Annotated in this window: 65 protein-coding genes (2 of these 65 running past the window's edge); 53 read left to right on the top strand and 12 right to left on the bottom strand. The window is 63.3% G+C overall.

The genetic code is table 11. The annotated features are described in order from the left end of the window. Positions 1-97: the 5' portion of a TonB-dependent receptor family protein gene (locus PMO31116_RS18740; protein ID WP_150568014.1), read on the bottom strand. Its footprint begins 2,078 nt before the window's first position; 97 of the gene's 2,175 nt are visible here — the first part of the coding sequence; the start codon lies at positions 95-97; the stop codon falls past the left edge of the window. 527 nt (positions 98-624) lie between these two features. On the opposite strand from PMO31116_RS18740, the gene hpaH reads away from it, so the two are divergent. From hpaH to PMO31116_RS18710, 6 genes are all read left to right on the top strand, one after another. Then, positions 625-1,434, top strand: coding sequence for a 2-oxo-hept-4-ene-1,7-dioate hydratase (gene hpaH / locus PMO31116_RS18735; protein WP_150568013.1), 810 nt, complete (start codon positions 625-627; stop codon positions 1,432-1,434). 65 nt (positions 1,435-1,499) lie between these two features. Further along, complete coding sequence (gene hpaI, locus PMO31116_RS18730; protein ID WP_150568012.1) at positions 1,500-2,282, top strand: 4-hydroxy-2-oxoheptanedioate aldolase; 783 nt, start codon at positions 1,500-1,502, stop codon at positions 2,280-2,282. Positions 2,283-2,352: 70 nt separating this feature from the next. After that, positions 2,353-3,828 (top strand): aldehyde dehydrogenase family protein, encoded by a 1,476-nt coding sequence (locus tag PMO31116_RS18725; RefSeq protein ID WP_150568011.1) that lies wholly within the window; start codon positions 2,353-2,355, stop codon positions 3,826-3,828. A gap of 41 nt (positions 3,829-3,869) precedes the next feature. Continuing rightward, the gene (locus tag PMO31116_RS18720; RefSeq protein WP_150568010.1) at positions 3,870-4,733 is read left to right on the top strand and encodes a DODA-type extradiol aromatic ring-opening family dioxygenase; all 864 of its coding nucleotides are present in this window, start codon (positions 3,870-3,872) and stop codon (positions 4,731-4,733) included. 11 nt (positions 4,734-4,744) lie between these two features. Beyond that, positions 4,745-5,695, top strand: a complete 951-nt coding sequence (locus PMO31116_RS18715; RefSeq protein WP_150568009.1) for a fumarylacetoacetate hydrolase family protein — start codon at positions 4,745-4,747, stop codon at positions 5,693-5,695. Between the two features lie 63 nt (positions 5,696-5,758). Further along, a complete protein-coding gene (locus PMO31116_RS18710) occupies positions 5,759-6,748 on the top strand; it encodes a 2-dehydropantoate 2-reductase (RefSeq protein WP_150568008.1) in 990 nt (329 codons plus the stop codon). Positions 6,749-6,913: 165 nt separating this feature from the next. Here the strand turns inward: PMO31116_RS18710 and PMO31116_RS18705 are convergent, their stop codons facing one another. Beyond that, positions 6,914-8,200: an MFS transporter gene (locus PMO31116_RS18705; protein WP_150568007.1), complete on the bottom strand. Its 1,287-nt coding sequence runs from the start codon at positions 8,198-8,200 to the stop codon at positions 6,914-6,916. Positions 8,201-8,284: 84 nt separating this feature from the next. After that, the gene (locus tag PMO31116_RS18700) at positions 8,285-9,484 is read right to left on the bottom strand and encodes an amino acid aminotransferase (RefSeq protein WP_150568006.1); all 1,200 of its coding nucleotides are present in this window, start codon (positions 9,482-9,484) and stop codon (positions 8,285-8,287) included. Between the two features lie 197 nt (positions 9,485-9,681). Between PMO31116_RS18700 and PMO31116_RS18695 the strand changes: the two genes are divergently transcribed. Next, on the top strand, positions 9,682-10,614 hold the full coding sequence (locus PMO31116_RS18695; protein ID WP_150568005.1) for a LysR family transcriptional regulator: 933 nt from the start codon (positions 9,682-9,684) through the stop codon (positions 10,612-10,614). A 16-nt stretch (positions 10,615-10,630) separates the two neighbouring features. Here PMO31116_RS18695 and PMO31116_RS18690 read toward each other — a convergent pair whose 3' ends face one another. Further along, positions 10,631-11,092: a hypothetical protein gene (locus tag PMO31116_RS18690; RefSeq protein ID WP_150568004.1), complete on the bottom strand. Its 462-nt coding sequence runs from the start codon at positions 11,090-11,092 to the stop codon at positions 10,631-10,633. A gap of 140 nt (positions 11,093-11,232) precedes the next feature. Here PMO31116_RS18690 and PMO31116_RS18685 point away from each other — a divergent pair, with 140 nt between their 5' ends. Next, positions 11,233-11,649 (top strand): DUF302 domain-containing protein, encoded by a 417-nt coding sequence (locus PMO31116_RS18685; protein ID WP_150568003.1) that lies wholly within the window; start codon positions 11,233-11,235, stop codon positions 11,647-11,649. A 281-nt stretch (positions 11,650-11,930) separates the two neighbouring features. Further along, positions 11,931-12,641, top strand: coding sequence for a dienelactone hydrolase family protein (locus PMO31116_RS18680; protein WP_150568002.1), 711 nt, complete (start codon positions 11,931-11,933; stop codon positions 12,639-12,641). A gap of 364 nt (positions 12,642-13,005) precedes the next feature. Here PMO31116_RS18680 and PMO31116_RS18675 read toward each other — a convergent pair whose 3' ends face one another. Further along, positions 13,006-13,314: a DUF4148 domain-containing protein gene (locus PMO31116_RS18675; RefSeq protein ID WP_150568001.1), complete on the bottom strand. Its 309-nt coding sequence runs from the start codon at positions 13,312-13,314 to the stop codon at positions 13,006-13,008. Between the two features lie 155 nt (positions 13,315-13,469). On the opposite strand from PMO31116_RS18675, the gene PMO31116_RS18670 reads away from it, so the two are divergent. Then, positions 13,470-13,868: a CopD family protein gene (locus tag PMO31116_RS18670; protein WP_174971465.1), complete on the top strand. Its 399-nt coding sequence runs from the start codon at positions 13,470-13,472 to the stop codon at positions 13,866-13,868. Between the two features lie 128 nt (positions 13,869-13,996). Then, complete coding sequence (locus PMO31116_RS18665) at positions 13,997-14,788, top strand: AraC family transcriptional regulator (protein WP_150567999.1); 792 nt, start codon at positions 13,997-13,999, stop codon at positions 14,786-14,788. Here PMO31116_RS18665 and PMO31116_RS18660 read toward each other — a convergent pair. Beyond that, complete coding sequence (locus tag PMO31116_RS18660; RefSeq protein WP_150567998.1) at positions 14,736-15,458, bottom strand: HAD family hydrolase; 723 nt, start codon at positions 15,456-15,458, stop codon at positions 14,736-14,738. The two genes, PMO31116_RS18665 and PMO31116_RS18660, sit on opposite strands and share 53 nt — an antisense overlap. A 366-nt stretch (positions 15,459-15,824) precedes the next feature. Next, positions 15,825-17,219 (bottom strand): aminotransferase-like domain-containing protein, encoded by a 1,395-nt coding sequence (locus tag PMO31116_RS18655; protein WP_150567997.1) that lies wholly within the window; start codon positions 17,217-17,219, stop codon positions 15,825-15,827. A 430-nt stretch (positions 17,220-17,649) separates the two neighbouring features. Between PMO31116_RS18655 and rpsL the strand changes: the two genes are divergently transcribed. The 35 genes from rpsL to dsbD all read left to right on the top strand — a co-directional run bounded on the left by rpsL (position 17,650) and on the right by dsbD (position 39,367). Then, positions 17,650-18,024 (top strand): 30S ribosomal protein S12, encoded by a 375-nt coding sequence (gene rpsL / locus PMO31116_RS18650; protein ID WP_010804142.1) that lies wholly within the window; start codon positions 17,650-17,652, stop codon positions 18,022-18,024. A gap of 126 nt (positions 18,025-18,150) precedes the next feature. Then, the gene (gene rpsG, locus PMO31116_RS18645; RefSeq protein WP_023593821.1) at positions 18,151-18,621 is read left to right on the top strand and encodes a 30S ribosomal protein S7; all 471 of its coding nucleotides are present in this window, start codon (positions 18,151-18,153) and stop codon (positions 18,619-18,621) included. A gap of 117 nt (positions 18,622-18,738) precedes the next feature. Further along, a complete protein-coding gene (fusA, locus tag PMO31116_RS18640; protein WP_023593822.1) occupies positions 18,739-20,841 on the top strand; it encodes an elongation factor G in 2,103 nt (700 codons plus the stop codon). Positions 20,842-20,924: 83 nt separating this feature from the next. Beyond that, positions 20,925-22,133 (top strand): elongation factor Tu, encoded by a 1,209-nt coding sequence (gene tuf, locus PMO31116_RS18635; protein WP_141572600.1) that lies wholly within the window; start codon positions 20,925-20,927, stop codon positions 22,131-22,133. Between the two features lie 119 nt (positions 22,134-22,252). After that, positions 22,253-22,564, top strand: a complete 312-nt coding sequence (gene rpsJ, locus PMO31116_RS18630; protein ID WP_010804138.1) for a 30S ribosomal protein S10 — start codon at positions 22,253-22,255, stop codon at positions 22,562-22,564. Positions 22,565-22,769: 205 nt separating this feature from the next. Further along, entirely contained in the window at positions 22,770-23,426 is a 657-nt protein-coding gene (gene rplC / locus PMO31116_RS18625) for a 50S ribosomal protein L3 (RefSeq protein WP_150567996.1), read from the top strand. A gap of 2 nt (positions 23,427-23,428) precedes the next feature. Continuing rightward, positions 23,429-24,049, top strand: coding sequence for a 50S ribosomal protein L4 (gene rplD / locus PMO31116_RS18620; RefSeq protein WP_010804136.1), 621 nt, complete (start codon positions 23,429-23,431; stop codon positions 24,047-24,049). Then, the gene (gene rplW, locus PMO31116_RS18615; protein WP_010804135.1) at positions 24,046-24,360 is read left to right on the top strand and encodes a 50S ribosomal protein L23; all 315 of its coding nucleotides are present in this window, start codon (positions 24,046-24,048) and stop codon (positions 24,358-24,360) included. The genes rplD and rplW overlap by 4 nt, the downstream gene beginning before the upstream one ends. A gap of 2 nt (positions 24,361-24,362) precedes the next feature. Continuing rightward, positions 24,363-25,193, top strand: coding sequence for a 50S ribosomal protein L2 (gene rplB, locus PMO31116_RS18610; RefSeq protein ID WP_023593825.1), 831 nt, complete (start codon positions 24,363-24,365; stop codon positions 25,191-25,193). Positions 25,194-25,206: 13 nt separating this feature from the next. Further along, entirely contained in the window at positions 25,207-25,482 is a 276-nt protein-coding gene (rpsS, locus tag PMO31116_RS18605; protein ID WP_010804133.1) for a 30S ribosomal protein S19, read from the top strand. 10 nt (positions 25,483-25,492) lie between these two features. Further along, positions 25,493-25,822: a 50S ribosomal protein L22 gene (gene rplV, locus PMO31116_RS18600; RefSeq protein ID WP_023593826.1), complete on the top strand. Its 330-nt coding sequence runs from the start codon at positions 25,493-25,495 to the stop codon at positions 25,820-25,822. Positions 25,823-25,831: 9 nt separating this feature from the next. Then, a complete protein-coding gene (rpsC, locus tag PMO31116_RS18595; protein WP_023593827.1) occupies positions 25,832-26,635 on the top strand; it encodes a 30S ribosomal protein S3 in 804 nt (267 codons plus the stop codon). Positions 26,636-26,637: 2 nt separating this feature from the next. Beyond that, positions 26,638-27,054 carry a 50S ribosomal protein L16 gene (gene rplP, locus PMO31116_RS18590; protein WP_010804130.1) on the top strand — a complete coding sequence of 139 codons (417 nt, stop codon included), beginning with the start codon at positions 26,638-26,640 and terminating at the stop codon, positions 27,052-27,054. Positions 27,055-27,068: 14 nt separating this feature from the next. Further along, a complete protein-coding gene (gene rpmC / locus PMO31116_RS18585) occupies positions 27,069-27,263 on the top strand; it encodes a 50S ribosomal protein L29 (RefSeq protein WP_010804129.1) in 195 nt (64 codons plus the stop codon). Beyond that, complete coding sequence (gene rpsQ, locus PMO31116_RS18580) at positions 27,260-27,532, top strand: 30S ribosomal protein S17 (RefSeq protein WP_010804128.1); 273 nt, start codon at positions 27,260-27,262, stop codon at positions 27,530-27,532. The genes rpmC and rpsQ overlap by 4 nt, the downstream gene beginning before the upstream one ends. 265 nt (positions 27,533-27,797) lie before the next feature. Continuing rightward, positions 27,798-28,166, top strand: coding sequence for a 50S ribosomal protein L14 (rplN, locus tag PMO31116_RS18575; protein WP_010804127.1), 369 nt, complete (start codon positions 27,798-27,800; stop codon positions 28,164-28,166). Positions 28,167-28,177: 11 nt separating this feature from the next. After that, positions 28,178-28,486 carry a 50S ribosomal protein L24 gene (gene rplX, locus PMO31116_RS18570; RefSeq protein WP_150567995.1) on the top strand — a complete coding sequence of 103 codons (309 nt, stop codon included), beginning with the start codon at positions 28,178-28,180 and terminating at the stop codon, positions 28,484-28,486. A gap of 19 nt (positions 28,487-28,505) precedes the next feature. Next, positions 28,506-29,045: a 50S ribosomal protein L5 gene (gene rplE / locus PMO31116_RS18565; protein ID WP_023593829.1), complete on the top strand. Its 540-nt coding sequence runs from the start codon at positions 28,506-28,508 to the stop codon at positions 29,043-29,045. Between the two features lie 7 nt (positions 29,046-29,052). Continuing rightward, entirely contained in the window at positions 29,053-29,358 is a 306-nt protein-coding gene (gene rpsN / locus PMO31116_RS18560; protein WP_023593830.1) for a 30S ribosomal protein S14, read from the top strand. A gap of 13 nt (positions 29,359-29,371) precedes the next feature. After that, complete coding sequence (gene rpsH, locus PMO31116_RS18555) at positions 29,372-29,767, top strand: 30S ribosomal protein S8 (RefSeq protein ID WP_010804123.1); 396 nt, start codon at positions 29,372-29,374, stop codon at positions 29,765-29,767. Between the two features lie 15 nt (positions 29,768-29,782). Beyond that, positions 29,783-30,316, top strand: a complete 534-nt coding sequence (rplF, locus tag PMO31116_RS18550) for a 50S ribosomal protein L6 (RefSeq protein ID WP_023593831.1) — start codon at positions 29,783-29,785, stop codon at positions 30,314-30,316. 11 nt (positions 30,317-30,327) lie between these two features. Beyond that, entirely contained in the window at positions 30,328-30,693 is a 366-nt protein-coding gene (gene rplR, locus PMO31116_RS18545; protein WP_010804121.1) for a 50S ribosomal protein L18, read from the top strand. 13 nt (positions 30,694-30,706) lie between these two features. Beyond that, entirely contained in the window at positions 30,707-31,225 is a 519-nt protein-coding gene (rpsE, locus tag PMO31116_RS18540) for a 30S ribosomal protein S5 (protein ID WP_010804120.1), read from the top strand. Positions 31,226-31,236: 11 nt separating this feature from the next. Beyond that, a complete protein-coding gene (gene rpmD / locus PMO31116_RS18535; RefSeq protein WP_023593832.1) occupies positions 31,237-31,419 on the top strand; it encodes a 50S ribosomal protein L30 in 183 nt (60 codons plus the stop codon). Positions 31,420-31,430: 11 nt separating this feature from the next. Continuing rightward, complete coding sequence (rplO, locus tag PMO31116_RS18530) at positions 31,431-31,865, top strand: 50S ribosomal protein L15 (RefSeq protein ID WP_023593833.1); 435 nt, start codon at positions 31,431-31,433, stop codon at positions 31,863-31,865. Between the two features lie 23 nt (positions 31,866-31,888). After that, a complete protein-coding gene (gene secY, locus PMO31116_RS18525; RefSeq protein ID WP_023593834.1) occupies positions 31,889-33,226 on the top strand; it encodes a preprotein translocase subunit SecY in 1,338 nt (445 codons plus the stop codon). 9 nt (positions 33,227-33,235) lie between these two features. Beyond that, positions 33,236-33,454, top strand: coding sequence for a translation initiation factor IF-1 (gene infA / locus PMO31116_RS18520; protein ID WP_010804116.1), 219 nt, complete (start codon positions 33,236-33,238; stop codon positions 33,452-33,454). A gap of 19 nt (positions 33,455-33,473) precedes the next feature. Then, positions 33,474-33,590, top strand: a complete 117-nt coding sequence (gene rpmJ / locus PMO31116_RS18515; RefSeq protein WP_010804115.1) for a 50S ribosomal protein L36 — start codon at positions 33,474-33,476, stop codon at positions 33,588-33,590. A gap of 35 nt (positions 33,591-33,625) precedes the next feature. Continuing rightward, a complete protein-coding gene (gene rpsM, locus PMO31116_RS18510; RefSeq protein WP_023593835.1) occupies positions 33,626-33,991 on the top strand; it encodes a 30S ribosomal protein S13 in 366 nt (121 codons plus the stop codon). 17 nt (positions 33,992-34,008) lie between these two features. Continuing rightward, a complete protein-coding gene (rpsK, locus tag PMO31116_RS18505) occupies positions 34,009-34,413 on the top strand; it encodes a 30S ribosomal protein S11 (protein WP_010804113.1) in 405 nt (134 codons plus the stop codon). Positions 34,414-34,565: 152 nt separating this feature from the next. Next, a complete protein-coding gene (rpsD, locus tag PMO31116_RS18500) occupies positions 34,566-35,189 on the top strand; it encodes a 30S ribosomal protein S4 (protein WP_023593836.1) in 624 nt (207 codons plus the stop codon). Between the two features lie 105 nt (positions 35,190-35,294). Next, positions 35,295-36,272 carry a DNA-directed RNA polymerase subunit alpha gene (locus tag PMO31116_RS18495; protein WP_023593837.1) on the top strand — a complete coding sequence of 326 codons (978 nt, stop codon included), beginning with the start codon at positions 35,295-35,297 and terminating at the stop codon, positions 36,270-36,272. A 155-nt stretch (positions 36,273-36,427) separates the two neighbouring features. After that, positions 36,428-36,820, top strand: a complete 393-nt coding sequence (rplQ, locus tag PMO31116_RS18490) for a 50S ribosomal protein L17 (protein WP_023593838.1) — start codon at positions 36,428-36,430, stop codon at positions 36,818-36,820. A 194-nt stretch (positions 36,821-37,014) separates the two neighbouring features. Beyond that, positions 37,015-37,347 carry a divalent-cation tolerance protein CutA gene (cutA, locus tag PMO31116_RS18485; RefSeq protein WP_150567994.1) on the top strand — a complete coding sequence of 111 codons (333 nt, stop codon included), beginning with the start codon at positions 37,015-37,017 and terminating at the stop codon, positions 37,345-37,347. Continuing rightward, a complete protein-coding gene (gene dsbD, locus PMO31116_RS18480; protein WP_246185372.1) occupies positions 37,340-39,367 on the top strand; it encodes a protein-disulfide reductase DsbD in 2,028 nt (675 codons plus the stop codon). Before cutA ends, dsbD begins: the two co-directional genes overlap by 8 nt. A gap of 170 nt (positions 39,368-39,537) precedes the next feature. Here dsbD and hemB read toward each other — a convergent pair whose 3' ends face one another. Together hemB and yihA are read right to left on the bottom strand one after the other, a co-directional pair. After that, the gene (gene hemB, locus PMO31116_RS18475) at positions 39,538-40,536 is read right to left on the bottom strand and encodes a porphobilinogen synthase (RefSeq protein ID WP_150567993.1); all 999 of its coding nucleotides are present in this window, start codon (positions 40,534-40,536) and stop codon (positions 39,538-39,540) included. Positions 40,537-41,045: 509 nt separating this feature from the next. After that, complete coding sequence (gene yihA / locus PMO31116_RS18470) at positions 41,046-41,714, bottom strand: ribosome biogenesis GTP-binding protein YihA/YsxC (RefSeq protein ID WP_023593842.1); 669 nt, start codon at positions 41,712-41,714, stop codon at positions 41,046-41,048. Between the two features lie 298 nt (positions 41,715-42,012). On the opposite strand from yihA, the gene PMO31116_RS18465 reads away from it, so the two are divergent. The 5 genes from PMO31116_RS18465 to PMO31116_RS18445 all read left to right on the top strand — a co-directional run bounded on the left by PMO31116_RS18465 (position 42,013) and on the right by PMO31116_RS18445 (position 48,186). Continuing rightward, entirely contained in the window at positions 42,013-42,669 is a 657-nt protein-coding gene (locus tag PMO31116_RS18465; protein ID WP_150567992.1) for a c-type cytochrome, read from the top strand. Positions 42,670-42,834: 165 nt separating this feature from the next. Continuing rightward, on the top strand, positions 42,835-44,970 hold the full coding sequence (locus PMO31116_RS18460) for a cytochrome c biogenesis protein ResB (RefSeq protein WP_246185371.1): 2,136 nt from the start codon (positions 42,835-42,837) through the stop codon (positions 44,968-44,970). 11 nt (positions 44,971-44,981) lie between these two features. After that, positions 44,982-46,166: a c-type cytochrome biogenesis protein CcsB gene (gene ccsB / locus PMO31116_RS18455; RefSeq protein WP_150567991.1), complete on the top strand. Its 1,185-nt coding sequence runs from the start codon at positions 44,982-44,984 to the stop codon at positions 46,164-46,166. Between the two features lie 284 nt (positions 46,167-46,450). Further along, a complete protein-coding gene (msrP, locus tag PMO31116_RS18450; protein WP_150567990.1) occupies positions 46,451-47,452 on the top strand; it encodes a protein-methionine-sulfoxide reductase catalytic subunit MsrP in 1,002 nt (333 codons plus the stop codon). A gap of 29 nt (positions 47,453-47,481) precedes the next feature. Then, a complete protein-coding gene (locus PMO31116_RS18445; RefSeq protein WP_150567989.1) occupies positions 47,482-48,186 on the top strand; it encodes a protein-methionine-sulfoxide reductase heme-binding subunit MsrQ in 705 nt (234 codons plus the stop codon). A gap of 30 nt (positions 48,187-48,216) precedes the next feature. On the opposite strand, the gene lysA is transcribed toward PMO31116_RS18445, so the two are convergent. Then, positions 48,217-49,485 (bottom strand): diaminopimelate decarboxylase, encoded by a 1,269-nt coding sequence (gene lysA / locus PMO31116_RS18440; RefSeq protein ID WP_150567988.1) that lies wholly within the window; start codon positions 49,483-49,485, stop codon positions 48,217-48,219. Between the two features lie 124 nt (positions 49,486-49,609). Further along, positions 49,610-49,837, bottom strand: a complete 228-nt coding sequence (gene lptM, locus PMO31116_RS24465) for an LPS translocon maturation chaperone LptM (RefSeq protein ID WP_425494812.1) — start codon at positions 49,835-49,837, stop codon at positions 49,610-49,612. A 57-nt stretch (positions 49,838-49,894) separates the two neighbouring features. On the opposite strand from lptM, the gene cyaY reads away from it, so the two are divergent. Further along, on the top strand, positions 49,895-50,215 hold the full coding sequence (gene cyaY / locus PMO31116_RS18435; protein WP_150567987.1) for an iron donor protein CyaY: 321 nt from the start codon (positions 49,895-49,897) through the stop codon (positions 50,213-50,215). Positions 50,216-50,309: 94 nt separating this feature from the next. Here the strand turns inward: cyaY and PMO31116_RS18430 are convergent, their stop codons facing one another. Next, on the bottom strand, positions 50,310-52,757 hold the full coding sequence (locus tag PMO31116_RS18430; protein WP_150567986.1) for a penicillin-binding protein 1A: 2,448 nt from the start codon (positions 52,755-52,757) through the stop codon (positions 50,310-50,312). 245 nt (positions 52,758-53,002) lie between these two features. Between PMO31116_RS18430 and pilM the strand changes: the two genes are divergently transcribed. Then, positions 53,003-53,825, top strand: partial view of a type IV pilus biogenesis protein PilM gene (gene pilM / locus PMO31116_RS18425; protein ID WP_150567985.1) — the 5' portion only. Its footprint extends 227 nt past the window's final position; 823 of the gene's 1,050 nt are visible here — the first part of the coding sequence; the start codon lies at positions 53,003-53,005; the stop codon falls past the right edge of the window.

Below are 53,825 nucleotides of genomic sequence, written 5' to 3'. Positions count from 1 at the left end.
CGGCGCCGGCGAGCAACGTGAGGGCGCCGAGGGCACCGCGGGAAGCATGAGCAGCGTGGGATGCTTGGGAAGCACGGCGACTTGCGGACATCTTCATCGTTGACCTTCGTGACTGCGAGAGTGTGTGGAGCGCGGCCGCAGGCGCAAGCCATGGGCCACGGCGTCAGATTTTGGGTTCGGGCGGCCTGCGCGGCCTGTAATGCCATGTAATAAAGCGAGGCGAATTATAAATGCAAATCACTCTCATTTCTGCCTAGTGTTCTCAACGGATGATTGAGCGTGGCGGCCAAGCGACATGTCGCGGTCCGGATCCGATGGAATGCGACGGAATGCGACGTAATGCCGGACGGGCCATCGGTGGGGGAGTGGCGGCGAACAGGCGGCGAACAGGCGGCACATCGGCCGAAGGGGGGCGGTCGGGGCGTGCGGCACTGCGTACGCTCCGGCGGGTCGCCGAGGGCCGCTACGGCGCCAGTTGCCGCCCGCGATGGCGGATTATCCAGTTTTGCTAATCAATCGCCCAGAATCGATTGATTGTGGATGGGGCGGCGCGGCCGCAAGAATAGAGGCTGACAACGGACAAGACGCGTCGCCCGCGCCGGGCGGCGCCATGGAGACAACGCGATGCCGAAGCTCGACGCCTCGACTCACCAGGCCCTCGCCCGCGAGCTGCACGAGGCCGAGCGCACCCGCACGCCGGTGATGCAGTTTTCCCGTCGCTACCCCGAGATGACCATCGCCGACAGCTACGCGATCGCGCAGGCGTGGCTGGCGCTGAAGTTCGCGCAGGGGCGGCGGACGATCGGCCACAAGATCGGGCTGACCTCGCGCGCCATGCAGGTGGCGGCGCAGATCACCGAACCCGATCACGGCACGCTGCTCGACGACATGCTCGTGGCCGACGGCGCCACGCTCGAGGCGTCGCGCTTCATCGTGCCGCGTCTCGAAGTGGAGCTGGCCTTCATTCTGGCCAAGCCGCTCAAGGGCCCGGGCGTGACACTTTTCGACGTGCTCGACGCCACCGCGTGGGTCACGCCCGCGCTGGAGTTGATCGATGGCCGCATCGAGCTGTTCGATCGCGACACGAAAGCGCCGCGCAAAGTGTTCGACACGATTGCCGACAACGCCGCGAATGCCGCCGTGATCCTGGGCGGACGCCCGGTGAAGCCGGACGCCATCGACCTGCGATGGGCCGGCGCGCTGCTCTATCGCAACGGCGTGATCGAAGAGTCAGGGCTAAGCGCGGCGGTGCTCAATCATCCCGGCAACGGCATTGCGTGGCTGGCCAACAAGCTGGGCGCCTTCGGCGAAGGCCTGCAGGCCGGCGAGATCGTGCTCGCGGGCTCGTTTACGCGGCCGGTGGCCTGCGCCGCCGGCGACGTCTTCCATGCCGATTACGGCCCGCTCGGCGCGATCGGCGTGCGCTTCGCCTGAGCCTGCGCGTCTGCGCCGGCTCGTTTCCTCACGTCTTCCCGTCACCTCTCACGGAGCCCGACGACATGAAAACGCCTCCGAATCCCTTCAAGCAGGCCCTCGCCCGCGGCGAGCGCCAGGTTGGCCTGTGGATGGGACTCGCCACGCCCTACGCCGCGGAGCTCTGCGCGGGCAGCGGCTTCGACTGGCTCGTGATCGACGGCGAACACGCGCCCAACGACCTTCGCACCATGCTCGCGACGTTGCAGGCAATGGCGCCTTACCCTTCGCATCCGGTGGTGCGCCTGCCGCACGGCGATGCCACGCTCATCAAGCAGGTGCTGGAGATCGGCGCGACGACGCTGCTCGTGCCGATGGTCGAGTCGGCGCAAATGGCGCGCGCGCTCGTGAGCGCCACGCGCTATCCGCCGCAGGGCATTCGCGGCGTGGGCAGCGGTCTGGCGCGCTCGTCGCGCTGGAACCGCTATGAGGATTATCTGCACGCGGCGAACGACACCACGTGCCTGCTCGTGCAGGTGGAGACGGCCGACGCGCTCGCGCAGGTGGACGCCATCGCCGCGGTGGACGGCGTGGACGGCGTGTTCATCGGCCCGGCCGATCTTGCCGCGTCGATGGGATATCTCGGTCAGGCCACGCACCCCGAGGTGCGCAAGGCCATCGAGGACGGCGTCTCGCGCATCCGCCGCGCAGGCAAGGCGGCAGGCATTCTGTGCGTCGACGAGACGCTGGCGCGCCATTACCTCGATGCAGGCGTGACCTTCATGGCCGTCGGCATCGACACGACCCTGCTCGCGAGCGCCAGTCGCGCCCTGGCGATGAAATTCGCCGCCGACTCGAGCGGCGACTGAGCGTATCGCAATTGTCCTTCGTGCGCGCGACCGACATGCGCGCCTCGCTCCCTTCCCAATGAGAGATGGCATGAGTGCTTCCCGTATTGACGTCGCCGGCGTATCCGTGTCGCCGGACCACTATATCGATGGCCGCCGCGTGGCGTCCGAAGACACGTTCGCCTGCGTTTCCCCGATCGACCAGCGCCATCTCGGCGACATCGCGAGCGGCGCTCAGGCGCATGTCGATGCGGCGGTGACGTCGGCCTCGCTGGCGTTTCCCGCATGGGCGGCGCTCGGGGCCGAGGGACGACTGCCGTTCCTTCGACGCTTTGCCGAGGCGATCGGTCGCCGCGCCGACGCGTTCGCCACGCTCGAGAGCCACGATGCCGGCGTGTTGCGCTCGCGCATGGCGCATGGCGTCGTGCCGCGCGCCATGCAGAACATTGCGTGGTTCGCCGAGCATGCGCTGTCGTTGCAGGATCGGACGATCGACACGCCGCAGGCCCGCCATTGGGTGCGCCACGATCCGGCGGGTGTCGTTGCCGTGATCACGCCGTGGAACTCGCCGTTGCTGCTCGCGACGTGGAAGATCGGTCCCGCCCTGGCGGCAGGCAACACCGTCGTGCTGAAGGCGCCCGAATGGGCGCCGCTCACGTCGTCGCTGCTTGCAGACTGTGCGCAGGAGGCGGGATTGCCCCCGGGCGTGTTCAACCTGTTGCAGGGCGCGGGCGCGTTGACCGGCGCGGCACTCGTGAGCGATGCCCGGCTGGCGCGCATCTCCTTCACGGGCTCGGTCGCCACCGCGAAATGGATCGCGAAGACGGCGGCGGCGAATCTCGTGCCGTGCAGCCTGGAACTTGGCGGAAAGTCGGCGTTCATCGTGCTGGCGGACGCCGATCTCGATGCGGCGGCCGCAACGGCCGCGCTGATGTATCGCAATGCCGGACAGGTGTGCCTGGCCGGCACGCGGCTGCTGGTTCACGCCGACATCGCGCCGGCCTTCACCGAGAAATTGCGCCAGATCGTCGAGCGTCTGGTGGTGGGCGATCCGCGCGACGCCACGACCGAGGTCGGACCGATCATCCACATGCGGCAACTGGAACGCGTGCAGGGGTTCGTCGAACGGGCCGTCGCGAGCGGCGCGCGGGTGCTGTGGGGCGGCGTGCGGCACCCCTACGGCGAACAGTACTTCGCACCGACGCTGCTCACCGATCTGCATCAGCAAGACGAGATCGTGCAGCAGGAGGTGTTCGGGCCCGTACTCACCCTGCAGACCTTCGCGAGTGACGAAGAGGTGGTCGACATGGCCAACGGCACCGATTACGGCCTGGGCGGCGTGTGCTACGGCGAAGAGGCACACGCCATGGCGATCGCGCAACGCGTGCGCACGGGCTTCATCTGGATCAACAGCTTCGGCATTCGCGATCTGGCCGCGCCGTTCGGCGGCATCAAGCGTTCGGGCATCGGCCGCGAAGGGGGGGACTGGAGCTTCGAATTCTTCTGCGACGTGAAGGACGTCGTAGTGCCCAGGCAACCGTTCAAGGCGAGCTTCAGCCATCGCTGAGCGCCGCACACGACAAGACAACGAGACGAGAGGAGAGCAGCATGGGACAGATCGTCGGCGCGGCGCTGGTGTCGCACCACCCCGGCTTGATGCAGTGTGAGGAATTCCGCGTGTTGCAGGGCGCGGGGGCGGATTCGGACCTGATTCCCGGGTACGCGCGTGTGCGCGAGCGTATCGTGGCGGCGCGTCCGGACGTCATCGTGATCTTCGATTCGCACTGGTTCACCACCGGCTACCACCTGATCGACGGTGGCGCGCATTACGCCGGCATGTACATCTCCGACGAGATGCCGTGGTACCTGCACGGCGTGCCATACGACTATCGCGGCCATCCGGAACTGGCGCTGACCGTGGACGCCGTCGCCCGCGAGCGCGGGGTGCGTGCGCGCGCGGTGCAGCACCCGGACCTGCCGCGCCACTACCCGACGATCAACGTGATCAAGCAGATGCGTCTGGACGCCTGGCCGATCGTCACCGTGAGTTCGTGCCAGAACTGCGACACGCAGCACTTCCTGCAATCGGGCGAGGTGATCGGCGAGGCGATTCGCCGCAGCCCGCTGCGGGTGGTGATGCTCGCCTCGGGCGCGTTGAGCCACAGATTCAACGGCATCGACTGGAAACCGAATCATCCGCGCATCTTTCACGAGAGCAACGTTTCGCGCCCGGAGAACATCGAGAGCGACAAGCGCGCAATCGCCGCAATGCGCGAGGGACGCCACGACCGGATCCTGGCCGATTGGGACGAGGATTACCGCAAGCGCCCGTGGGAGGCGCACGGCGCGCACTATCTCCAGATGGTTGGGGCGCTGGGCGGGGAGGCCTGCCGCAGCGCCGGTACGGTGCTCTCCGACTATGAGAATGCGCGCGGCACGGGCAATGTGCACATCTGGTTCGACACCATCTGACGAGGTCATCCATGGATTTCGAATTTCCGTTGCGTGAGTTGCCAGCCGTGATGCAGGGGCCGCGCGTCGAGCGCCGGCGCGTGCTGCTGGGCGGGAGCGCCTTCTGGGGCACCCTGATCGAGGACGGCGCGCAGCAGGGACTGCTACGGCTCGACGACGGGCGCATCGTCGACCCGCAGACGGTCGCGCACCTGCCGCCGGTGGACCCCTCGAAAATCATCGCCGTGCATATCTCCTATCGCTCGCGTAGCATGGAGACGCGCAACAAGCCCAGGCCGACCGATACCCCGACGTATTTCACCAAGCCGCCGACTTCGCTCAACGGGCACGGCGGGCAGATTCTCAAGCCCGCGGACTGCCGCTATCTGAATTACGAAGGCGAGTACGCGGTGGTGATCGGGCGCACGTGCCGCAATGTGTTGCCCGACGAGGCGTGGGACTACATCGAGGGATTCTGTCCGGCGCTCGACATGGGGCTGCAGGACTTCCGCGACACGGACCAGGGCTCGATGCTGCGCGTCAAGGGCGCGGATACGCTGTTGCCCATCGGACCCGGCGTTGTGCGTGGCGTGAACCTGTTCGAGCAGACGTTGCGCACCTATCGCAACGGCCGGGTGGTGCAGGAGGCGCACATCGGCGACGAGACGATCTGGGGGCCGCATTACGTGATCGCGGACATTGCGCGGCACATCACGCTGGTGCCCGGCGACGTGATCCTGATGGGCACGCCGTGCCACTCGCGCTCGGTGGATGCGGGCGACCTCGTGGAATGCGAGATCACCGGACTGGGACGCCTCTCGGGGGCCGTGGTCCGGATCGAGGCGCCGCGCGCGGCGGCGCTGGGAGTGGGGCACGCGCCGGGCGACAGCCCCGAAGTGCGCCGCGTGGCGCTGGGATTCGACGAGCGGGTGCCGGAGCGGTTCAAGGAAAACTACCGGCTTGCCGCGAGGCAGCCGGGGTGAGGCGAGCGGCGCGAATGTAACGCACGGCGCCGCGGAAATGCATCAAAAGACAGGAGTGAACGGATGAAGGTGACGATCATTGGCGCGGGCGCCATTGGCGGCTTGCTCGGTACGAAGCTCGCCGCCGCGGGCGAGGCGCAGGTCAGCGCGTTGGCGCGCGGCGCGACACTGGCGGCGCTGCGCGAGCGCGGCTGGCGCGTGAAACAGGGCGACGCGCTGACGGCCGCGCCGGTGGCGGCCGCGCACGCGCTCGACGATGCCGCGAAGCTCGGCGTGCAGGATCTGGTGATCATCGCGGTCAAGGGGCCCGCGCTCGCGCAGGTCGCCGCGTCGGTGGCGCCGCTCATCGGTGCGCAGACCATGGTGCTGCCTGCGATGAACGGCGTGCCGTGGTGGTTCTGCAACGGGGTGGCGCCGTTCGGCGACGCTCCCCTTGCCAGTGTGGATCCGGGCGGGGCGATCGGTGCGGCGATTCCGATGGCAAGCGTGATCGGCTGCGTGGTGCACGCCAGCGCGGCAACGCCCGAGCCGGGGCTGGTCGATCACAAGATGGGGCGCGGGCTCATCATCGGCGAGCCGGGTGGCGGCACCAGCGAGCGTGTGCAACGCCTGGCCGGCGTGCTCGCGCGCGCAGGATTCGAAGTGAAGGCCTCGGACAACGTGCGGCTCGATATCTGGTACAAGCTTTGGGGCAACCTCACGATGAACCCCGTGTCGGCCATCACCGGCGCCACGATCGACCGGCTGCTGGACGACCCGCTCGTGCGCGCGTTCTGCTCGTCGGCGATGCGCGAGGCGGCGGCCATCGGCGCGAAGATCGGCTGTGCCATCGACCAGTCGCCGGAAGATCGCCACGAAGTGACGGCCAAACTCGGCGCATTCAAGACGTCCATGCTGCAGGACGTGGAAGCCCACCGTCCCATCGAACTCGACGCCTTGGTGAGCGTGGTGCGCGAAATCGGCCAGCGCGTGAACGTGGCGACACCGAACATCGATGCGCTGCTCGGCCTCACTCGTCTGTTTGGGCGCGTGCACGGGTTGTACCCGCAGTGAGCGTTTCGCCGGATCGCACCGCATCCGGCGCATCGAAAACAAGGGGCGCCTCGGCGCCCCTTGTGCTTTTTCGACACGGCCATCGACCGATCGGCCCAATGTCCCACTACCCGGTGACAACTGGGCCCACGGTCTGACGGGTATCGCGCGGCGTCCCTCGACGCCTCAGCGCACGCCCGTGTGTCGGTACACCTGACTCAGCGCGACCAGACCCACGGCGGCGGCAGCCATCATGTAGAAGCTTGGGGCCAGCTTGCTGCCCGTCACATCGATCAGCCACGTCAGGATGAACGGCGCGAAACCGCCGAAGCATGTCACCGACAGGTTGTACGAGAGCGACAGACCCGTCGTGCGCGTCTTCACCGGGAAGATCTCCGAGGCCAGCGCCGGCAGCGGGGCGAAATACATCGTCATCAGCACGCCGAGCAACGTCTGGAGCGCCAGCATCACGCCGAAGCCGGGATGCGTGGAGAGCAGCCAGAACATCGGCCAGATCAGGACCAGCAACGCGCCTGCGGCAATCATCATCGGCCTGGCGCGACCCACCCGGTCCGACCATGCCCCCACCCACGGCGAGAGCAGCATCTGCACAATGCCGGTCGCGACCATCGCCGCGAACGCGACCGACGCGGGCAGTCCCAATTGCTTGATCGCGTACGTCGGCATGTAGAGCACGAGGTAGGTCGACACGGTAGCGACGACCACCACGCCCACGGCCAGCAACAAACGCATTTTCTGATGACCCAGCGTATCGCGCAGCGGCGTCTGGGTCGGCTCGGCTTCGAGGAACTCGGGCGTCTCGCTCACGTGCCGTCGAATGTAGTACGCCACCGGACCGATCAGCAGGCCGAACAGGAACGGCACGCGCCAGCCCCAGCCCTGCATCTGCTCGGGCGACAGCGTGCTCGTGAGCACGGCGCCGAAGCCCGCGGCGAGCAGCGTCGTCAGCCCCTGGCTGGCCACCTGAAAGCTCGCGAAGAAGCCGCGTCGCTGCGGGGCGTGCTCGGCCAGGAACGCGGTCGCGCTGCCGAACTCGCCGCCCGCCGAGAATCCCTGGATCATTCGCGCCAGCACGATGCCCACGGGCGCGAGCAGGCCGATCGTCTCGTACGTCGGCATGAACGCGATGATCGCCGTGCCGACCATCATCAGCAAGATCGTGAGCGTGAGCGCTTCGCGGCGTCCCCGGCGATCCGCATACACGCCGATCACGATGGCGCCGAGCGGTCGCATGAAAAACGACACGCCGAACGTGCCCAGTGTGAGCAGCAACGAGGTCGTGTCGTCGTGCGTGGGGAAGAACAGCTTCGCGATCGTGACCGCGAAGAAGCCGTACACCACGAGATCGAACCATTCGAGCGCGTTGCCGATGGACGCGGATATGACCGCTCGCCAGGGGTGCGAAGCGGTGTCGGCGCCGATGTGGGTGTCGGCGGCAGTGGCAGTCGTCATGCGTTCTCCAGTCGTTGTCATGTATCGGACATGCTTTTTTCCGGAGGCATGCGCTCCGTGATCCGTTGGCGGCTCGCGCAAGGCTTAGTCGCTCGCCAGCACCCGTGCGATGGCTTGCGCCACGGTGTCGAGGTTGCGTGTGTTCAGCCCCGCCACGCACATGCGCCCGGAGCGCAGCAGGTAGACGCCGTGCGTTTCGCGCAGGGCGTCGGCCTGCACGGCGCTCAGTCCCGTGTAGGTGAACATGCCGCGCTGCGCGAGATAGCGCGAGAGCTTCTCGCCGCTCACGTGAGGCGCGAGACGTGCATGAATCTGCGCGCGCATCGTGGCGATGCGGGTGCGCATGCCGTCGAGTTCGTCTTCCCACGCGCGTCGCAACCTGGGGGTCGTGAGTACCTGCGCGACGAGTCGCGCACCGTGCGTGGGCGGGTTGCTGTAGTTCGCGCGCACGGTGCCCGTGAGCTGTCCGAACACGCGCGACGCGTCATCCGTCGTGGCGCACACCACCGACAACGCACCGCACCGCTCGCCGTACAGCGAGAAATTCTTCGAGAACGAGTTGGCGACGACCGTCGGCACGCCCGCCTCGGTCAGGGTGCGCACGGCGAACGCATCGGCGTCGAGGCCGTCGCCGAAGCCCTGGTAGGCCATGTCGACGAAGGCGATCAGGCCGCGCGCCTGCAGCACCGGCGTCAGCGTGCGCCATTGCGCCTGCGTGAGGTCGACCCCCGTGGGGTTGTGGCAGCAGGCGTGGAGCAGCACGATGCTGCGCGAGGGCAGGGCCGCGATCGTCTCGAGCATGGCGTCGAAGCGCAGGCCGCCGGTGGCATCGTCGTAGTACGGGTACGACTGCACCGCAAAGCCGGCGCTCTCGAAGACCACGCGGTGGTTGTCCCAGCTCGGATCGCTGATCCAGATGCCGCTGTCCGGGAAGTAGCGCCGCAGGAAGTCGGCCCCCACCCGCAGCGCTCCGCCGCCGCCCAGGGTCTGCAGTGTGGCGATGCGCCGCTCGCGCCGCGCGGCGCTGTCGTCGCCGAAGACGAGCTCCTGCACCGCGTCGCGATAGGCCTGAGCGCCCGCCATCGGCAGATACGGACGTGGGCCGATGTCGGCGAGCACGGATGCCTCCGCCTCGCGCACCGCCTGCATGACCGGCAGGCGGCCGGCATCGTCGAAATAGATGCCGATGGACAGATTGACCTTGTGCTGGCGGGGATCCTGTCCGAAGGCTTCGTTCAGGCCGAGGATCGGATCGCCGGGATAGGCGTCGACGTGGGAAAACATGCGGGGTCTCGCTCCTTGCCGCCCGGTCCGCCGAGTTCGGCATACCGCGCGGACAAAAAGGGGGCAGGGGCCGGAGGGCGCCGGGCGACCGACGATCCGGTACGGAATTTTGAAAATCGATTGTGGGCGACGGCCCTTTACGGAACAATCAATCGATTCTGGTCCATTCGTAAGCCGAACTTGATAATCGACCCGTCATGCCCCTGACCCGCGTAACGCTCCGGCAGTTCGAAGCCCTGGTGGCCATCGCCGAGCTGCACAGTTTTGCCGAAGCCGGCCATCGCATGGGCCTCACGTCGTCCGCCGTGAGTCAGCTCGTTGCGGAACTGGAATCGGTGTTGGGCTTTCGTATCTTCGATCGCACGACGCGGCGCGTGGCGCTGTCGAGCGCCGGGCGCGACTTCCTCGCGTCGGCCGAATCGGTGCTGCGGCATGTGCAGGCCGCCGAGAAGACGGCCGACGACCTGCGCAATCGCGCGGCGGGTATCGTGCGCGTGGGCGCGCCGCTGGTCATCGCGAGCATGGCGCTGCCGTCGGCGATTCGCGAGTACGCGCAGACGCGGCCGAAGGTCGTGGTACGCGTGGTCGACACCCCCGTCGATGTACTCATCGATCGCGTGGCCAACGGCGATCTGGATCTGGCCATCGGCCCGAATCGTTCGACAGGGGCGCAGGTGGCCGGCGTCCCCGCGTTCGACAGCCCGTGGGTGCTGTGGTGTACGCCGGATCACCCGCTGGCACGGCGTCGTCGCGTGCGATGGACTGATCTGAGAGACACGCCGCTCGTTGCCGCCGGGCGCGACCACGAACGCAGTGTTGCGCAGATGCGGCTGTCCGCGCCGCCTGACGCCCGCATCACGCCCATCGACGTCGTCGACAACGTGACGACGGCGCTCGGCGTGGCGGCACAAGGATTGGCCGCCACGCTCACGCCAGGCTACGTGGCGGCGCTCGCGCATTCCTTCGGCCTCGTCATGCGGCGGGTCGTGTCTCCCGAGACCATTCGTCAGGTCTGTGTATATCGGCCGCTCTCTCGCGCGGCATCGCCGGCGGCCGAAGGGTTCGCGCAGTTCCTGATGGAATGGCTGCCCCAGTGGAACGCGCGGATCATGGCGGCGCAGCAAGCGTGAGGCTGTCGCGGCGGGCTCAGCGTTGCGTCGCGTCGGGCGCGGGCAGGGCCGCCAGGTCTTCGCTCAATTGCGCACGCAGCGTGGCAATGGCCGCCGTGGTGTCGGCCGGCCTGAGCTCCTCTCGCGCGATGGCTTCGCGCAGATGACGGCGCAGCATCGGATCGTGCGTCTGGCCAAGTGTCCCCCGATAGAACGGCAAAACGTTCTCCGGATGGCCCCCCACGCGGTACAGCCGCGCAATTTCCTCGACGGTGCGAATGGCCGCGAAGGCAGGGCCACCGAAGCGCCCACCCATACCCGGCGGCGGGGGCGGCAGGTCGCGCAATTCCCGCGTGCCATGCGGGTCCTGAACTGGGCGCGGCGCCATGGGGGCGTCGACGCGCGCGTCGGCGGCGGGGGCGGCGCCGGCCGACGTCGCGAACGTCAAAGCCAGGATCAGGGCAAGCGCGCCCGAGGTACGGCGCAAGGTGATCGTCATGATATGGACTCCGTAATGAAATCGCGTTCGCTGAAACGTCGAACGTCGGCGCCAAGCGTAACGTGCGGGCAGGTCTTCGCCGGCAACCCGTAACGACGTGTAAGGTGAGACATGTCCGATCCGATCCCGGGAGTTCGTTCATGACAACCGAAACCTCGCCGTACTTGTATCCCGCCGCCCTTACGTCATGGCAAAGTCCGGTGGACTTTTACGCCACGCTCACGCGCGTGATGGACGCACTCAGGGCCCATGACATGACGATCTTTGCCGACATCGATCAGAGTGCGGCCGCCACGTCCGTCGGACAGACCTTGCGTCCGACACGTCTGATCCTCTTCGGGAATCCCAGGGGCGGCACGCCCGTCATGCGTGCCAATCCACACGCCGGGATCGAGCTGCCGCTCAAGGTCATGGTGTGGGTGGCGGCGGTCGACGACGTGCGTGTCGATTTCCTGAATCCGGGCCCGTCGCTGAGTGCGCTCTACGGCATCGATTCGGCGCAGACGACAGGTTTCGGCGCGGTCGCCCGGATACTCGAGGCGGCGCTCGCGGTCTGAGCCCGGCATGCCGCGCGTGGCGGTTCGGTCATTGAAACGCGCTGTCGCGCTGCGTGGGGCGGCCGGGCCCGTGCCGCAGGCGCAATGGTGCGGCGCAGGCACGGCATGTCGGCGCGGCGCCTTGTCCAGCGGGCGTTGGCGCGCGCTGTGCGCCTGCGCAAAAATCCCTATACTGGTTCGGCCTTTCTGTGCGCGTGCGCGCGGCAATCTCGCTCCGGCTTGCCGGGGGGACCGCGATCGGCGCGCAGGCAATTCCCCCTTTTTTTGATGGAGCAACTTCCGTGTCGAACAGTCAATGGATCCGTGTCGAAACCGTGGACGGCAGCTTCGATGCCTACCTGGCATTGCCGCCGACGGGCAAGACGGCCAATGCCCCGGGCATCGTGCTGGTACAGGAAATCTTCGGCGTGAACGAGCACATTCGCGGTGTCGCCGATCAATATGCGATGGACGGCTTCGTCGTACTCGCACCGGACGTCTTCTGGCGTGATGCCCCTCGCGTCGAACTCGGCTACGCGGGCGACGACATGGCGCGCGCGCTGGAACTGCGCAAGTCGGTCGACGTCGAGAAGACCGTCAGGGACGTCGAAGCGACGGTCAAGGCGCTGCGCGGCAAGCTCGACGCCGGCGCCAAGGTCGCCGCCGTGGGCTACTGCTTCGGCGGTCTGGTGTCGTATCTGAGCGCGGCACGCGGGCTCGTGGACGCGGCCGTGCCGTATTACGGCGGCGGCATTCACAACTATCTGGCCGAGGCGCCGAACCTGAACGTGCCGGTGCAGTTCCACTACGGCGCGCTCGATAGCCACATCACGCCGGACATCGTGAAGCAGGTGAGCGAGGCGGTGAAATCGCGTCCCAACACGGAGGTGTTCGTGTATCCCGACGCCGACCACGGCTTCAACTGCTGGGCACGCGGCTCATATCATCAGCCTTCAGCGGTGCTGGCGCACGGCCGTACGCTGGAATTCCTCGCCAAAGCGCTGGCGAGGTGAGCGAAGCGGTGTTCGGCCCGCGGCCCTCGCCATGCCCGGGACGGATCGCATCCGCGCAACGACATGAAGCCCGCTTAGGCGGGCTTCTTCGTTTCAGGCACGATGGGATAGCGATGCGAGCGAGGTGGACGGTTGGGTGCGTCCGACCGAGGCTTGCGCCGGGTCGCTAAAAAAGCCCGTCGCCGGAGCGACGGGCAAAGTCCTGTGCGTCGAACCACCACGCACAGCGACAGGAGTCTGAGGCCGTGAATCGCAAGCGGCCGGAATTCAGACGGATAGCGCGGGCTGTGCCTCGCGCGTCGTTATGCGCAGAACGCGCGCCGCGCCGCCACCTCGCGTGAGGTCGACGGCGCGGCGGGTTACATTACGAACCGAAGTAGGTCGTGCCGGCGCGTTGCAGGCCACCGACCGAACCCATCGCGATCGGGCTGCCGGCCGAGACCGGCTGTGCGCTGGGGGCCGCCTTCGGGTACACGGCGTCGTGTTGCACCACGAGACCGGCCTGCTGCGCCTGAACCAACTCGTCGCGAACCTGGGCACGGCTCAGTACGGTCGTTTGCGGCACCCAGGAAAATTCCGACGGACCGTCGAAGGCGTCGCTGGCGAAGGCCGAACCGGCCGAGACGGCGAGCATGGCGGAAACGAGAGCCGAAGCAATAAGAGTGCGTTGCATGATGTTTTCTCCTGTCTTTTGAAAGGGGCGATGTGTTATTCATCGTCGACAGTTGAAGTCTATTGATGCACGCACTAACGATAAAGACGACTTATTGCAAGCCACTATTGTGCATTCAGAAACAATCGAGCGAGCGCTTACGAGGAGACGTCCCGATGCTTTATCTGTGGATCAAGGCCGTACATCTCATTGCCGTCATCACATTCATCGCCGGGATGGTGACGATGGCGCTGGGCGGGCGTCTGTCGCAGCCTGAATGGCGCCGAATCGCGCGCCGCGCGGATTACGGGCTGGCGTCGCCGGCGCTGATCGTGGTGTGGATCAGCGGCCCGGTGCTGGCCGTCATGGCGAACTGGTGGAGCGCGCCGTGGTTCATGGCGAAGCTGGTGTTCGTGCTGGTCGTCTCCGCGCTGCATGGACGGTTGTCGGCCACGCTGCGCCGGCTCGAGCGCGACAGTGCGACCGCATCGCCGCCGTGGTTCCGCCGCGCATTGCCGGTGATCTGGGTGTCGATGGCGATCATCGTGGCGCTCGTCATCGTCAAGCCGTTCTGAGCGTTTCCAGGGGTAACGCGCAGGGAGGTCCGGAAAGGGGGCCGGCTTGGCCTCCGGGGGGCGCCGGTGTTACGCTGGTGACATCGCCAAAAACGTCCCAAAACTACGCCTTTCAAGGCCTGGTGCCGATGCCGATCAATAGTGCGGTACCCCTGGCGTTTCAGGGCACTGACCGCCCCGTCGGCGCGCTGGCGAAGGATTACCCGGATGGGCATGTCGTGCGTCCGCACACTCACCGGCGCGCACAACTGATGTACGCGAGCGCCGGCATTCTCGAAGTGCGCACGGATGCATCGTTCTGGGTCATTCCGCCGCAACGCGCGTTGTGGATTCCGAGGGATGTCACGCATGAAGTGCGCATGCGGGGCAAGGTCGAAATGCGCACTATCTACGTCGACGCGGAGCGATGCGGGTTTCGCTCACCCGAAGCCCCCGTCATGATTCGCGTATCCGCGCTGCTGCGGGAGCTGATCCTGCGCGCGATGACGCTCGGAGAAAACTGGTCGCCCGATGGCCGGGATGGCCTGGTCATGGCGCTGCTGCTCGCGGAGATCGAGTGGAAGAGCGATTCGCCCCTGCACCTCCAGGTGCCCCGCGACGCGCGACTGCGCAAAATCTTCGACACCTATCTGAGCACGCCGGCCGACCCGCGCAGCCTCCAGGACTGGGCGGCCGAGGTCGGTGCGTCGAGCCGCACGCTGGAGCGCCGGTTCATCACGGAGTTCGGTTTGCCGTTCCGGGAGTGGCGTCAGCACATGCGACTGCTCGGCGCGTTGCCATTGCTGGGGGCCGGACGGCCCATCACCCAGGTGGCGCTCGAAGTCGGCTATGAAACGCCGAGCGCCCTCTCCACCATGTTCCGCCGCTTCATGGGCGTGACGCCAAGCGACTACCTGACGCGCGTCCGCGACCCGGGCTGAGCCAGTGCATGGCATCCCACATGTCGTCGTAGACGGGCACGCCCTCGGCGTAAAGCGGCGAGCGCGCCCGCTTCGAGCCAATGCCGACGAAGTCGATGCCTAGCGCGCGCGCGACCTTCAGATCCCACATTCCGTCGCCAATGGACACGATGGCGCGCGGCTGCGTGATGCCGTAGCCCACCTGCGCCCGTTTGATCGCCTCGGCGACGAGCTGCTCGCGCGAGCTGTATTCGGACGCCGTGATGAGCATCGCGTCCGTGTAGTCGATGGCGACGGAACGCAGCTTGCGATGGCTGACCTGCCGGATGCCGCCCGTGGCGAACACCACGCCCCAGCGCGAGCGATGTGCGGCCTCGACGAACGCGCGAGCGCCGGGAATTTCGGCCAGGCCGTGGGCATTGAGCAGCGCCGTGAAGCGTTCGTCGATCTCATGTTCGAAGCGCGCCAGATCGTGCGGCTGCGGCAGGGCACGGCCATGCTCGACGTGGGCGTGAATCAGAATGCCGGTATCGGTGTGATGGGGGTAGCTGCCCCAGTCGGTGTTCAGATCCTCGAATTCCAGCGACTCCATGGCGCCGAGCAGCGCGCGTTGATGAATGCGCACGGAATCGGTCAAAGTGCCATCGACATCGAGCACCAGAATGCTGTCTTTTTCGAAACTCGCCTGCATGGCTGATAGTGGAAGCGTGTCAGGGCGGGGCGGCCGCCGAATTTTGGGAGTGTACGAATTCGCCGCGACGAATAAAACGCGTCGGGTGACATCGGATACGCCGGATGCGACAGACCGCCCTGCCGGATTTGATAGCTTGATCTCGATCATGCCTGAAGATGGCCGCAAAGCCATCACCGACACGATATGCCACATACGTTACCCGAAACGCGTGTGGGCTTGCGAGCGGAGTTTCAGGGCGCGCCGCGGCCGATACGGCGGTGCCCACGCCGAAGGGCGTGTCGGTCGCGGCGGCTGACGCCGCAGGGGAGGGCGGCCGCTATCGGACGCTCGGTACGCTCGGTACCCTCGGCATCCTCCGGTTCGTCAGACGACCGCCGCCCGCAGGCTTGGCGGCGCTTCATGCAGCAGGGCCCGCAGGCGCATGAGCGCGCTGCCGAGACGCTCGGGATCGCGCACCCCGCCGAGCGAGATCCGGATGGCATTGGGGCCGTCGGGCAACAGACAAAAGGCGTCGGCCGGGGTAACCGCCAGCCCCTCGGCGCGCGCGGCGATCGTCAGCTCCCGAGCGGTCCACGCCGTGGGCAGCGTGTGCCACCGATGGATGCCGTGCGTCGGCGCGCTCGCGGCGTCACCCAGAATTTCCGCGGCGATCGCCTGGCGCTGGGCGGCGGCTTCCTTCACGCCCTCGAGAATACGGTCGGCCATGCCGTTGTGAATCCACTGCGTCGCGAGCCCCGTCATCAAAGGAGGCGCCATCAGGGCGAAGGAGTGCAGGGTATTGAGGAAGACGTCGCGATGTCGGGCGTCGGCCAGCCGGACGTAAGCGGTGCGCAACCCCGGCGTGAGACATTTCGACAGCGTGGCCACGTAGTGCACGCGATGCGGTGCGAGACGCGCGAGCGGGGGCGGCGCCCCGGGCGCGAGTCGCCAGTAGGGATCGTCCTCGATGAACGTCAGGTCGAGCGCCTCGGCGACGTCGAGCAGCGCTCGCCGGCGGCGCTCGGGCATGGTGCGGGCCGTCGGGTTTTGCAGCGTCGGGTTCAGGTAGACGAGCCGGGCGCGATGCTCGCGCGCCGCCTCGCGCAGGGCGTCGGGGAGCATGCCGTGGTCGTCGGTTGCCACGCCAGCGAGCCGGCGACCGAGCGATTGCGCCGCACCGCGCAATCCCGGATAGACGATCGGCTCGCACAACACGGTTTCATCGCGCGCCGTCGCGGCAAGCAGCAGCGCCGCGAGCGTGGCCTGGGCGCCCGGACAGACGAGGACGTCCGAAGGCGCCAGTGTGCCCAGCATCGGCGCGAGCCACAGCGCGCCAGCCTGGCGGTCCGCCATGCCGCCTTCGCCCAGTTGATACGCCATGAGCATCGAAGCATCGGTGTGACGCAAGACCTCATCGATGCCCTTTTGCAACATCTCGCCGAGAAACAGACCGGCCGGCGCGGGCGGAATGTTCATTCCCAGATCGAGCACCTGGTCGATCGCGATGCGCGGGGTGCTCACGAAGGTGCCCAGCGGCCCGCGACCCTCGATGGCGTGCCGGTCGCGCGCCCGGTTGTAGGCGCGCGTGACCGTGGTGAAATCGATCCCGAGCCATGACGCGAGCTCGCGCTGCGCCGGTAACCGGTCGCCGGGTCGCAGGCGGCCATCGGCCACCGACTGTTCGATGAAACTGGCCAGACGCAGGTAACGTGGCCCCTTTCCCGTGCTCAGTGCGGGTTTCCAGAAGGTGGCGCGCAGCGTGTCGTGAGAGGCGTCCATGGCGATGTCTGGGTTATGTATGGAAAATACCGTGAAAATTTTCGATTCCTGCAGTTTAGTTTGCATACATGCGGGTCGCAAGGCTTGCATTCGCGAGGGCTGACCGCATCTCGCGACAGGGCCGGAGTGGCCCACGCATCGCCCCGGGCGTTGCCGGTCCTGCCGACGGGGATCGAGCGACGTCTCAAGAGCCGTTAACAATCAACGACTTACGGGGCGATTCTCTGTGCTTCTGCATTGACACTTGCAATGGTCCCATGTATAGTCGCAGGCTCCGGTTTTTCCGGCGGTATGCTCGTGTCCAATGCAAAATGCTTATGCATCAAGGGTTTGGATGCGGTCAATCCGCAAGGATCATCGGGGATTTGCAGTGAAGTTGCATGAGGGTCCGCCTTGGCTTTCATGCTTTTGACACATTTAGGAAATCACAATGCCAACGATTAACCAATTGGTCCGCAAGCCGCGCACCTCTGCTCAGATCAAGAGCAAGAGCCCGGCCCTGCAGGACTGCCCGCAGCGTCGCGGCGTGTGCACCCGTGTGTACACCACGACGCCGAAGAAGCCGAACTCCGCACTGCGTAAGGTTGCCAAGGTGCGCCTGACGAACGGTTTCGAAGTCATCTCGTACATCGGCGGTGAAGGCCACAACCTGCAGGAACACTCGGTCGTGCTGATTCGCGGCGGTCGTGTGAAGGACTTGCCGGGTGTGCGTTACCACATGGTGCGCGGTAGCCTCGACACGCAAGGCGTCAAGGACCGTAAGCAAGCCCGTTCGAAGTACGGCGCGAAGCGTCCGAAGGCCTAAGCGGCTGAGCGGATATACGTTCGGTGATGGTGGTACATCGTCACTGAGTAAGTGGTCACTCGGCCAGGTGCTGGCTAGTAGGTGGCCTGGAGCGAAGCTCCAACTGAATCAATCAAGGAAGAAATCATGCCGCGTCGTCGCGAAGTCCCCAAGCGCGAAGTGTTGCCCGATCCGAAGTTCGGCAACGTTGAAGTCGCTAAATTCATGAACGTGCTCATGCTTGCCGGCAAGAAGTCGGTTGCGGAGCGCATCGTTTATGGTGCTTTCGAGCAGATCCAAACCAAGGCGGGCAAGGATCCGCTGGAAGTCTTCAACACCGCTCTCGGCAACGTGAAGCCGGTGGTTGAAGTCAAGAGCCGCCGCGTTGGCGGTGCAAACTATCAGGTTCCGGTCGAAGTGCGTCCGTCGCGTCGTATGGCATTGGCGATGCGTTGGTTGCGTGAGGCCGCGAAAAAGCGTAGCGAGAAGTCGATGGCCCTGCGCCTGGCAGGTGAGCTGATCGAGGCCTCGGAAGGCCGTGGCGGCGCCATGAAGAAGCGTGACGAAGTTCACCGCATGGCCGAAGCCAACAAGGCATTCTCGCACTTCCGCTTCTGACGCTGGCAAGCAGTACCTAGAGCAGAAACCGGGGCGGGTGCGCATGAGAAATTGCGCCTCGCCCGTTTGTGTTAGTAGCCCCCTCAAAAATGGCGGCTACATTGAAAGAGGCTTAAAGTGGCTCGTACAACCCCTATCGAGCGCTACCGCAACATCGGTATTAGCGCTCACATCGACGCAGGTAAGACCACGACGACCGAGCGCATTTTGTTCTACACCGGTGTGAACCACAAGATCGGTGAAGTGCACGATGGCGCCGCGACGATGGACTGGATGGAGCAGGAACAAGAGCGCGGCATCACGATCACGTCGGCTGCCACGACCTGCTTCTGGTCCGGCATGGCGAACAACTACCAAAAGCACCGCATCAACATCATCGACACCCCGGGTCACGTCGACTTCACGATTGAAGTCGAGCGCTCGATGCGCGTTCTCGATGGCGCGTGCATGGTTTACTGTGCCGTGGGTGGCGTGCAGCCCCAGTCGGAAACCGTTTGGCGTCAGGCCAACAAGTACGGCGTGCCGCGTCTGGCGTTCGTCAACAAGATGGACCGTACCGGCGCGAACTTCTTCAAGGTCTATGACCAGCTGAAGAACCGCCTGAAGGCCAACCCGGTGCCGGTGGTGGTGCCGATCGGCGCCGAAGAAAACTTCAAGGGCGTGGTCGACCTCATCAAGATGAAGGCGATCATTTGGGACGAAGCGTCGCAAGGCATGAAGTTCGACTACGTCGACATTCCGGCCGAGCTGCAAGCGGAAGCCCAGAAGTGGCGCGAAAGCATGGTCGAGGCCGCTGCCGAGTCGAGCGAAGAGATGATGAACAAGTACCTCGAAGAGGGCGACCTCCCCGAGGCTGACATCATCGAAGGTATTCGTCTGCGTACCATTGCATGCGAAATCCAGCCGATGCTGTGCGGTACCGCGTTCAAGAACAAGGGTGTGCAGCGTATGCTGGACGCCGTGATCGACTTCCTGCCGTCGCCGGTCGACATTCCGCCGGTCAAGGGCACGGACGACAAGGAACAGCCGGCCGAGCGCAAGGCGTCGGACGACGAGAAGTTCTCGTCGCTGGCGTTCAAGATCATGACGGACCCGTTCGTCGGCCAGCTGATCTTCTTCCGCGTCTATTCGGGCGTCGTGAACAAGGGCGACACGCTGCTGAACTCGGTCAAGGGCAAGAAGGAACGCCTGGGCCGTATCGTGCAGATGCACGCCAACCAGCGTGAAGAAATCGACGAAGTGCGCGCTGGCGACATCGCCGCTGCCGTCGGCCTGAAGGACGCGACCACGGGTGACACGCTGTGCGATCCGAGCGCCCCGATCGTGCTCGAGCGCATGGTGTTCCCGGAGCCGGTGATTTCGCAGGCTGTCGAACCGAAGACCAAGGCCGACCAGGAAAAGATGGGCCTCGCCCTGAACCGCCTGGCGCAGGAAGATCCGTCGTTCCGTGTGCATACCGATGAAGAATCGGGTCAGACCATCATTTCGGGTATGGGCGAGCTCCACCTCGAAATTCTGGTCGATCGCATGAAGCGCGAATTCGGCGTGGAAGCCAACATCGGCGCACCGCAGGTTGCCTACCGCGAAACCATTCGCAAGTCGGCCGTGGACGTCGAAGGCAAGTTCGTCAAGCAGTCGGGCGGTCGCGGCCAGTTCGGCCACGCCGTCATTACGCTTGAACCGAGCGAGCAGGGCGCTGGTTACAAGTTCCTCGACGAGATCAAGGGCGGTGTCATTCCGCGTGAATACATCCCGGCCGTTGACAAGGGTATCCAGGATACCCTCAAGAGCGGTGTTCTCGCCGGCTTCCCGGTGGTCGACGTCACGGTTCACCTGACGTTCGGTTCGTACCACGATGTGGACTCGAACGAAAACGCGTTCCGCATGGCCGGTTCGATGGCTTTCAAGGAAGCCATGCGTCGCGCCAACCCGGTCATTCTCGAGCCGATGATGGCCGTGGAAGTGGAAACGCCGGAAGACTACATGGGCAACGTGATGGGTGACCTGTCGAGCCGTCGTGGCATCGTGCAGGGCATGGACGACATGGTGGGTGGCGGCAAGATCGTGCGCGCCGAAGTGCCGCTGTCGGAAATGTTCGGCTACTCGACGTCGCTGCGTTCGCTCACGCAGGGTCGCGCCACGTACTCGATGGAGTTCAAGCACTACGCTGAAGCTCCGAAGAACGTGAGCGAAGCCATCATCAGCAACAAGAACAAGTAATTGAATTGTCAGGTGTCTGCATCGGGTGATGCAGCACCTTACGCATTGTTTAAATCGTCTATTCAGTATCTGAGGATTCGGAAATGGCAAAGGAAAAATTCGAGCGGACCAAGCCGCACGTGAACGTTGGCACCATCGGTCACGTTGACCACGGCAAGACCACCCTGACGGCCGCTATCGCAACGGTTCTGTCGTCGAAGTTCGGCGGCGAAGCCAAGAAGTACGACGAAATCGACGCGGCGCCGGAAGAAAAGGCACGCGGTATTACCATCAACACCGCGCACATCGAGTACGAAACGGCTAACCGCCACTACGCACACGTTGACTGCCCGGGCCACGCCGACTACGTCAAGAACATGATTACCGGTGCTGCCCAGATGGACGGCGCTATCCTGGTTTGCTCGGCTGCCGACGGCCCGATGCCGCAAACGCGCGAGCACATCCTGCTGGCCCGTCAGGTCGGCGTGCCGTACATCATCGTGTTCCTGAACAAGTGCGACATGGTCGACGACGCCGAGCTGCTCGAGCTGGTCGAAATGGAAGTTCGCGAACTCCTGTCGAAGTACGACTTCCCGGGCGACGATCTGCCGATCATCAAGGGTTCGGCCAAGCTCGCGCTGGAAGGCGACAAGGGCGAACTCGGCGAAGTGGCCATCATGAACCTGGCCGACGCCCTCGATACGTACATCCCGACGCCGGAGCGCGCCATCGACAAGCCGTTCCTGATGCCGGTGGAAGACGTGTTCTCGATCTCGGGTCGCGGTACGGTTGTGACCGGTCGCGTCGAGTCGGGCATCATCAAGGTCGGCGAAGAAATCGAAATCGTCGGTATCAAGATGGATGGCGGCAAGCCGCAAATCGACAAGACGACCTGCACGGGCGTGGAAATGTTCCGCAAGCTGCTCGACCAGGGTCAGGCTGGCGACAACGTCGGTATCCTGCTGCGCGGCACGAAGCGTGAAGACGTGCAGCGCGGTCAGGTGCTGGCCAAGCCGGGCTCGATCAAGCCGCACATGCACTTCACGGGCGAAGTATACGTTCTGTCGAAGGATGAAGGTGGTCGTCACACCCCGTTCTTCAACAACTACCGTCCGCAGTTCTACTTCCGTACCACGGACGTGACGGGCTCGATCGTTCTGCCGGCCGACAAGGAAATGGTCATGCCGGGCGACAACGTGTCGATCGAAGTCAAGCTGATCGCCCCGATCGCCATGGACGAAGGTCTGCGTTTCGCAATCCGCGAAGGTGGCCGTACCGTCGGCGCCGGCGTGGTTGCCAAGATCCTCGACTAATTCGCGGATTCGATGAGACGGGTGCCGGTTCGCCGGCGCCCGTTTCAGGAAAGTCTGTTTGCTCTTTGTGATGTACCCGGCACCCGAACGAGGGCTGCCACGCTCTTTGGAGAATTTCCATGCAGAACCAGAAGATCCGCATTCGCCTGAAGGCTTTCGACTACCGCCTGATCGACCAGTCGGCCGCCGAAATCGTTGAGACCGCCAAGCGCACCGGCGCCATCGTCAAGGGCCCGGTGCCCCTGCCGACGCGCATCGAGCGTTTCGACATCCTGCGTTCGCCGCACGTCAACAAGACGTCGCGCGACCAGCTCGAGATCCGCACGCACCAGCGCCTGATGGACATCGTCGATCCGACCGACAAGACGGTCGACGCGCTGATGAAGCTCGACCTGCCGGCTGGTGTCGACGTCGAAATCAAGCTGCAGTAAGGCTTGCGAGCGACTTTGCTCTTGAAAGCCCCGCCAATGCTGAACCGGCGGGGCTTTTGTTATGCGATTTAGCAACACTTGTCAAGCGATAAAGGCTCGTCTATAATGGCGGGCTCAAGTGTAGTTTTGAAAAGATGGCCCACGTCCGTGGACCATCCTTTTGTCATTTAGCCCCGGCCAATCGCAGTCGGGAATGGAGAAAATCATGAGCCTTGGCCTTGCCGGTCGCAAGGTTGGCATGACGCGTATTTTCACGGAAGACGGTGATTCGATCCCCGTTACCGTGATCGATGTGTCTAACAACCGTGTGACGCAAATCAAGACGGATGAAACGGACGGCTACACCGCCGTTCAAGTCACTTTCGGTAAGCGTCGCGCCACGCGCGTGACCAAAGCCGCCGCTGGCCACTTCGCGAAAGCGGGTGTCGAAGCCGGTGAAATCCTCAAAGAGTTCCGCGTTGACGCCGCCAAAGCTGCAGAGCTGAAGGTGGGCGACGTTGTGAACACCGATCTGTTCCAGGTGGGCCAGAAGGTCGACGTGCAAGGCGTGTCGATCGGTAAGGGCTACGCCGGTACCATCAAGCGTTACAACTTCGGTTCGGGCCGCGCATCGCACGGTAACTCGCGTTCGCACAACGTTCCGGGTTCGATCGGTATGGCGCAGGATCCGGGTCGTGTGTTCCCGGGTAAGCGCATGACGGGTCACCTGGGTGACGTCACGACCACGGTGCAGAATCTCGTGATCGCGCGTATTGACGCTGAACGTGGCCTGATCTTCGTTAAGGGTGCCATTCCTGGTGCCAACGAAGGCAAGGTTTTCGTGACCTCGGCTGTCAAGGCCAAACTCGCGAAGGGAGCGTAACAATGGAACTGAAGCTCCTGAATGAGCAAGGTCAGGAAGGCGCTGCTGTCAACGCGTCGGACGTCGTGTTCGGCCGTGACTACAACGAAGCGCTGATCCATCAGGTCGTGGTGGCTTACCAAGCCAACGCCCGTAGCGGCAATCGTGCGCAGAAAGACCGTGAACAGGTCAAGCACACGACGAAGAAGCCGTGGCGTCAGAAGGGTACGGGCCGTGCTCGTGCCGGTATGTCGTCGAGCCCGCTGTGGCGCGGCGGTGGCCGTATCTTCCCGAATTCGCCGGAAGAGAACTTCACCCACAAGGTCAACAAGAAGATGTACCGCGCCGGTGTGTGCTCGATTCTGTCGCAGCTCGCCCGTGAAGGTCGTCTGTCGGTCGTCGAGGACATCAAGCTGGATGCTCCGAAGACCAAACTGCTCGCTGAAAAGATCAAGGCCATGGGTCTTGAGTCGGTGCTGCTGATCACGGATAGCGTGGACGAGAACCTGTTCCTGGCCTCGCGCAATCTGGCTCACGTTGCCGTCACCGAGCCGCGTTTCGCCGACCCCCTGTCGCTCATCTACTTCAAGAAGGTGCTGCTGACGAAGGGCGCGATCGCCAAGATTGAGGAGATGCTGTCATGAGCGACGTGCGTAAAAACGACCATCGTCTGTACCAGGTCCTGCTCGCGCCGGTGATCTCCGAAAAGGCGACGCTGGTGGCTGACAAGAACGAACAAGTGGTGTTCCAAGTTGCACGCGACGCGAACAAGCAAGAAGTGAAGGCTGCGGTTGAGCTTCTCTTCAAGGTTGAAGTCGAGTCGGTGCAGATCCTGAACCGCAAGGGCAAGCAAAAGCGCTTTGGCCGCTTCATGGGTCGTCGCGACCACGAGAAGAAGGCCTACGTCAGCCTGAAGCCGGGTCAGGAAATCAATTTTGAAGCGGAGGCCAAGTAATCATGGCACTCGTCAAAACGAAACCGACGTCGCCGGGCCGCCGTTCGCTGGTCAAGGTCGTCAACAAGGATCTGCACAAGGGCAAGCCGTTCGCCCCGCTGCTGGATACCAAGAGCAAGACCGCTGGCCGTAACAACAACGGTCACATCACCACCCGTCACATGGGTGGCGGTCACAAGCAGCACTACCGTATCGTCGATTTCCGTCGCAACAAGGACGGCATCACGGCGAAGGTCGAGCGCCTGGAATACGATCCGAACCGCAGCGCGAACATCGCCCTGCTGTGCTACGCCGATGGCGAGCGTCGTTACATCCTTGCACCGAAGGGCATGACCGTCGGCCAGCAAGTGGTGAGCGGCTCGGAAGCGCCGATCAAGGCTGGCAACACGCTGCCGATCCGCAACATTCCGGTCGGTACGACGATTCACGGCATCGAGCTGCAACCGGGTAAGGGTGCGCAGATCGCGCGCGCTGCCGGTACGTCCGCAATGCTGCTGGCTCGCGAAGGCACGTACGCTCAAGTGCGTCTGCGTTCGGGTGAAGTCCGTCGCGTGCACATCGAGTGCCGCGCCACCATCGGTGAAGTCGGTAACGAAGAGCACAGCCTGCGCCAACTGGGCAAGGCCGGTGCGAAGCGTTGGCGCGGTATTCGCCCGACCGTTCGCGGTGTGGCGATGAACCCGGTGGATCACCCGCACGGTGGTGGTGAAGGTCGTACGGCTGCTGGTCGTCATCCGGTCAGCCCGTGGGGTCAGCATACCAAGGGTAAGCGTACCCGCTCGACCAAGCGCACCGACAGCATGATCGTTCAGCGTCGCGGCAAGAAGCGTTAATTGGAGCTAGCAAATGACTCGTTCTGTTAAAAAAGGTCCGTTTTGCGACGCTCATCTGCTGAAGAAAGTGGAAGCGGCAGCTGCATCGCGTGACAAGAAGCCGATCAAGACCTGGTCGCGTCGTTCGACCGTCCTGCCCGATTTCATCGGCCTGACGATCGCTGTGCACAACGGCCGTCAACACGTGCCGGTGTACGTGACGGAAAACATGGTCGGCCACAAGCTGGGTGAGTTCGCGCTCACCCGTACCTTCAAGGGCCATGCGGCCGACAAGAAGGCGAAGAAATAAGGGGCCGATCATGGAAGTGAAAGCAATTCATCGCGGTGCCCGTATCTCGGCGCAGAAGACGCGTCTGGTCGCTGACCAGATCCGCGGCCTGCCGCTGGAGCGTGCGCTCAATGTCCTGACCTTCTCGCCGAAGAAGGCCGCGGTCATCATCAAGAAGGTGCTCGAGTCGGCAATCGCCAACGCCGAGCACAACGAAGGTGCTGACATCGACGAACTGCGCGTCAAGGGCATTTACGTCGACAAGGCGACCTCGCTCAAGCGTTTCACCGCGCGCGCCAAGGGCCGTGGTAACCGCATCGAGAAGCAAACCTGTCACATCACTGTGACGCTGGGCAACTAAGGGGTCACGATGGGACAGAAAATTCATCCGACTGGCTTCCGTCTGGCTGTCAGCCGTAACTGGGCTTCGCGTTGGTACGCCAACAACCAGAATTTCGCGCAAATGCTGAAGGAAGACATCGGCGTTCGCGAATATCTGAAGAAGAAGCTGAAGAACGCTTCGGTCGGCCGCGTGGTCATCGAGCGTCCGGCCAAGAATGCCCGCATCACGATTTTCAGCTCGCGTCCGGGCGTTGTGATCGGCAAGAAGGGCGAGGACATCGAAATCCTCAAGGCTGAGCTGCAAAAGCGCATGGGCGTGCCCGTGCACGTGAACATCGAGGAAATCCGCAAGCCGGAAACCGATGCGCAGCTGATCGCCGATTCGATCGCTCAGCAGCTCGAGCGCCGTATCATGTTCCGTCGCGCAATGAAGCGCGCGATGCAGAACGCGATGCGTCTGGGTGCCCAGGGCATCAAGATCATGAGCGCCGGCCGTCTGAACGGTATCGAAATCGCCCGTACCGAGTGGTACCGCGAAGGCCGTGTGCCCCTGCACACCCTGCGCGCCGACATCGACTACGCAACCTCGGAAGCGAAGACGACCTACGGCATCATCGGTATCAAGGTGTGGGTGTACAAGGGTGACACGCTGGGCCGCAACGACGCTCCGGTGGCTGAAGAGCCGGCGGAAGAAAAGCGTCCGCGCCGCAACGCGCGTCCGGGCGACCGCCGCCCCCGTCGTGACGATGCTGGCGACAAGGCCGGCGCGAAGCGCGGTGGTGCACGCCGCCCGGCTGGCAAGCCTGAAGGCGACGCCAAGACTGGAGAATAATCATGCTGCAACCGAAACGCAGAAAGTATCGCAAAGAGCAGAAGGGCCGTAACACTGGCGTCGCCACCCGTGGCAACGAAGTGTCGTTCGGCGAATTCGGCCTGAAGGCGGTCGGTCGTGGTCGTCTGACGGCTCGTCAAATCGAAGCCGCGCGTCGCGCCATGACTCGCCACATCAAGCGCGGTGGCCGTATCTGGATCCGTATCTTCCCGGACAAGCCGATCTCGCAAAAGCCGGCAGAAGTGCGTATGGGTAACGGTAAGGGTAACCCGGAGTACTACGTCGCCGAGATTCAACCGGGCAAGATGCTGTACGAAATGGACGGTGTGGATGAAGCGCTGGCGCGCGAGGCGTTCCGCCTGGCTGCAGCCAAGCTGCCGATTCAGACGACGTTCTTCGTGCGTCGCCTTGGCGCCTGAAGGGAGAATTTGAAATGAAAGCATCCGAACTTCGTGCCAAGGATGTCGACGGCCTGAACAAGGAACTGTCGGATCTGTTGAAGGCCCAATTCGGTCTTCGCATGCAAGCGGGCACCCAACAGCTGAGCAACACCAGCCAGCTGAAGAAGGTGCGCAAGGACATCGCGCGTGTGCGTACCGTGTTGACTGAGAAGGCGAGCCAGAAATGAACGATACCGCTAAGACCTCGCTGAAGCGTACCCTGGTGGGTAAGGTTGTCAGCGACAAGATGGACAAGACGGTTACCGTGCTGGTCGAGCGTCAAATGAAGCACCCGCTCTACGGCAAGTACATCGTGCGTTCGAAGAAGTACCACGCGCACGACGAGACCAACCAGTACAAGGAAGGCGATACGGTCGAGATTCAGGAATCCCGCCCGCTGTCGAAGACCAAGGCCTGGACGGTTTCCCGTCTCGTGGAAGCTGCCCGCATCATCTAAGGCACGCTGAAGCGAAGGCTTGACTTGCAAGTCCGGAATTATCATTGTATAATTCCGGACTTTCCGCTTCTTTCGCCAAAACCGGTCTTTGGTTTCGCAAGGAAGTGGATGGCTTCCGAGGCCGATTCGTATCCTCTGCGAGTCTGGTTGAGGTAGCAAAGTTGTCCACTTTTGAACGACTCAACCCAAACGGCACCCTTTGGTGCTGACGGGGACCAAGACTGACCGACATGTATGTGTCGGATTAAGTTGGGAAGATAACACCATGATTCAAACTGAAACCCGGCTCGAAGTAGCCGACAACACCGGTGCGCGCGAAGTGATGTGCATCAAGGTGCTGGGCGGCTCCAAGCGTCGCTACGCCGGCATTGGCGACATCATCAAGGTCAGCGTGAAGGATGCTGCCCCGCGTGGTCGCGTCAAGAAGGGCGAAATCTACAACGCAGTGGTCGTGCGCACCGCCAAGGGCGTGCGTCGCCAGGACGGCTCGCTGGTCAAATTCGACGGCAACGCCGCCGTGCTGCTCAACACCAAGCTCGAGCCGATCGGCACCCGTATCTTCGGGCCGGTTACGCGTGAACTGCGTACCGAACGCTTCATGAAGATCGTGTCGCTGGCCCCGGAAGTGCTGTAAGGAGCCGACACATGAACAAGATTCGCAAGGGTGACCAGGTCATCGTGCTGACGGGTAAGGACAAGGCCAAGCGTGGCACGGTCCTGGCCGTTGAAGGCGACAAGTTGGTCGTCGAAGGCGTGAACGTTGCCAAGAAGCACGTCAAGCCGAACCCGATGAAGGGCACGCAAGGTGGCGTGGTCGACAAGACGATGCCGATCCACGTTTCGAACGTGGCGCTGGTGGATGCCAATGGCAAGCCGTCGCGCGTGGGCATCAAGGTCGAAGACGGCAAGAAGGTCCGCTTCCTCAAGACGACCGGCGCGGTCGTCGGTGCCTAAGTCGCAGGGAGTATAGATAATGGCCCGTTTGCAAGAATTCTATAAAGACAAGATTGTCGCCGAGCTGACGAAGCAGTTCGGTTACAAGTCTGTCATGGAAGTGCCGCGCATCACCAAGATCACCCTGAACATGGGCCTTGGTCAAGCCGTCGCTGACAAGAAGATCATTGAGCACGCCGTTGGCGACCTGACGAAGATCGCCGGCCAGAAGCCGGTGGTGACGAAGGCTCGCAAGGCTATCGCCGGTTTCAAGATCCGCGAGGGTTACCCGATCGGTACGATGGTGACGCTGCGCGGTGAGCGTATGTTCGAATTCCTGGATCGTTTCATCACCGTGGCCCTGCCGCGCGTGCGTGACTTCCGTGGTATCTCGGGCCGTGCGTTCGATGGTCGTGGCAACTACAACATCGGTGTGAAAGAGCAGATCATTTTCCCCGAAATCGAGTACGACAAAATCGACGCGCTGCGTGGTCTGAACATCAGCATCACCACGACCGCGAAGACTGACGAAGAAGCCAAGGCTCTTCTGTCGGCGTTCAAATTCCCGTTCCGTAACTGAGGTAATCGTGGCTAAACTGGCACTTATCGAACGCGAAAAGAAGCGCGCCCGTCTGGCAGCGAAGTACGCTGACAAGCGTGCTGCCCTCAAAGCGATCATCGAAGACACCAGCAAGTCGGAAGACGAGCGTTATGAAGCACGCCTGGCGCTGCAACAGCTGCCGCGTAACGCCAACCCGACCCGTCAACGCAATCGTTGCGATCTGACCGGCCGTCCGCGCGGTACCTTCCGCAAATTCGGCCTGGCCCGTAACAAGATCCGTGAAATCGCCTTCCGCGGCGAAATCCCGGGCGTGACCAAAGCAAGCTGGTAATAGGAGAAGCACCATGAGCATGAGCGATCCTATCGCCGATATGCTGACTCGCATCCGCAACGCTCAGATGGTTGAGAAGGCATCGGTGAAGATGCCCTCGTCCAAGCTGAAGGTCTCGATCGCCAAGGTCCTCAAGGACGAAGGCTACATCGAAGACTTCGCGGTTGAAGCAGAAGAAACCAAGCCGGTGCTGAACATTGCACTGAAGTACTACGCTGGCCGTCCCGTGATCGAGCGCCTTGAGCGCGTGTCGCGTCCGGGCTTGCGTGTGTACAAGAGCCGCAACGACATTCCGCAGGTCATGAACGGCCTCGGCGTTGCAATCGTCTCGACCCCGAAGGGCGTGATGACCGATCGCAAGGCACGCGCCACCGGCGTGGGCGGCGAAGTCATCTGCTACGTCGCCTAACCGAGGAGAGTTGAAATGTCTCGAGTAGGTAAGAGTCCCATTGCGCTGCCGAAGGGCGTTGAAGCAACGCTGGCTGGCAATGTGCTGACGGTCAAGGGTGCCCTGGGTTCGCTGACCCGCGGCGTGAACGCCCTCGTGAACGTCAAGATCGAAGACGGCACCATCACCTTCGCCCCGGCCGACGAAAGCCGCGAAGCGAATGCGCTGTATGGTACCGAACGTGCACTGGTCAACAATATGGTGACCGGTGTTAGCAAGGGTTTCGAAAAGAAGCTGCAACTCGTTGGCGTGGGTTACCGTGCCAAGGCTGAAGGTAACAACCTGAAGCTCGAGCTGGGTTTCTCGCACGATGTCGTGCATGCCATGCCGGAAGGCGTGAAGGCAGAGACCCCGACGCAGACGGAGATCATCATCAAGGGCGTTGACAAGCAACGCATCGGACAAGTGGCTGCGGAAGTTCGCGGTTACCGTCCGCCCGAGCCCTACAAGGGCAAGGGCGTCCGCTATGCGGACGAGGTGGTGATCCTCAAGGAAACCAAGAAGAAGTAAGGGTGCGAAACATGGACAAGAAACAATCTCGTGTGCGCCGCGCTCGCCAGACTCGTATCAAGCTGGCAGCTCAGAAGGTGCATCGCCTTTCCGTGCATCGCACCAACGTGCACATTTACGCGCAAGTTTTTTCGGAAGACGGCACGCAAGTGCTGGCCAGCGCTTCGACGCTGGAAGCCGAAGTGCGCAAGGAACTGGGCGACAAGGAAGGCAAGGGTGGCAACGCTGCTGCTGCCGCGCTGATCGGCCGTCGTATCGCCGAGAAGGCGAAGGCTGCCGGCATCGAAAGCGTGGCTTTCGACCGCTCGGGCTTCCGCTATCACGGTCGCGTCAAGGCTCTGGCCGACGCTGCCCGTGAAGCCGGCCTCAAGTTCTAAGTAAGGATCCGTCATGGCAAAGATGCAAGCGAAAGTTCAGGCTGACGAACGCGACGACGGCCTTCGCGAGAAGATGATCGCGGTCAACCGTGTCACGAAGGTTGTGAAGGGTGGCCGTATTCTCGGTTTTGCCGCGTTGACCGTGGTTGGTGACGGCGATGGCCGCATCGGCATGGGCAAGGGCAAGGCGAAGGAAGTCCCGGTTGCCGTTCAAAAGGCAATGGAACAAGCCCGCCGCAACATGTTCAAGGTGCCCCTGAAGAACGGCACCCTGCAACACAACGTTCTCGGCCAGCATGGCGCCTCGCGCGTCCTGATGTCGCCGGCGAAGGACGGTACCGGCGTGATCGCCGGTGGCCCGATGCGCGCGGTGTTCGAGGTGATGGGCGTGACCAACGTGGTGACGAAGAGCCTTGGCTCGACGAACCCGTACAACCTGGTCCGCGCCACGCTCGACGGCCTGAAGAAACAATCGACTCCTGCTGACATCGCCGCCAAGCGTGGCAAGTCGGTGGAAGAGATCCTCGGCTAAGGGTGATCAATATGTCGCAGCAAACTGTGAAAGTTAAGCTGGTCAAGAGCCTGATCGGCACGCGCGAAGACCATCGCGCGACCGTGAAGGGTCTGGGCCTGCGTCGCCTCAATTCGGTCAGCGAGTTGCAGGATACGCCCGCTGTGCGGGGCATGATCAACAAGGTCTCGTACCTTGTGAAGATCGTCGACTGAGCGAGGGCAACATGGAATTGAATTCGATTAAGCCGGCAGAAGGCGCCAAGCACGCCAAGCGCCGCGTTGGCCGTGGCATCGGTTCGGGTCTGGGTAAAACCGCCGGCCGTGGTCACAAGGGTCAGAAGTCGCGTTCGGGCGGCTTCCACAAGGTGGGCTTCGAAGGCGGTCAAATGCCGCTGCAACGTCGTCTGCCGAAGCGTGGCTTCAAGTCGCTGACGCGTCGTTTCGTGGGCGAAGTTCGCCTGTCGGACCTGAACAACCTGCCGGTCGACGAAATCGATCTGCTGGTTCTGAAGCAGGCCGGTCTGGTGAGCGAGCTGTCGCTGTCGGCCAAGATCATCGCCTCGGGCGAGATCACCCGCAAGGTCGTTGTGAAGGGTCTGGGCGTCACCAAGGGTGCGCTCACCGCCATTCAAGCGGCCGGCGGTTCGGTCGCAGAGTAAGTTAGGACACCCCGGAGCCAGCATTGGCCAAGTCTCCTAATCTCGCTAAGCCTGGTACTCAGGGCCCGAAGTATGCGGATCTGCGTCGGCGGCTGGTTTTCCTGCTGCTGGCGCTGATTGTCTACCGTATTGGTGCGCATATCCCGGTGCCGGGCATCGACCCCGATCAGCTGGCGCAGTTGTTCCAGCGCCAGTCGGGCGGGATCCTGGGCATGTTCAACATGTTCTCGGGCGGTGCGTTGTCGCGTTTCACGATCTTCGCGCTCGGGATCATGCCGTACATCTCGGCGTCGATCATCATGCAGCTGTTGGCGATGGTTTCGCCACAGTTGGAAGCTTTGCGTAAGGAAGGCCAGGCCGGACAACGCAAGATCACGCAGTACACCCGGTATTTTACGGTGGTGCTCGCGCTCTTCCAGGCAGCGGCGATCGCGGTGACGTTGGAAAGCGAGCCGGGGCTCGTCGTCGATCCGGGCATGCTGTTCCGCCTGACGACGGTGATCACGCTCGTGACCGGCACGATGTTCCTGATGTGGCTGGGTGAGCAAATCACCGAACGCGGGCTCGGTAACGGTATCTCGATCATCATCTTCGGTGGTATCGCGGCCGGTTTGCCGAACGCAGTGGGTGGCTTGTTCGAGCTCGTCAGCACCGGTTCGATCGGCCCGTTCTCGGCGATCGTGATCTGTGCCCTCGTGGTGCTCGTGACGTTCTTCGTCGTGTTCGTCGAACGTGGTCAGCGCAAGATCCTTGTGAACTACGCCAAGCGTCAGGTCGGCAACAAGGTGTACGGTGGTCAGGCTTCCCACCTGCCTCTCAAGCTGAACATGGCAGGCGTGATTCCGCCGATTTTCGCGTCGTCGATCATCCTGTTCCCGGCAACGATCGCGAATTGGTTCGGTGCGGGTGACAACGCGCGCTGGCTCAAGGACATCGCGGCAAAGTTGTCGCCGGGTCAGCCGATCTACGTGATGCTCTACGCACTGGCGATCGTGTTCTTCTGCTTCTTCTACACCGCTCTGGTGTTCAACAGCAAGGAGACCGCGGATAACCTGAAGAAGAGCGGTGCGTTCGTTCCGGGTATTCGTCCGGGCGATCAGACGGCGCGGTATATCGACAAGATCCTCACGCGCCTTACGCTGGCCGGTGCGGCATACGTCACCCTGGTGTGTTTGCTGCCTGAGTTTCTGGTGTTGCGTTGGAACGTCCCGTTCTACTTCGGTGGAACTTCACTGCTGATTATCGTGGTGGTGACGATGGACTTCATGGCGCAAGTGCAGTCGTATGTGATGTCGCAACAGTATGAGTCGCTGCTCCGCAAGGCGAATTTCAAGGGCGGCAATAACATGACGCTTCGCTGATCCGGGATCATGTCGAAAGACGACGTTATTCAAATGCAGGGTGAGGTACTTGAAAACCTCCCCAATGCCACCTTCCGGGTAAAGCTGGAAAATGGCCATGTAGTACTCGGACATATTTCCGGCAAGATGCGGATGCATTACATCCGCATCCTGCCCGGGGATAAGGTGACGGTAGAGTTGACGCCCTACGATCTGTCGCGTGCGCGGATCGTCTTCCGGGCGAAGTGATTAGAGAGAGGGAATTGTCATGAAAGTTTTGGCATCTGTTAAGTGCATCTGCCGCAATTGCAAGTTTGTGAAGCGCAAAGGCGTGCTGCGTGTGATCTGCAGTTCGGATCCGCGTCACAAGCAACGTCAGGGCTAATCGGCCTTTAACGCTATTTAGTTGGGGAATTACGAATGGCTCGTATCGCAGGGGTTAACATCCCGAACCACCAGCACACCGCAATCGGCCTGACGGCTATTTACGGTATCGGCCGTACGCGCGCTCGCCAGATTTGCGACGCCGCCGGCGTGGCTTACTCGAAGAAGGTCAAGGACCTCGACGACGCCGATCTCGAAAAGCTGCGTGACCAAGTCGGCCAACTGACGGTCGAAGGCGACCTGCGCCGTGAAGTGACCATGAGCATCAAGCGCCTGATGGACCTGGGCTGCTATCGTGGTATGCGTCACCGCAAGGGCTTGCCGCTTCGCGGTCAGCGCACCCGTACCAACGCGCGTACCCGCAAGGGCCCGCGTAAGGCCGGCGTCTCGCTGAAGAAGTAACCAGAGGATAGGAACTCATGGCTAAGCAACAGAACAACGCCGCTTCGCAGCGCGTTCGCAAGAAGGTCAAGAAGAGCGTTGCCGAAGGCGTCGTGCACGTCCACGCTTCGTTCAACAACACCATCATCACGATCACCGATCGTCAGGGCAATGCGCTGGCATGGGCGACGTCGGGTGGCCAGGGCTTCAAGGGTTCGCGCAAGTCGACCCCGTTCGCCGCCCAGGTTGCTGCCGAGTCGGCTGGCCGCGTGGCGTTGGAATACGGTGTGAAGAACCTCGAAGTTCGCATCAAGGGCCCGGGCCCGGGTCGCGAATCGGCGGTTCGTGCGCTGAATGCGCTGGGTATCAAGATCACGGCCATCTCGGACGTGACGCCGGTCCCGCACAACGGCTGCCGCCCGCCGAAGCGTCGTCGTATCTAAGACGCTTCAGAAAATCCTGCTATAATCGCGGGTTCGCGCACGGTCAAGGCCGTGCGCGTAGTAATTTCTAAGACCACCGTCCGGTACATTGGTACCGGACTTGCGTAGTGGGCAAAGTCCACTGCGTCAGATTTTGAGATAAAGGAACAACCGTGGCACGTTATATCGGCCCGAAGGCCAAACTCTCCCGCCGTGAAGGTACTGACCTCTTCCTGAAGAGCGCACGTCGCTCGCTCGCCGACAAGTGCAAGCTGGATAGCAAGCCGGGTCAGCATGGCCGCACCTCGGGTGCTCGTACGTCGGATTACGGCAACCAACTGCGCGAAAAGCAGAAGGTCAAGCGTATCTACGGCGTGCTTGAGCGTCAGTTCCGTCGTTATTTCGCGGAAGCCGACCGCGTCAAGGGCAACACGGGTGAAAACCTGCTGCAATTGCTCGAGTCGCGCCTGGACAACGTCGTGTACCGCATGGGCTTTGGCTCGACGCGCGCCGAAGCGCGCCAGCTGGTCGGCCACAAGGCGATCGTGCTGAATGGTGTTGTTGCCAACATCCCGTCGATCAAGGTCAAGGCCGGTGATGTGATCACCGTGCGTGAAAAGGCCAAGAAGCAAGTGCGTATTCAAGAAGCACTGTCGCTGGCTGAGCAAGTCGGTTTCCCGATCTGGGTTTCGGTTGACGCCAAGAAGATGGAAGGCACTTTCAAGGCACTGCCGGAACGTAGCGATATCGCGGGCGACATCAACGAAAGCCTGATCGTCGAATTGTATTCGCGTTAATCCGTATGATGCTGACGCGCCTCACGGCGCGTTTTGCGTTCCGTGCAGGTTGTCACCCATCAGCCTTATCGGTGTAACGAGCCGAGGGTATTGAAAAGGAAACCTATGCAAACCAGTTTGTTGAAGCCCAAGATCATTGCGGTTGAGCCGGTCGGCGAGCATCACGCCAAAGTCGTGATGGAGCCGTTCGAACGTGGCTACGGCCACACCTTGGGCAACGCGCTTCGCCGCGTGCTGTTGTCGTCGATGGTGGGCTACGCGCCGACCGAAGTGACGATCGCCGGCGTTGTGCACGAGTATTCCACCATGGATGGTGTCGAGGAAGATGTCGTCAACTTCCTGCTGAACCTCAAGGGTGTCGTGTTCAAGCTGCATAACCGTGACGAAGTCACCGTTACGCTGCGCAAGGATGGTGAAGGTGTGGTGCGCGCTTCGGATATCGAAGTGCCGCATGATGTGGAACTCATCAACCCCGATCACGTGATCGCGCATCTGGCCAAGGGCGGCAAGCTCGACGTCCAGATCAAGATCGAGAAGGGTCGTGGTTATGTCCCGGGTAACGTTCGCCGTTATGGCGACGAGTCGGCCAAGGTGATCGGTCGTATCGTCCTCGATGCGTCGTTCTCGCCGGTCAAGCGCGTGAGCTATGCGGTCGAATCGGCCCGTGTGGAACAGCGCACGGACCTGGACAAGCTCGTGATGAACATCGAGACCAACGGCGTGGTGTCGCCGGAAGAGGCGATCCGTCAATCGGCCCGCATTCTGGTGGACCAACTGTCGGTGTTCGCTGCGCTGGAAGGCACGGAAGCCGCCAGCGAAGCGCCGTCGCGTGCGCCGCAGATCGATCCGATCCTGCTGCGTCCGGTGGATGACCTCGAGCTGACGGTGCGTTCGGCCAACTGCCTGAAGGCCGAAAACATCTACTACATCGGCGACCTGATCCAGCGTACCGAGAACGAATTGCTCAAGACCCCGAACCTGGGTCGCAAATCGCTCAACGAGATCAAGGAAGTCCTGGCCTCGCGTGGTCTCACGCTGGGCATGAAGCTCGAAAACTGGCCGCCGGCCGGTCTCGAGAAGTAAGTCGTATCGACATGGCCGCCCTCGGGCGGCCGTGTTGCTGCGTAAGTGCGGCGCGTCGGGAGATTCCGATACGGCCGATAGCGAAGGTACCGGCCCGCGGTGATTGTCACCGATAGAAGAGCTAGGTCGAAAACTCTGTTTAAAGGAAAGTTGAAATGCGTCACCGTCATGGTCTGCGTAAACTGAACCGTACCAGCAGCCACCGTCTGGCAATGCTGCGTAACATGTCGAATTCGCTGCTGCAGCACGAAGCGATCAAGACCACGCTGCCGAAGGCCAAGGAACTGCGTAAGGTCGTCGAGCCCCTCATCACCCTCGGTAAGAAGGACACGGTTGCCAACCGTCGTCTGGCGTTCAACCGCCTGCGCGATCGTGAAATGGTCACGAAGCTGTTCAACGAACTCGGCCCGCGTTTCGCCAACCGTCCGGGCGGCTACCTGCGTATCCTGAAGATGGGTTTCCGCGTGGGTGACAATGCCCCGATGGCTTTCGTCGAACTGCTGGATCGTCCGGAAGTCGACACGGAAGCGCCGGAAGTCGCTGAGTAAGCGATTCCCGCAACGGTCCGTTCAGGACCGTCAGCCGTAATAAGAAGCCAGGTCGTCGACCTGGCTTTTTTGCTTTGAGGTGTTGTCCGAAGCCGGGATCGTCCGCTGCCTGAAAACAAGGGGGAGATTGCGCACGCGTCGTGGCGTCGGTGTACAGTGAACAATCCTCACGCTCGAGCTGTCTACCGCACATCATGGATGCCCTACTCATCGTCATGACAACGTTTCCCGACGAGGCCAGCGCGGAAGCTGCCGTCGATGGCATGCTTGCCGCACGATTGGCCGCCTGCGTGCAGCAAATGGCGCCGGTGCATTCGAGCTATCGCTGGCAGGGCAAGCGCGAGACAAGTGTGGAAGTGCCACTGATGATCAAAACGACTGCCGCGCGCTACAGTGCGCTCGAGCAGTACATTCAGGAACACCACCCTTACGACGTACCCGAGATCGTCGCCTGGCCCGCCAGCGCGGCATTGCCGGCATATGCGCGTTGGGTGGAGAGCGAGACGCGGGGGGAGTTGCATGTCTGAGGTTTTGTCGGGGTTCGTAGCGGGGATCGGTCGTGCTCGGCGCGACGCCACAGGTGCGCGTGCGTCGATGCATGGCCGAGCGCTGCCGGGCTGGCGGTTCGGCGTGTTTATATTCGCGCTGCTGCTGACATTGCTGGCCGGGCGCGTCCATGCCGCCGAAGACTTTCTCGATCCGGATGTTGCCTTCAAGGTCTCGAAGACAGAGCAACCCGGGGTGATCGTGCTGCGCTTCGACGTGGCGAAGGGCTATTACCTATACCGCGAGCGGTTCGCCTTCGCCGCGGACGCGCCTGGCGTGACGCTGGGCGCGCCTGAATTTCCGAAGGGAGAGGTCAAGCACGACGAGACCTTCGGCAAGGACATGGAGGTATATCACGAGCCCATCGACGTTCGGATCCCGGTGCGCCAGGCCAATGGACCGTTCACGCTGAACGTCACCATGCAGGGTTGCGCTGACAAGGGGTTGTGTTACCCACCCATGGACAAGCCATTGACGATCTCGGGTACCGCCATTCGCGGTACTCCGGGTGGGCAGGGCGGCGCGGACGCCTCCACTGGTCCGGGCGGCAGCGGTGCGTCGAGGATGGGGCCGGTATCGCAGTCGTTGCTCGGCGGGAATCCGCAGGTGTCGGACAATTCGTCGATCGCGAGCGCGGCGCCGCGAACGCCGGCCGCAGCGACCTCCGGCGGTTGGTTATCGGCCCGTGAGGACTACAGCGAAGCCGAACGCATCCTTTCCGGGGGGAGCTTCGCGCTGGCACTCGGCATATTCTTTTTGTTAGGCGTGGGCCTGGCGTTTACGCCCTGCGTGCTGCCGATGGTGCCGATTCTCCTGTCAATCGTTGCTGGCCAGGAAGCGGGCCGCGGTAAAGCCGTGCGTCTGGCCATTGGCTATGTGCTTGGCATGGCAGTGGTCAATACGGTTATCGGCATAGCGGCCGGCCTCTTGGGGCAGGGGCTGATCGCATTCCTTCAGGCGCCCTGGGTCCTGGCACTGTTCGCGCTGCTGATGGTGGCCCTGTCGTTGTCGATGTTCGGGATGTACGAGATCCAGTTGCCGACGGCGTTGCGTGAGCGTATCGACGATGCCGCTCGCAGGCAGAAGTCGGGGCAGTGGATCGGTGCAGCGATGATGGGTGTCCTGTCCGGACTCATCGTGAGTCCATGCGTGACGGCGCCGCTTGCCGCCGCGCTGGCCTTCATCGCAAAGACAGGCGATGCCGTGTTCGGTGGTGCGACGCTCTTCGCGCTGTCGCTGGGCATGGGGTTGCCACTCGTCATCCTGGCGGGCGGCGGCGGCGCGCTGCTGCCGCGCGCGGGCGCATGGATGGATGGGGTGAAGCGTTTCTTCGGCTTCCTGTTGCTCGGCGTCGCGCTCTGGATCGTCCGCCCACTGCTGCCAACGCCGGTGCTGTTGCTCGCTGCGGGTGTCCTGCTGCTAGTCGCCGCCACGTTCATGCGCGTTTTCGATGGCCTGCCGGATGGCGTTGGTGCCGCGCGGCGTGTGCTCAAGGGGCTGGGCGTGGTGATTGCCCTGCTGGGGGCTGTCGCACTCGTAGGCGCTGCCTCGGGTGCTCGAGATCCGCTGACGCCGCTCGCCGGGTTCACGAGCGCGGCCGTCGGCAACGGGAGCGCGGGGACGCCGCTGCCGGAAGGCGTCGAATTTCGTCGCGTGCGTAGCGTCGCCGAGCTGGATCAGGTAGTGTCGGCTGCCGGGCGTCCGGTCATGTTCGACTTCTACGCCGACTGGTGCATCAGTTGCAAGGAGATGGAGCGCTTTGTCTTCACGGATCCGCGGGTGAAGGCCCGGCTCGATCGCATGGTACTGATCCAGGCGGACGTGACCGCCAATAGCGCCGACGATCAGGCGCTGCTCAAGCGCTTCGGGTTATTTGGACCGCCGGGCATCATCTTCTTCGACGGCAAGGGTGGCGAGGTCGAGGGAACGCGCGTGATCGGCGCGCAGTCTGCCGATCAGTTTCTGAAGAGCCTCGACAAGGCGTTCGGACCTGCCGTCTGAGACGCAGCGCGGCCAGGTGTGTGCCGTCCGGTTGCGACACGTCGCGGTGGTCGTAGCCGGTCGTGGCAGGCCGCAGCAGGTCGGGGCGGTCATACCAAGCCAAAGGCAAGAAAACGGCCAACCCTCACCCGGGGTTGGCTGTTTCCGTATCGCTTCTCGCGCTCCCGGGCTTATGCCTGCGCGCGGATCAAGCGCGCGGCATCGAGTGCGAAATATGTCAGGATGCCGTCGGCGCCGGCGCGCTTGAACGCGAGCAACGACTCCATCATCACCTTGTCGTGGTCTAGCCAACCGTTCTGTGCGGCGGCCTTGAGCATCGCGTATTCGCCGCTTACCTGATAGGCGTAAGTGGGGAAGCGGAACTCGTCTTTCACGCGACGGACGATGTCCAGATAGGGCATGCCCGGTTTGACCATCACCATATCCGCGCCTTCCTCGATATCGAGCGCAACCTCGCGCAGCGCTTCGTCGGAGTTGGCGGGATCCATCTGGTAAGTCATCTTGTTGCCCTTGCCGAGGTTCGATGCCGAACCCACGGCGTCGCGGAACGGGCCGTAGAAGGCCGAGGCGTACTTCGCCGCATAGGCCATGATCCGCGTGTGAATGTGCCCGCCGGCTTCGAGCGCTTCGCGAATGGCACCGATGCGTCCGTCCATCATGTCGGACGGTGCGACGATGTCCACGCCGGCCTCGGCCTGGGTGAGCGCCTGCTTGACGAGGATGCCCGTCGTCACGTCGTTGATCACGTAACCGTTTTCGTCGAGCACGCCGTCCTGACCGTGGCTGGTGTATGGGTCCAGCGCGACGTCGGTCAGCACGCCCAGGTCCGGGAAGCGTCGCTTGAGTTCGCGCACGGCGCGCGGGATCAGGCCATCGGGATTCGTGGCCTCAATGCCGTCGGGAGTCTTGAGCGAGGCTTCGACATTCGGGAAAAGCGAAATGACCGGCACGCCGAGCGTTACGCATGTATCCGCCACACGCAGCAGCTCATCGACCGAAACGCGTTCGACACCGGGCATGGAGTCGACCGCCTCGCGGCGGTTCTCGCCGTCGAGCACGAACACCGGATAGATGAGGTCGTCGCAAGTGAGGCGGTTTTCGCGCATCAGGCGGCGCGAGAAGTCATCGCGTCGCATGCGGCGCGGGCGAAGCAAGGGGTAGGAACTCATGCGATCGGTCCTTTGGACGAAAGAATGGCGCGCCGAAAATTTGCGGAAATCGCTCGTGTCGACGTGCCTCGACAACGCAGTGTCGTTGCGACGGGCTCAACGATTCCGTAAGCGGGAAGGCGCGCAAAAAAAGGCGCCTGCCGGGAAACTTTCGAACGCATGGTATATCATACCAACCGGATGTCCGCACTGCGTGTGGCGTCCCCCGCTTCTCCTCCCTGAGCGGGCGCCTGTCGTTCTACGATTAGGCTTATTTAAACCCGCCGTGCCTACACGGCGGTTTTTTTATGTGCGCGCGATTCGTTACGCCGACACCCCCGGCGGCCGGGCATGCCGACCGAGGCGCGTTTGCCTCATCCGTTCGGCCGAGGGGGCGCAATCCGATTGCCCATCCGCCGAATTGCCCGCAAAACCTCGACGCCTCACCTGGGCCAGCCGCGACGATTTGTCGCGTCTGGCTGCATGCCGGGCCGTCTACCTGACGGGGGCGGAGCGCGAGCCCGCCGGGCTTATTTCCTGGCGCCGTCGCGCGCCGGAATGGCCAGCCAATCTTCAAGCACGCGTTGGGCGGCGTCGACGCCGGTGCGTTTGAGCGACGAGAACAGTTGTGCGGTGAACTGTGGCGGCGTATCGGGATCGTCCGACGGCAGGCCATCGGTACGCGGCAAGGCGGCGAAGCGCTTTTGCGTATCGCGCAACACGACCGTCGCTTCCTGGCGCGTGAGCTTGTCGGCCTTGGTCAGGAGTGCGTGGATGGGACGCCCCGTCGGAAGGAACCAGTCGATCAGTTCGCAATCGAGGTCGGTAAACGGTCGGCGCGAGTCCATGACAAGCACGAGGCCGCGCAACTGAGGACGTTGCACCAGATAGTCGCCGAGCAGTTGTTGCCAGTGCACTTTCACACCGCCACCCACTTCGGCGTAGCCGTAGCCTGGCAGGTCGACGAGATAGCCGTAAAGATGCTCCAGGTGGGCGATCTCGAAATAGTTGATGTGTTGCGTGCGACCCGGCGTCTTGCTCGAGAACGCCAGGCGCTTCTGATTGCACAGGATGTTCAGCGCGCTGGACTTGCCCGCGTTCGAGCGACCCGCGAAGGCGACCTCGGGCACGGCCGTGGGCGGCAGGTCGCGCAGATGATTGACGGTCGTGAAGAAGCGGGCTTGATGAAGTAGGGACATGGCGGAGACCGGGGAGCGCCGCAGCCACCGAAACCAGGCTGCAACGCGGGCGCAGGCACGCAGGACGGCGAATCGAGTCGCTCACCGGCGAGAGGCCGGGAAGCCCCATTCTGCGGCCTTCTACATGGAAATCCCCTAAAGCCGGGGAAAGTCTTTATTGTACAATATGAAAGTTAACCTTGGCCTTGCCAAGGGCTGCCTGAACGTCTCGCGCGCCGTGAGGTTGGAGGAGAAACACGGCGTCGGACGGTGAGTTCGAACGACCGATTTCCCGACAAAACAGATATAAGGTGTGCGAATGAACCGAGGAGTGTGGAAGTCTCTCGCTGCAACACCGTTGGCGCTGGCATGCTTTCTTCTGAGCGGCGCCGCACAAGCCGCCGACCCTCAGGCGCCCGCCAAGCCGGACCTGAACCGCGGACAGGCAATCGCCACCCAGGTCTGCGCCGCCTGTCATGCGGCGGACGGCAACAGTACTGGCGGTGCTTATCCGAAGCTCGCCGGACAGCACGCCGAATACCTGGACAAGCAACTCCACGATTTCAAGGCACAGCCCGGCAAGACTGCCGCGCGCAACAATCCGATCATGGCCGGCATGGTCGCGGCACTCTCCGATCAGGACATGCGCAACGTGTCGGCCTACTTCGCCTCGCAGACACCCAAGCCCGGCGCGGCCCGCAACAAGGACACGGTGGCGCTCGGCCAGAAGATCTACCGCGGCGGCATTGCGGACAAGGGCGTGCCTGCCTGTGCTTCGTGCCATGGCCCGACCGGTGCCGGCATGCCCGCGCAATATCCGCGCTTGTCCGGCCAATGGGCGGAATACACCGCTGCCCAACTCGTGGCGTTCCGCAGCGGCGCGCGTGCCAACAACGTGCCCATGCATGATGTCAGCTCGCGCCTGTCGGACAATGAAATCAAGGCGGTCGCGGATTACATCGCTGGTTTGCACTGATCGGCGTGCGCTGCCCTGACACCATGTGAACGTCGGGGTATATTCGCTGACTTATAACGAAACCAGCTGCGGCGCCGCAGGGCGACCGGATCGAACTGGTTTAGCATACACAGGGTGGCGGGCGCGTGAGACGCGTCCCCGCCCTTTTTTGTTGTCGGAAACAGGATGAGCATCAGTACCTCCGGAATGCAGATCAAGGGCGCGCAACGATGGGTGCGCGACGGCGTCGAGCTGGTCAGCTCGATGCGCTTCGCCATCAGCCTGCTCACCGTGCTCGCGATTGCCAGCATCGTCGGCACCGTGCTCAAGCAAGGCGACCCTTATCCCAACTACGTCAATCAGTTCGGTCCGTTCTGGGCCGACGTCTTCCGCTCGCTCGGCCTGTACACGGTCTACAGCTCGTGGTGGTTTCTGCTGATCCTGTTTTTCCTGATGGCGTCGACGACGCTGTGCATTGTGCGCAATGCGCCGAAGATGATTGTCGATATTCGCAGTTGGCGCGATCACGTGCGCGAGGGCAGTCTGCGCGCCTTTGGTCACAAAGGGGAATTCAACGGACCTGCCCCGCGCGGCGAACTCGTGCCGCGTCTTACGCATTACCTCGGACGTCGCGGCTATCGGTTCGTCGTTCGCGAGCGCGACGGCGCCACGCTCGTCGCCGCCAAGGCCGGCGCGATCAACAAGATCGGCTATATCTTCGCGCACAGCGCGATCGTGATCATTTGCCTGGGCGGGCTCGTCGACAGCGATCTGCTGATTCGCGTTCAGATGGCGCTGTTCGGCAAGTCGCCGCTGCAGGGCAATGCGGTGATCGCCCAGATTCCGGAGTCGCACCGTCTCTCGCCGAACAATCCGGCATTTCGCGGTTACGCCTTCGTGCCGGAAGGCGGCAAGTCGAACACCGCGATTCTGAATTTCCAGGACGGCTCGGTGGTCCAGGATCTTCCGTTCTCGATCGAGCTGAAGAAATTTCACGTCGACTACTACTCGACGGGTATGCCGAAGCTGTTTGCGAGCGACATCGTGGTGACCGACCCCGAGACCGGCAAGACGATGGATGCCACGGTGAAGGTCAACGAGCCGTTCATCTACAAGGGCGTGGCGATCTACCAGTCGAGCTTCGAAGACGGTGGTAGCAAGCTGAAGCTCACCGGTTACCCGATGCGGGGCGCGTCGGACCGTACGTTCGCCTTCTCGGGCGACGTCGGTGGCTCGACCCAACTGCGCGGCGCGGCGGCGGCCAAGGACGAATACACCATCGAATTCAGCGATTTCCGCGCCATCAACGTCGAAAACATCAGCAACGGCAATGGCGAGCGCGACGCTCGAGGCGTGGCTCGCAAGTCGCTGCGCGAAGAAATGGGCAAGCAGCTGGGCTCGGGCGCACGCACCGATCTGGGCAAGGACCTGCGCAATGTCGGTCCGTCGGTGCAATACAAGGTTCGCGACCGCAGCGGCCAGGCGAAGGAATACCGCAACTACATGCTGCCGATCCTCATGGGCGACGGCGAGCGCGTGTTCATGACGGGGGTGCGCGACACGCCGGACGGTCCGTTCCAGTACCTGCGCATTCCGGCGGATGCGGACGGTTCCGTGAAGCAATGGATGATGATCCGGGCCGCGCTGCAGGACGACGCGGCGCGCGCCGAGGCCGCTCGCCGTTTCGCCGCGGAGTCGCTGCCGTCGCAAACGTCGACCGAACTGCGCAAACAGTTGCAGGAGAGCACCAAGCGCGAGCTGGATCTGTTTGCCGGCGTGATCCCGGCAAGCAAAAACAGTCAGGCGCGCGGCGGCCTGCAAGCGATCGCGGAATTCGTGAACGAAAAGGTGCCGCAGGATCAGCAATCGAGCGCCGCGGACATGTTCCGCCGCATTCTCGACGGCGCGATCTGGCAGTTGTGGCAGGTTGCCCGTGAGCAGGCGGGGTTGCCGGCCGTCACGCCGTCGCCGCAGACGGAGCTGTTCGTACACACGGCCACCAACGCGCTGTCGGACAACTTCCTGTACGACGCCCCCGTCTTCCTGCAACTGGACTCGTTCGACCAGATCCAGGCGAGCGTCTTCCAGCTCACTCGCTCGCCGGGGAAAAAGATCGTGTATCTTGGCAGCTTGCTGCTGGTGCTCGGTATTTTCTCGATGTTCTATGTGCGCGAGCGGCGTCTGTGGCTGTGGCTCAAGGACACGCCGGAAGGTGGGAGTTCGGTATTGATGGCGGTGTCGACCACGCGCCGTACACTGGATTTCGAAAAGGAATTCGCCCGCACGAAGGCGGAAATCGACGAGATCGTCACAAAACGATGAGGGTGAGACAGATGGAGTTATCGCAAAGCTATTCGGAGGCCTCGTGGCTGCGTCGCCGCAGCATCGGCGACTGGCTGTTCGCGCTGGCGCTGGCCCTGGGCGCGGGCTTTGCCCTCAACCGCTACGGCCACTACATGGATTACTACGAGCACACGATTCTGGTGCTCGCGGTGCCGACGTTCGCGGCGCTCGGGTGGCACTGGCGCGCCGTGCGGTGGTTGATGGCCGGCATCGCCATCCTCGCGCTGTCCGGCATCGGGATGTATCACCATGAGCTGGCGCGCGCGGATCAGGCATTCTTCCTCAAGTACTTCCTCTCTAGCCAGTCCGCCATCCTGTGGATGAGCGCGCTGTTCTTCCTGTCGACCCTTTTCTACTGGGGCGGGCTCCTCGCGCGCTCGCCGTTCGGCGCGAGCGTCGGCTCGGCGCTGTGCTGGTCGGCCGTATTGCTCGGTTTTACCGGCATGATGGTGCGCTGGTACGAGTCTTACCTCGTTGGGGCCGACGTCGGTCACATCCCCATTTCGAACCTTTACGAAGTGTTCGTGCTGTTCTGCCTGATTACGGCGCTGTTCTATCTGTATTACGAGCATCGCTACGAAACGCGTTCGCTCGGCCCGTTCGTGCTGCTGGTGATCAGTGCGGCGGTCGGTTTCAACCTCTGGTACAGCGTAGCGCGCAGCGCCTACGAGATTCAGCCGTTGGTGCCGGCCTTGCAGAGCTGGTGGATGAAGATCCACGTGCCGGCCAACTTCATCGGTTACGGCACGTTTGCGCTCGCTGCCATGGTGGCCGTGGCGTACCTGCTCAAGTCGGGCGAGAACAAGCGTCTGGCGGCGGCCGGCAAGCCGCTCGACAGCGGGTTCTTCTCGTCGCGACTGCCGTCGCTCGAGTTGCTCGACGACGTGATGTACAAGGCGATTGCCGTCGGTTTCGCCTTCTTCACCATCGCAACGATCCTCGGCGCGCTGTGGGCCGCCGACGCGTGGGGCGGTTACTGGAGCTGGGACCCGAAGGAGACCTGGGCCCTGATCGTCTGGCTGAACTACGCGGCGTGGCTGCACATGCGTTTGATGAAGGGGTTGCGCGGTGTGGTGGCCGCCTGGTGGTCGTTGACCGGGCTGCTGATCACGACGTTTGCCTTCCTCGGCGTGAACATGTTCCTCTCCGGGTTGCATAGCTACGGCCAGCTCTGACGCACGCATGCAGGCGGGCGCGATCGGGTCGTCCCCAGGCGCGCCTCGCAAGCTGCATCGGAAAGCCGCCGCGCGTTGTTGCCGGCGGCTTTTTTTCGTGACGCCATGTGATCGTTTGCCGTGGCTTATGATTGGCGCACGCGACGCGGCGAACGCGGGGAACATTGGGCCTGCGGCATCCGTCTCAGTGTGCAAGAGTGGACCGGAATACCGCGCCATGTGGGCGAGGTTGCGATGCCGTTGTTTCCTTGGATGAAACGGGCGCGCGTCAGGAGAGAGTCATCATGAGCACGCATCAACGCAAACTTCGCGGTGGGGATATCCCGGCGAGCAGCATCACGCCACGCGAGATCGCCACAGGGCGGCGGCGCTTCCTGAAGGCGTCCGGCGTGGGGTTGACCGGTTGGGGTACTGCCGCGGCACTTGGCGTGTTGGCACAAACCGACGCGCTGGCGGCAGACAGTCCGGGCACCGGTCTGGCCAGACTGAGTGCCACGCGCAACACGCGCTACGTCGTGACCGACAAGCCGACCGACATCAAGGACGTCACCACCTACAACAACTTCTACGAGTTCGGCACGGACAAGTCCGATCCTGCGCGGTACGCCGGCACGCTCAAGCCGCGTCCGTGGCAGATCGCGGTCGAAGGCGAAGTCAGGCAGCCCAGGGTGTACGACATCGACGCACTGCTCAAGCTCGCTCCGCTCGAAGAGCGCGTCTACCGCCACCGCTGTGTGGAGGGATGGTCGATGGTGATCCCGTGGATCGGTTATTCGCTCTCGGCGCTCATCAAACAGGTGCAGCCGACGGGCAATGCCCGGTACGTGGAATTCGTCACCCTTGCCGATCCCAGGCAGATGCCGGGTTTGTCGTACCCGGTGCTGAGCTGGCCGTATGTGGAAGGGCTGCGCATGGACGAGGCGATGCACCCGCTCGCCCTGCTGACGTTCGGCTTGTACGGCGAGGTGTTGCCGAACCAGAATGGCGCACCGGTGCGCATGGTTATCCCGTGGAAATACGGCTTCAAGAGCGCGAAATCCATTGTGAAAATCCGCTTCGTGGAAAAGATGCCGCTCACCAGCTGGAATCGCGCCGCACCCGATGAGTATGGCTTCTATTCCAACGTCAACCCCGAGGTGGATCACCCGCGCTGGAGCCAGGCGACGGAGCGTCGCATTGGCGAGGGGGGCATCTTCACGCCCAAGCGCAAGACGCTGATGTTCAACGGGTATGGCGAGCAGGTTGCCAGCCTGTACCAGGGCATGGACCTGCGGAAATTCTTCTGATCGCTTCCAACCTTTCGAGTCGACGCGACGTGTCAGGCACTCCCTCCAAGCCCGGCGACGCCTCCCACGCCCCTCGTGCCGGCGTCGCGAGTGGCCACCGCTCGCGTACCGCACAGCGTGGGTCGCCATGGATCAAGGTCCTGGTGTTCGCGTTGGCGCTTGCGCCGCTGCTGCGGCTCGTCGTCTACGGCGCGACTGACCGATTGGGGGCGAATCCGGTGGAGTTCATCACCCGCTCGACGGGCACGTGGACGCTCGTCCTGTTATGCGTGACGCTGGCCGTTTCACCGGTGCGGCGCCTGTCGCCGCGACTGGCGTGGCTGCTGCGGTGCCGTCGGATGCTCGGGCTTTTCGCCTTTTTCTATGCTGCGTTGCATTTCACGACGTACTTCTGGCTGGATCAATGGTTCGATTGGAGCGGCATCCTGCGCGACGTCTCGGGCAAGCGTCCGTTCATTACGGTGGGATTTGCCGCGTTCGTGCTGATGGTGCCGCTCGCGCTGACATCGCCGCATGCGATGGTGCGATGGCTCGGCGGGCGGCGCTGGCAGCGTCTGCATCGCCTGATCTACGCGATCGCCGTGCTGGCGATCCTGCACTACTGGTGGATGAAGGCGGGCAAGAACGATCTTGCCCAGCCGACGATCTATGCGGTCGTGGTGGCGGTGCTCCTGGGCGCACGTCTGATTGGATTCGGGCGCCGTCGGGCGTCCCGGGTAGCACCAACGGACTGACCGCCGGCGGGCCAGTCCGTTGGCGCGGAGTCACGCGTTGCCGGGCAGCAGTCGTTCGCCGGCAAACAGCGATTCGATCGTCTCGCGCTCGCGCACGAGATAGGCGTCGGTGCCGTCGACCATCACTTCGGCGGCGCGTGGACGCGTGTTGTAGTTCGAGCTCATCGTGAAGCCGTAGGCGCCGGCCGAACGAATCGCGAGCAAATCGCCCGGAGCAATGGCCAGGGCGCGATCGCGGCCGAGCCAGTCACCGCTTTCGCAAACCGGGCCCACGACGTCGTAGGTCATTCCGTCGGACGCCCGACGCGTGACCGGATCGATTCCGTGATAAGCCTCGTACATCGCCGGGCGCGCCAGATCGTTCATTGCCGCGTCGACGATGGCGAAGTTCTTCGTCTCACCGTGCTTGAGAAATTCCACTCGCGTGAGTAACACGCCGGCATTGCCCACAAGCGAGCGACCCGGTTCGAAGAGCACCTGGCGATGGCCGTGGCCGCGCTTGGCGATGTGGTCGAGTACCGTGGTCGCGAATGCCGTGATGTTCGGCGGCGTTTCATCGGTATAGGTGATGCCCAGTCCCCCGCCCACGTCGATGTGATGCAGCGAGATGCCCGCGGCTTCGAGCTTCTCGACCAGATCGAGCACCTTGTCGGTGGCATCGAGATACGGTGAGATTTCCGTGATCTGTGAACCGATGTGGCAATCGATCCCGACGACTTCGAGATGCGGCATGGCTGCGGCGGCACGATAGGCGTCGAAGGCTTCTTCGTAGGCGACGCCGAACTTATTGCCGCGCAGGCCAGTCGAGATATACGGATGCGTCTTTGCGTCGACGTTCGGATTCACGCGCAGCGACACACGCGCGCGCTTGCCGACTTGCCCGGCCACCTCGTTGAGACGGTCCAGTTCCGGGCGCGACTCCACGTTGAAGCAGAACACGTCCTTCTCGAGTGCGTAGCGCATCTCGTCCGCATGCTTGCCGACGCCCGAGAAGACGGTGCGCTTCGGGTCTCCGCCGGCGGCGATCACGCGCGCGAGTTCACCCGCCGAAACGATATCGAATCCCGCGCCGAGTTTCGCAAATACGCCGAGCACCGCCAGGTTCGAATTGGCCTTGGCGGCGTAATGCACCGTGGCATTTCGGCCTTCGCAAGCCTTGGTGTAGGCCAGGTAGGCGTTCGTCAGAGCCGCCTTCGAGTAGACGTAGAGCGGCGTGCCGAAACGCTCGGCGAGCTCGGGCAGGGCGACGCCCTCGGCGTGGAGAACGTCGTCGCGGTAGGAGAAATTGGCGTCGGACATCGCGGAAACTCGGTAGTCAAAGGGTTCGCCGCCCGGGCGGCGAAGGGAGGCCGGGCGCGGCAGGAATTGCATTCGCGTGCCTGCCGACGCTGGCCGGCGCCGGGTGATGCCGGCGTGTGCCAGTTTATTCGGGTTTGGCTGCCGGGAGCGAAGCCGCCGGCGGTACCTCGACCGACGGTCCGCGCTGGGGCTCGGGCACGCGCACTGGCGGAGGCAGCGGCTCGCCCGGGGGCGGTGTCGGTTTCACCGGACGTGCGGGGATATACAGCGGCCCGGCCTGCCCACAACCGGCCAACACGCTCAAAAGGGCAATCGACGCTACAATCGCGCAGGTTCGAATAGGTGCAGTCATGGGGGTATCGCCGCGTGGTGCGGCATGCAAGCGATGACGCAAACCGTGGAGTTTAGCATGACGGAAAGTGAATTCCTGGCGCTCGCCGAGGCAGTGCTGACGCAGGTGGAGGCCGCTGTCGAAGACGGCGATGTGGACATCGACTGCGAGCGCTCGGGCAACGTGCTGACGCTTGAATTTCAGGATCGCAGCAAAATCATCGTCAATCTGCAAACGCCGATGAGTGAGATCTGGGTTGCCGCGCGCTCGGGCGGCTTCCATTTCCGATTGAAGGGTGACGAGTGGCGCGATACGCGCGACGACACCGAGTTGTTCGAGGCGCTCTCGCGCTTCGCCACGCAGCAGGCCGGCGAGACGGTAACGCTGAAGTCCGACTGACGGAACCATCAGGGCGCAGGCCCCGGATCCACCGGGGCACTGGGCCGCAAAGCGGTCCCGGACAGGCCGGGACCCTCGGAATCGCACAGGCCCGTCAGGGCTTGCTGTTGAACATGTCCAGAATACGCTGACGTTCCTGCCGGTCCACAGGTGCGGGTGACGGACCCGGTTGCGCCGGCATCTGGCCCGGCAGCGTTCCCGTCGACGGGCCGGGTGCGGCCGACCCGTCCGGTGTGGTATCCGCGCTCAGGCCGACCGTGCTGACGGCGCGACCCGGCGGATAGTCGTCGTAGAAGTAATCCCCGTTGGCCTGAATGACCCCGGGCGGCATGGCTCGCGTCGATTCCGGCACCCCGCGCAGCGCCTTCGACATGTAGTTGATCCAGATCGGCAATGCCAGACCACCGCCCGTTTCGCGATCGCCCAGGTTGCGTGGCTGATCGAAGCCAATCCACGCCACGCCGACCAGTTGCGACTGATAGCCCGCGAACCAGGCATCGTGTGAATCGTTCGTCGTTCCGGTCTTGCCTGCAAGGTCGCTGCGCTTGAGCACGTTGGTCTTGGCCGCTGTGCCTCGCGTGGCCACGTCGTGCAGCATCGAGTTCATGATGAACGCGTTGCGCGCAGGAATCGCCCGGATCGTTTCATCCCCCGCCGTCGCCGGCTTCTCTTCCATGATGACGTTGCCCTTCGAGTCCGTGATGCGCGCCACGATGAACGGATTCACGCGGAAGCCGCCATTGGCGAACACCGCATACGCGCTTGCCATCTGTAGCGGCGTGACCATGCCGGCGCCCAGGGCCATCGGCAGATAGGCCGGATGCTTGTCGGCCTCGAAGCCGAATCGGCCGATGAATTTCTGTGCGTAGGCCGGCGTGATGCTCTGCAGAATCCGGATCGACACGAGGTTGCGCGAGCGCATCAGCGCAACGCGCATCGGCATCGGGCCTTCGAATCCGCCGCCGTAGTTCTTCGGCTCCCACGGTTGCCCGCCGGTCTGTGCCGCCGTGAAATACAGCGGGCCGTCGTTGATGATCGTGGCCGGTGCGAAGCCCTTCTCGAGCGCAGCCGAGTAGATGAACGGCTTGAAGCTCGACCCCGGTTGGCGCCACGCCTGCGTCACGTGGTTGAATTTGTTGCGATTGAAGTCAAACCCGCCCACGAGTGAACGGATGGCACCGTTTTGCGGGTCGAGCGACACGAACGCGGCCTCGATGTCCGGCATCTGCACGATGCGCCAGTTGTCCTTCTCGTCCTTCGTCACGCGGATCACGGAGCCACGGCGAATCTTCTGCTTCGGCTGTGCCTTGGCGCTCAGGCCAGCCGCCGCAAAGCGAAGGCCGTCGCCGGTTACGGTCACGTCGTCGCCATTCAGGAGCACGGCCTTGACCTGTTGCGGCGACGCGGACAGCACCACGGCGGCCACCATGTCCCCGCTGTCGGGGTGCTCGACGAGCGTGTCGTCGATCAGTTGCTCGCGCTCGTCCTGATCGTCGGGCAGGTCGATATTAGCTTCGGGGCCGCGGTAGCCATGGCGAAGCTCGTAGGCCATCACGCCCGCGCGCAACGCCTCGTAGGCGGCTTCCTGATCGGCTGAGTTGATCGTGGTGTAAACGTTGAAGCCGCGCGTGTAGATCTCGTCCTTGAACTGGGCGTAGAGCAGTTGCCGGACCATTTCGGCGACGTATCCGGCATGGACGCTGAACTCACTGCCCAGGCCGCGGACCACGAGCTCTTGCGCGAGTGCCTGGTCGTACTCGTCCTTCGAGATGTATCCGAGGTCGTACATCCGCTTGAGGATGTATTCCTGACGCACGCGTGCGCGCTTGTAGTTGACGATCGGGTTGTACGCCGACGGGGCTTTCGGCAGACCGGCGAGCATGGCGGCCTCGGCCAGCGTGATGTCCTTGAGGTCCTTGCCGAAGTAGACGCGCGCAGCGCTGGCGAAACCGTACGCGCGTTCGCCCAGATAGATCTGATTCATGTACAGCTCGAGAATCTGATCCTTGGTCAGTCGCGACTCGATCTTGTAGGCGAGCAGGGCCTCGTAGATCTTGCGTGTGTAGGTTTTTTCGCTCGACAGGAAGAAGTTGCGCGCGACCTGCATCGTGATCGTGCTGGCGCCCTGTGCGGAGCCGCCGCGGGCGAAGTTGGCCACGCCCGCGCGGAAGATGCCGATGAAATCGACCCCGCCGTGCTGGTAGAAGCGGTCGTCCTCGATGGCGAGCACGGCCTTCTTCATGACGTCGGGAATGTCGGCGAAGCGCACGAGGTTGCGGCGCTCCTCGCCGAACTCGCCGATCTGGATTTCGTCGGCGGTGTAGATGCGCAGCGGAATCTTCGGCCGGTAGTCGACGATGGTGTCGAGCGACGGCAACTGCGGTGTCATCACCACCAGGATGTACCCCGCGAGCAGCGCGCCACATACGACCATCGCGGCGATCAGGCCAACGAACCAAAGCGCGAGGCGCAGCCAGAGGGAGCGGCGCGGTTTGGGTGGGCGCTTGTCGCGGGGTGTCTCGGTTTGGGGTGTGCTTGCCATGGGGGAACGGGAAAAAGCGATTGGCCGATTATAACGAACGCCCCGCGACTGCCTCCGGCAGAGGCCCGAAATCGGAGCTCGAGCCTATCGTGCTTCGGAGTCTTCCGAGCAAAAAGCGGCACGATTTCCGAAAGCGCTCGGGAAGTGGTCACGTCGCCCGGTGGATTCGGACGCGTCCGATTGGCCTGCCTTTCGGCGCTCGATAGGATCGATTCCATCGACAAACCGGAAGGTGGGAGGAAATCATGATCGAAGCGGTCCTGCAGCGGGTTCGCCGGATGGGAAAGTCCGTGGCGGCGTCGCTGCCGCGTCGTACGGGCGGGGGGTGCGGTATCCACTTTGACGCGGACGGTGTGCATTTCGTTCGCCTGACGCGCATACCGGGCCCGACCCGGTTGCGGGTGGACGCCCATGGGGCAGCCACGCTCGAGGACGGCATGTTGCGCGGGGCGGCGCTCGCCAAGCCGGAAGCGGTGGCGCGCCGTCTCGGGGAACTGCTCGAACGCCTAGGGATGACGGCGCAGGCCATGCGCGACGACGTTGTGGTGACGGCGTTGCCTGTCCATGGACTTAAAACGCAGGTTGTCGACTGTCCGGATGGACTGCCGCCACGTGCGGTTCAGGCCTGGTGTGAACGCCGGGCGGCGCTGCTGCTTCCAGGAGACGGCGATCCGGACCTGCGTCGCCGCGTTGGCGTCACGTGGGCGGAGCCGGGCAGTCATCGACTTCGCCTGTATGCCTGCGATGCCGAGCTGGCCGATGACCGCGTCGCTGTCCTGGAAATGGCCGGATTGCGAGTCCACGCGATCGACGCCGCGCATGAAGCGGGACGCCGGGCGTTCCGATGGGCGAGGCCGCCCGACGAGGACGCGATGGCGCCAGGTCGGGGCGATGTCCCCGTTGCGTTGTTGCAGGTCGATTCGCAGGCTCTGGACCTTTCCGCTTTCGACGGGCAGACCTGCGTCGCGCACGCGCAGGAACGATTCGACGGCGCGGGCGGATCTGCCGATGGGCTGGCCGGCGTCGCCAGGAACGTCTGGGCAAAACTTCCGATCGCGCCAGGCGCGA

The organism is Pandoraea morbifera (assembly GCF_902459575.1).
Classification (GTDB): domain Bacteria; phylum Pseudomonadota; class Gammaproteobacteria; order Burkholderiales; family Burkholderiaceae; genus Pandoraea; species Pandoraea morbifera.
Note: the sequence above shows the minus strand (reverse complement) of the source record. Positions and strands in the feature narration are given on the sequence as shown.

Bases quoted from the DNA above. Each gene is read 5' to 3' on its own strand.
- hpaI (WP_150568012.1), top strand. From the start codon at position 1,500: ATGAAAACGCCTCCGAATCCCTTCAAGCAGGCCCTCGCCCGCGGCGAG.
- PMO31116_RS18660 (WP_150567998.1), bottom strand. From the start codon at position 15,458: ATGCAGGCGAGTTTCGAAAAAGACAGCATTCTGGTGCTCGATGTCGAT.
- PMO31116_RS18710 (WP_150568008.1), top strand. From the start codon at position 5,759: ATGAAGGTGACGATCATTGGCGCGGGCGCCATTGGCGGCTTGCTCGGT.
- yihA (WP_023593842.1), bottom strand. From the start codon at position 41,714: ATGTCCCTACTTCATCAAGCCCGCTTCTTCACGACCGTCAATCATCTG.
- PMO31116_RS18665 (WP_150567999.1), top strand. From the start codon at position 13,997: ATGCCGATCAATAGTGCGGTACCCCTGGCGTTTCAGGGCACTGACCGC.
- PMO31116_RS18715 (WP_150568009.1), top strand. From the start codon at position 4,745: ATGGATTTCGAATTTCCGTTGCGTGAGTTGCCAGCCGTGATGCAGGGG.
- rpsL (WP_010804142.1), top strand. From the start codon at position 17,650: ATGCCAACGATTAACCAATTGGTCCGCAAGCCGCGCACCTCTGCTCAG.
- infA (WP_010804116.1), top strand. From the start codon at position 33,236: ATGTCGAAAGACGACGTTATTCAAATGCAGGGTGAGGTACTTGAAAAC.
- PMO31116_RS18700 (WP_150568006.1), bottom strand. From the start codon at position 9,484: ATGTTTTCCCACGTCGACGCCTATCCCGGCGATCCGATCCTCGGCCTG.
- rplW (WP_010804135.1), top strand. From the start codon at position 24,046: ATGAGCGACGTGCGTAAAAACGACCATCGTCTGTACCAGGTCCTGCTC.
- rplB (WP_023593825.1), top strand. From the start codon at position 24,363: ATGGCACTCGTCAAAACGAAACCGACGTCGCCGGGCCGCCGTTCGCTG.
- cyaY (WP_150567987.1), top strand. From the start codon at position 49,895: ATGACGGAAAGTGAATTCCTGGCGCTCGCCGAGGCAGTGCTGACGCAG.
- rplC (WP_150567996.1), top strand. From the start codon at position 22,770: ATGAGCCTTGGCCTTGCCGGTCGCAAGGTTGGCATGACGCGTATTTTC.
- rpmD (WP_023593832.1), top strand. From the start codon at position 31,237: ATGTCGCAGCAAACTGTGAAAGTTAAGCTGGTCAAGAGCCTGATCGGC.
- msrP (WP_150567990.1), top strand. From the start codon at position 46,451: ATGAGCACGCATCAACGCAAACTTCGCGGTGGGGATATCCCGGCGAGC.
- PMO31116_RS18725 (WP_150568011.1), top strand. From the start codon at position 2,353: ATGAGTGCTTCCCGTATTGACGTCGCCGGCGTATCCGTGTCGCCGGAC.
- rplR (WP_010804121.1), top strand. From the start codon at position 30,328: ATGGACAAGAAACAATCTCGTGTGCGCCGCGCTCGCCAGACTCGTATC.
- PMO31116_RS18655 (WP_150567997.1), bottom strand. From the start codon at position 17,219: ATGGACGCCTCTCACGACACGCTGCGCGCCACCTTCTGGAAACCCGCA.
- rplF (WP_023593831.1), top strand. From the start codon at position 29,783: ATGTCTCGAGTAGGTAAGAGTCCCATTGCGCTGCCGAAGGGCGTTGAA.
- PMO31116_RS18690 (WP_150568004.1), bottom strand. From the start codon at position 11,092: ATGACGATCACCTTGCGCCGTACCTCGGGCGCGCTTGCCCTGATCCTG.
- PMO31116_RS18685 (WP_150568003.1), top strand. From the start codon at position 11,233: ATGACAACCGAAACCTCGCCGTACTTGTATCCCGCCGCCCTTACGTCA.
- rpsM (WP_023593835.1), top strand. From the start codon at position 33,626: ATGGCTCGTATCGCAGGGGTTAACATCCCGAACCACCAGCACACCGCA.
- PMO31116_RS18465 (WP_150567992.1), top strand. From the start codon at position 42,013: ATGAACCGAGGAGTGTGGAAGTCTCTCGCTGCAACACCGTTGGCGCTG.
- hemB (WP_150567993.1), bottom strand. From the start codon at position 40,536: ATGAGTTCCTACCCCTTGCTTCGCCCGCGCCGCATGCGACGCGATGAC.
- rplN (WP_010804127.1), top strand. From the start codon at position 27,798: ATGATTCAAACTGAAACCCGGCTCGAAGTAGCCGACAACACCGGTGCG.
- rplP (WP_010804130.1), top strand. From the start codon at position 26,638: ATGCTGCAACCGAAACGCAGAAAGTATCGCAAAGAGCAGAAGGGCCGT.
- PMO31116_RS18675 (WP_150568001.1), bottom strand. From the start codon at position 13,314: ATGCAACGCACTCTTATTGCTTCGGCTCTCGTTTCCGCCATGCTCGCC.
- PMO31116_RS18495 (WP_023593837.1), top strand. From the start codon at position 35,295: ATGCAAACCAGTTTGTTGAAGCCCAAGATCATTGCGGTTGAGCCGGTC.
- lptM (WP_425494812.1), bottom strand. From the start codon at position 49,837: ATGACTGCACCTATTCGAACCTGCGCGATTGTAGCGTCGATTGCCCTT.
- rpsC (WP_023593827.1), top strand. From the start codon at position 25,832: ATGGGACAGAAAATTCATCCGACTGGCTTCCGTCTGGCTGTCAGCCGT.
- PMO31116_RS18670 (WP_174971465.1), top strand. From the start codon at position 13,470: ATGCTTTATCTGTGGATCAAGGCCGTACATCTCATTGCCGTCATCACA.
- PMO31116_RS18720 (WP_150568010.1), top strand. From the start codon at position 3,870: ATGGGACAGATCGTCGGCGCGGCGCTGGTGTCGCACCACCCCGGCTTG.
- rplV (WP_023593826.1), top strand. From the start codon at position 25,493: ATGGAAGTGAAAGCAATTCATCGCGGTGCCCGTATCTCGGCGCAGAAG.
- rpmJ (WP_010804115.1), top strand. From the start codon at position 33,474: ATGAAAGTTTTGGCATCTGTTAAGTGCATCTGCCGCAATTGCAAGTTT.
- rpsS (WP_010804133.1), top strand. From the start codon at position 25,207: ATGACTCGTTCTGTTAAAAAAGGTCCGTTTTGCGACGCTCATCTGCTG.
- PMO31116_RS18430 (WP_150567986.1), bottom strand. From the start codon at position 52,757: ATGGCAAGCACACCCCAAACCGAGACACCCCGCGACAAGCGCCCACCC.
- PMO31116_RS18705 (WP_150568007.1), bottom strand. From the start codon at position 8,200: ATGACGACTGCCACTGCCGCCGACACCCACATCGGCGCCGACACCGCT.
- rpsK (WP_010804113.1), top strand. From the start codon at position 34,009: ATGGCTAAGCAACAGAACAACGCCGCTTCGCAGCGCGTTCGCAAGAAG.
- tuf (WP_141572600.1), top strand. From the start codon at position 20,925: ATGGCAAAGGAAAAATTCGAGCGGACCAAGCCGCACGTGAACGTTGGC.
- PMO31116_RS18460 (WP_246185371.1), top strand. From the start codon at position 42,835: ATGAGCATCAGTACCTCCGGAATGCAGATCAAGGGCGCGCAACGATGG.
- rplX (WP_150567995.1), top strand. From the start codon at position 28,178: ATGAACAAGATTCGCAAGGGTGACCAGGTCATCGTGCTGACGGGTAAG.
- cutA (WP_150567994.1), top strand. From the start codon at position 37,015: ATGGATGCCCTACTCATCGTCATGACAACGTTTCCCGACGAGGCCAGC.
- rpsH (WP_010804123.1), top strand. From the start codon at position 29,372: ATGAGCATGAGCGATCCTATCGCCGATATGCTGACTCGCATCCGCAAC.
- rplQ (WP_023593838.1), top strand. From the start codon at position 36,428: ATGCGTCACCGTCATGGTCTGCGTAAACTGAACCGTACCAGCAGCCAC.
- rplO (WP_023593833.1), top strand. From the start codon at position 31,431: ATGGAATTGAATTCGATTAAGCCGGCAGAAGGCGCCAAGCACGCCAAG.
- rpsE (WP_010804120.1), top strand. From the start codon at position 30,707: ATGGCAAAGATGCAAGCGAAAGTTCAGGCTGACGAACGCGACGACGGC.
- rpsQ (WP_010804128.1), top strand. From the start codon at position 27,260: ATGAACGATACCGCTAAGACCTCGCTGAAGCGTACCCTGGTGGGTAAG.
- rpsG (WP_023593821.1), top strand. From the start codon at position 18,151: ATGCCGCGTCGTCGCGAAGTCCCCAAGCGCGAAGTGTTGCCCGATCCG.
- rplD (WP_010804136.1), top strand. From the start codon at position 23,429: ATGGAACTGAAGCTCCTGAATGAGCAAGGTCAGGAAGGCGCTGCTGTC.
- rpsJ (WP_010804138.1), top strand. From the start codon at position 22,253: ATGCAGAACCAGAAGATCCGCATTCGCCTGAAGGCTTTCGACTACCGC.
- rplE (WP_023593829.1), top strand. From the start codon at position 28,506: ATGGCCCGTTTGCAAGAATTCTATAAAGACAAGATTGTCGCCGAGCTG.
- lysA (WP_150567988.1), bottom strand. From the start codon at position 49,485: ATGTCCGACGCCAATTTCTCCTACCGCGACGACGTTCTCCACGCCGAG.
- PMO31116_RS18695 (WP_150568005.1), top strand. From the start codon at position 9,682: ATGCCCCTGACCCGCGTAACGCTCCGGCAGTTCGAAGCCCTGGTGGCC.
- dsbD (WP_246185372.1), top strand. From the start codon at position 37,340: ATGTCTGAGGTTTTGTCGGGGTTCGTAGCGGGGATCGGTCGTGCTCGG.
- hpaH (WP_150568013.1), top strand. From the start codon at position 625: ATGCCGAAGCTCGACGCCTCGACTCACCAGGCCCTCGCCCGCGAGCTG.
- rpmC (WP_010804129.1), top strand. From the start codon at position 27,069: ATGAAAGCATCCGAACTTCGTGCCAAGGATGTCGACGGCCTGAACAAG.
- ccsB (WP_150567991.1), top strand. From the start codon at position 44,982: ATGGAGTTATCGCAAAGCTATTCGGAGGCCTCGTGGCTGCGTCGCCGC.